General features: G+C 60.3%; 53 protein-coding genes, 1 tRNA gene and 1 pseudogene (1 of these 55 only partly in view). 23 read left to right on the top strand and 32 right to left on the bottom strand.

Features of this window, described 5'->3' with window-relative positions; genetic code table 11:
* The 9 genes from BMX59_RS27655 to ppsA all read right to left on the bottom strand — a co-directional run.
* The coding region (locus BMX59_RS27655) for a transposase domain-containing protein (protein WP_175486696.1) at positions 1–235 on the bottom strand (235 nt) is incomplete at its 3' end.
* Positions 236–358: 123 nt separating this feature from the next.
* The gene (locus tag BMX59_RS27660; protein WP_071491405.1) at positions 359–1339 is read right to left on the bottom strand and encodes an OmpA family protein; all 981 of its coding nucleotides are present in this window, start codon (positions 1337–1339) and stop codon (positions 359–361) included.
* A 107-nt stretch (positions 1340–1446) separates the two neighbouring features.
* Positions 1447–2037 carry an RNA polymerase sigma factor SigX gene (gene sigX, locus BMX59_RS27665; RefSeq protein ID WP_010208495.1) on the bottom strand — a complete coding sequence of 197 codons (591 nt, stop codon included), beginning with the start codon at positions 2035–2037 and terminating at the stop codon, positions 1447–1449.
* Positions 2038–2124: 87 nt separating this feature from the next.
* Positions 2125–2949, bottom strand: a complete 825-nt coding sequence (locus tag BMX59_RS27670; protein WP_071491406.1) for a mechanosensitive ion channel family protein — start codon at positions 2947–2949, stop codon at positions 2125–2127.
* A 2-nt stretch (positions 2950–2951) separates the two neighbouring features.
* Positions 2952–3197, bottom strand: coding sequence for a CrfX protein (locus BMX59_RS27675; RefSeq protein WP_092242715.1), 246 nt, complete (start codon positions 3195–3197; stop codon positions 2952–2954).
* Positions 3198–3283: 86 nt separating this feature from the next.
* Positions 3284–4279, bottom strand: a complete 996-nt coding sequence (locus tag BMX59_RS27680; RefSeq protein ID WP_071491407.1) for a zinc transporter ZntB — start codon at positions 4277–4279, stop codon at positions 3284–3286.
* Between the two features lie 24 nt (positions 4280–4303).
* A complete protein-coding gene (gene rraA / locus BMX59_RS27685; protein WP_058427377.1) occupies positions 4304–4795 on the bottom strand; it encodes a ribonuclease E activity regulator RraA in 492 nt (163 codons plus the stop codon).
* Between the two features lie 189 nt (positions 4796–4984).
* Entirely contained in the window at positions 4985–5974 is a 990-nt protein-coding gene (locus BMX59_RS27690; protein WP_071491408.1) for an alpha/beta fold hydrolase, read from the bottom strand.
* 106 nt (positions 5975–6080) lie between these two features.
* The gene (gene ppsA, locus BMX59_RS27695; RefSeq protein WP_025854225.1) at positions 6081–8456 is read right to left on the bottom strand and encodes a phosphoenolpyruvate synthase; all 2376 of its coding nucleotides are present in this window, start codon (positions 8454–8456) and stop codon (positions 6081–6083) included.
* A gap of 178 nt (positions 8457–8634) precedes the next feature.
* Between ppsA and BMX59_RS27700 the strand changes: the two genes are divergently transcribed.
* Positions 8635–9453: a posphoenolpyruvate synthetase regulatory kinase/phosphorylase PpsR gene (locus BMX59_RS27700; RefSeq protein WP_003193298.1), complete on the top strand. Its 819-nt coding sequence runs from the start codon at positions 8635–8637 to the stop codon at positions 9451–9453.
* Between the two features lie 53 nt (positions 9454–9506).
* Here the strand turns inward: BMX59_RS27700 and BMX59_RS27705 are convergent, their stop codons facing one another.
* A complete protein-coding gene (locus tag BMX59_RS27705; RefSeq protein WP_093128077.1) occupies positions 9507–10931 on the bottom strand; it encodes an aminotransferase-like domain-containing protein in 1425 nt (474 codons plus the stop codon).
* A gap of 160 nt (positions 10932–11091) precedes the next feature.
* Between BMX59_RS27705 and BMX59_RS27710 the strand changes: the two genes are divergently transcribed.
* The 5 genes from BMX59_RS27710 to BMX59_RS27730 are packed head-to-tail and all read left to right on the top strand — an operon-like array spanning position 11092 to position 16565.
* Positions 11092–11985 (top strand): DMT family transporter, encoded by an 894-nt coding sequence (locus BMX59_RS27710; protein WP_162276406.1) that lies wholly within the window; start codon positions 11092–11094, stop codon positions 11983–11985.
* Positions 11986–12011: 26 nt separating this feature from the next.
* Positions 12012–13874, top strand: coding sequence for a molybdopterin-synthase adenylyltransferase MoeB (gene moeB, locus BMX59_RS27715; protein WP_092242698.1), 1863 nt, complete (start codon positions 12012–12014; stop codon positions 13872–13874).
* Positions 13875–13889: 15 nt separating this feature from the next.
* A complete protein-coding gene (locus BMX59_RS27720) occupies positions 13890–14804 on the top strand; it encodes a PLP-dependent cysteine synthase family protein (protein ID WP_071491545.1) in 915 nt (304 codons plus the stop codon).
* 37 nt (positions 14805–14841) lie between these two features.
* A complete protein-coding gene (locus BMX59_RS27725; protein WP_092242695.1) occupies positions 14842–15834 on the top strand; it encodes a serine O-acetyltransferase in 993 nt (330 codons plus the stop codon).
* A 2-nt stretch (positions 15835–15836) separates the two neighbouring features.
* Positions 15837–16565 (top strand): alanyl-tRNA editing protein, encoded by a 729-nt coding sequence (locus tag BMX59_RS27730; RefSeq protein ID WP_071491414.1) that lies wholly within the window; start codon positions 15837–15839, stop codon positions 16563–16565.
* A gap of 68 nt (positions 16566–16633) precedes the next feature.
* On the opposite strand, the gene prpD is transcribed toward BMX59_RS27730, so the two are convergent.
* The 6 genes from prpD to BMX59_RS27760 form a co-directional block, all read right to left on the bottom strand.
* On the bottom strand, positions 16634–18118 hold the full coding sequence (gene prpD / locus BMX59_RS27735) for a 2-methylcitrate dehydratase (protein ID WP_093128079.1): 1485 nt from the start codon (positions 18116–18118) through the stop codon (positions 16634–16636).
* A gap of 202 nt (positions 18119–18320) precedes the next feature.
* Positions 18321–19511: a 2-methylaconitate cis-trans isomerase PrpF gene (prpF, locus tag BMX59_RS27740; RefSeq protein WP_093128081.1), complete on the bottom strand. Its 1191-nt coding sequence runs from the start codon at positions 19509–19511 to the stop codon at positions 18321–18323.
* 9 nt (positions 19512–19520) lie between these two features.
* Complete coding sequence (gene acnD / locus BMX59_RS27745) at positions 19521–22115, bottom strand: Fe/S-dependent 2-methylisocitrate dehydratase AcnD (RefSeq protein WP_071491417.1); 2595 nt, start codon at positions 22113–22115, stop codon at positions 19521–19523.
* A 199-nt stretch (positions 22116–22314) separates the two neighbouring features.
* Positions 22315–23442 carry a bifunctional 2-methylcitrate synthase/citrate synthase gene (gene prpC / locus BMX59_RS27750; RefSeq protein ID WP_092242678.1) on the bottom strand — a complete coding sequence of 376 codons (1128 nt, stop codon included), beginning with the start codon at positions 23440–23442 and terminating at the stop codon, positions 22315–22317.
* A gap of 41 nt (positions 23443–23483) precedes the next feature.
* Entirely contained in the window at positions 23484–24377 is an 894-nt protein-coding gene (gene prpB / locus BMX59_RS27755) for a methylisocitrate lyase (RefSeq protein WP_021491517.1), read from the bottom strand.
* Positions 24377–25087: a GntR family transcriptional regulator gene (locus BMX59_RS27760; protein ID WP_058427390.1), complete on the bottom strand. Its 711-nt coding sequence runs from the start codon at positions 25085–25087 to the stop codon at positions 24377–24379. The genes prpB and BMX59_RS27760 overlap by 1 nt, the downstream gene beginning before the upstream one ends.
* Before the next feature lie 270 nt (positions 25088–25357).
* On the opposite strand from BMX59_RS27760, the gene BMX59_RS27765 reads away from it, so the two are divergent.
* The 4 genes from BMX59_RS27765 to pabB all read left to right on the top strand — a co-directional run bounded on the left by BMX59_RS27765 (position 25358) and on the right by pabB (position 29861).
* The gene (locus tag BMX59_RS27765) at positions 25358–25894 is read left to right on the top strand and encodes a retropepsin-like aspartic peptidase RloA (protein WP_093128083.1); all 537 of its coding nucleotides are present in this window, start codon (positions 25358–25360) and stop codon (positions 25892–25894) included.
* A gap of 5 nt (positions 25895–25899) precedes the next feature.
* Positions 25900–27432, top strand: coding sequence for an osmotic stress tolerance membrane protein RloB (locus BMX59_RS27770; RefSeq protein WP_093128085.1), 1533 nt, complete (start codon positions 25900–25902; stop codon positions 27430–27432).
* Complete coding sequence (locus BMX59_RS27775) at positions 27432–28418, top strand: alpha-L-glutamate ligase-like protein (protein ID WP_071491420.1); 987 nt, start codon at positions 27432–27434, stop codon at positions 28416–28418. Before BMX59_RS27770 ends, BMX59_RS27775 begins: the two co-directional genes overlap by 1 nt.
* A 99-nt stretch (positions 28419–28517) precedes the next feature.
* Positions 28518–29861: an aminodeoxychorismate synthase component I gene (pabB, locus tag BMX59_RS27780; RefSeq protein WP_093128087.1), complete on the top strand. Its 1344-nt coding sequence runs from the start codon at positions 28518–28520 to the stop codon at positions 29859–29861.
* Between the two features lie 123 nt (positions 29862–29984).
* On the opposite strand, the gene thrH is transcribed toward pabB, so the two are convergent.
* The gene (gene thrH / locus BMX59_RS27785; RefSeq protein WP_093128089.1) at positions 29985–30602 is read right to left on the bottom strand and encodes a bifunctional phosphoserine phosphatase/homoserine phosphotransferase ThrH; all 618 of its coding nucleotides are present in this window, start codon (positions 30600–30602) and stop codon (positions 29985–29987) included.
* 152 nt (positions 30603–30754) lie between these two features.
* Here thrH and BMX59_RS27790 point away from each other — a divergent pair, with 152 nt between their 5' ends.
* The 3 genes from BMX59_RS27790 (at position 30755) to BMX59_RS27800 (ending at position 34212) form a co-directional block, all read left to right on the top strand.
* Positions 30755–31489, top strand: a complete 735-nt coding sequence (locus tag BMX59_RS27790) for a phosphoadenylyl-sulfate reductase (RefSeq protein WP_071491423.1) — start codon at positions 30755–30757, stop codon at positions 31487–31489.
* A gap of 466 nt (positions 31490–31955) precedes the next feature.
* Complete coding sequence (locus BMX59_RS27795) at positions 31956–33482, top strand: NCS1 family nucleobase:cation symporter-1 (protein ID WP_093128091.1); 1527 nt, start codon at positions 31956–31958, stop codon at positions 33480–33482.
* Between the two features lie 13 nt (positions 33483–33495).
* Positions 33496–34212, top strand: a complete 717-nt coding sequence (locus BMX59_RS27800) for an aspartate/glutamate racemase family protein (protein ID WP_071491425.1) — start codon at positions 33496–33498, stop codon at positions 34210–34212.
* Here BMX59_RS27800 and BMX59_RS27805 read toward each other — a convergent pair.
* Positions 34193–35122, bottom strand: a complete 930-nt coding sequence (locus BMX59_RS27805; RefSeq protein WP_092242646.1) for a LysR family transcriptional regulator — start codon at positions 35120–35122, stop codon at positions 34193–34195. The two genes, BMX59_RS27800 and BMX59_RS27805, sit on opposite strands and share 20 nt — an antisense overlap.
* A 125-nt stretch (positions 35123–35247) precedes the next feature.
* Between BMX59_RS27805 and BMX59_RS27810 the strand changes: the two genes are divergently transcribed.
* Entirely contained in the window at positions 35248–35994 is a 747-nt protein-coding gene (locus tag BMX59_RS27810) for a 3-oxoacyl-ACP reductase family protein (RefSeq protein WP_092243314.1), read from the top strand.
* Between the two features lie 85 nt (positions 35995–36079).
* Here the strand turns inward: BMX59_RS27810 and BMX59_RS27815 are convergent, their stop codons facing one another.
* Positions 36080–36769 (bottom strand): HAD-IA family hydrolase, encoded by a 690-nt coding sequence (locus tag BMX59_RS27815; RefSeq protein ID WP_093128093.1) that lies wholly within the window; start codon positions 36767–36769, stop codon positions 36080–36082.
* Between the two features lie 257 nt (positions 36770–37026).
* On the opposite strand from BMX59_RS27815, the pseudogene BMX59_RS27820 reads away from it, so the two are divergent.
* Both BMX59_RS27820 and BMX59_RS27825 read left to right on the top strand, forming a co-directional pair.
* A pseudogene (locus BMX59_RS27820) lies at positions 37027–37278 on the top strand (type II toxin-antitoxin system RelE/ParE family toxin); the annotation flags it as partial.
* Positions 37232–37588 carry a helix-turn-helix domain-containing protein gene (locus tag BMX59_RS27825; RefSeq protein ID WP_071491428.1) on the top strand — a complete coding sequence of 119 codons (357 nt, stop codon included), beginning with the start codon at positions 37232–37234 and terminating at the stop codon, positions 37586–37588. The pseudogene BMX59_RS27820 and the gene BMX59_RS27825, both read left to right, overlap by 47 nt.
* Positions 37589–37713: 125 nt before the next feature.
* Here BMX59_RS27825 and BMX59_RS27830 read toward each other — a convergent pair whose 3' ends face one another.
* Entirely contained in the window at positions 37714–38682 is a 969-nt protein-coding gene (locus tag BMX59_RS27830) for an NAD(P)H-binding protein (RefSeq protein WP_093128095.1), read from the bottom strand.
* 92 nt (positions 38683–38774) lie between these two features.
* Here BMX59_RS27830 and BMX59_RS27835 point away from each other — a divergent pair, with 92 nt between their 5' ends.
* The 3 genes from BMX59_RS27835 to BMX59_RS27845 all read left to right on the top strand — a co-directional run bounded on the left by BMX59_RS27835 (position 38775) and on the right by BMX59_RS27845 (position 41933).
* Positions 38775–39659 carry a LysR family transcriptional regulator gene (locus tag BMX59_RS27835; RefSeq protein WP_093128097.1) on the top strand — a complete coding sequence of 295 codons (885 nt, stop codon included), beginning with the start codon at positions 38775–38777 and terminating at the stop codon, positions 39657–39659.
* Between the two features lie 54 nt (positions 39660–39713).
* The gene (locus tag BMX59_RS27840) at positions 39714–40292 is read left to right on the top strand and encodes a DUF4337 domain-containing protein (protein WP_092242631.1); all 579 of its coding nucleotides are present in this window, start codon (positions 39714–39716) and stop codon (positions 40290–40292) included.
* A 186-nt stretch (positions 40293–40478) separates the two neighbouring features.
* A complete protein-coding gene (locus tag BMX59_RS27845) occupies positions 40479–41933 on the top strand; it encodes a trypsin-like serine peptidase (protein WP_256573007.1) in 1455 nt (484 codons plus the stop codon).
* A gap of 162 nt (positions 41934–42095) precedes the next feature.
* Here BMX59_RS27845 and BMX59_RS27850 read toward each other — a convergent pair.
* Positions 42096–42185 (bottom strand) — tRNA-Ser (locus BMX59_RS27850).
* A gap of 320 nt (positions 42186–42505) precedes the next feature.
* On the opposite strand from BMX59_RS27850, the gene BMX59_RS27855 reads away from it, so the two are divergent.
* The 3 genes from BMX59_RS27855 (at position 42506) to BMX59_RS27865 (ending at position 45237) form a co-directional block, all read left to right on the top strand.
* Positions 42506–43198 carry a crotonase/enoyl-CoA hydratase family protein gene (locus tag BMX59_RS27855; protein WP_071491433.1) on the top strand — a complete coding sequence of 231 codons (693 nt, stop codon included), beginning with the start codon at positions 42506–42508 and terminating at the stop codon, positions 43196–43198.
* A 212-nt stretch (positions 43199–43410) separates the two neighbouring features.
* A complete protein-coding gene (locus tag BMX59_RS27860) occupies positions 43411–44133 on the top strand; it encodes a lysophospholipid acyltransferase family protein (protein ID WP_093128101.1) in 723 nt (240 codons plus the stop codon).
* A gap of 132 nt (positions 44134–44265) precedes the next feature.
* Positions 44266–45237 (top strand): magnesium and cobalt transport protein CorA, encoded by a 972-nt coding sequence (locus BMX59_RS27865; RefSeq protein ID WP_092242626.1) that lies wholly within the window; start codon positions 44266–44268, stop codon positions 45235–45237.
* Here the strand turns inward: BMX59_RS27865 and BMX59_RS27870 are convergent.
* From BMX59_RS27870 to BMX59_RS27880, 3 genes are all read right to left on the bottom strand, one after another.
* Positions 45234–45947, bottom strand: coding sequence for an amidotransferase (locus BMX59_RS27870; RefSeq protein WP_071491436.1), 714 nt, complete (start codon positions 45945–45947; stop codon positions 45234–45236). The genes BMX59_RS27865 and BMX59_RS27870 overlap by 4 nt on opposite strands.
* 84 nt (positions 45948–46031) lie before the next feature.
* Positions 46032–48179, bottom strand: a complete 2148-nt coding sequence (locus BMX59_RS27875; RefSeq protein ID WP_093128104.1) for a 3-hydroxyacyl-CoA dehydrogenase NAD-binding domain-containing protein — start codon at positions 48177–48179, stop codon at positions 46032–46034.
* 16 nt (positions 48180–48195) lie between these two features.
* Positions 48196–49401 (bottom strand): acetyl-CoA C-acetyltransferase, encoded by a 1206-nt coding sequence (locus tag BMX59_RS27880; protein ID WP_093128106.1) that lies wholly within the window; start codon positions 49399–49401, stop codon positions 48196–48198.
* Between the two features lie 645 nt (positions 49402–50046).
* Here BMX59_RS27880 and BMX59_RS27885 point away from each other — a divergent pair.
* Positions 50047–50853: a c-type cytochrome gene (locus BMX59_RS27885; RefSeq protein WP_093128220.1), complete on the top strand. Its 807-nt coding sequence runs from the start codon at positions 50047–50049 to the stop codon at positions 50851–50853.
* A gap of 33 nt (positions 50854–50886) precedes the next feature.
* Here BMX59_RS27885 and BMX59_RS27890 read toward each other — a convergent pair whose 3' ends face one another.
* From BMX59_RS27890 to BMX59_RS27925, 8 genes are all read right to left on the bottom strand, one after another.
* The gene (locus BMX59_RS27890) at positions 50887–51690 is read right to left on the bottom strand and encodes a transglutaminase family protein (RefSeq protein WP_093128108.1); all 804 of its coding nucleotides are present in this window, start codon (positions 51688–51690) and stop codon (positions 50887–50889) included.
* Positions 51687–52637: an alpha-E domain-containing protein gene (locus BMX59_RS27895; protein WP_071491441.1), complete on the bottom strand. Its 951-nt coding sequence runs from the start codon at positions 52635–52637 to the stop codon at positions 51687–51689. Before BMX59_RS27895 ends, BMX59_RS27890 begins: the two co-directional genes overlap by 4 nt.
* 4 nt (positions 52638–52641) lie before the next feature.
* The gene (locus BMX59_RS27900) at positions 52642–54051 is read right to left on the bottom strand and encodes a circularly permuted type 2 ATP-grasp protein (protein WP_092242611.1); all 1410 of its coding nucleotides are present in this window, start codon (positions 54049–54051) and stop codon (positions 52642–52644) included.
* Between the two features lie 403 nt (positions 54052–54454).
* Complete coding sequence (locus BMX59_RS27905; RefSeq protein ID WP_058427416.1) at positions 54455–54796, bottom strand: ribonuclease E inhibitor RraB; 342 nt, start codon at positions 54794–54796, stop codon at positions 54455–54457.
* A 212-nt stretch (positions 54797–55008) separates the two neighbouring features.
* Complete coding sequence (locus BMX59_RS27910; RefSeq protein WP_092242608.1) at positions 55009–55245, bottom strand: hypothetical protein; 237 nt, start codon at positions 55243–55245, stop codon at positions 55009–55011.
* A 103-nt stretch (positions 55246–55348) separates the two neighbouring features.
* Positions 55349–55954, bottom strand: a complete 606-nt coding sequence (locus tag BMX59_RS27915) for an START domain-containing protein (protein ID WP_071491444.1) — start codon at positions 55952–55954, stop codon at positions 55349–55351.
* 41 nt (positions 55955–55995) lie between these two features.
* Positions 55996–56250: a YkgJ family cysteine cluster protein gene (locus tag BMX59_RS27920; RefSeq protein WP_071491547.1), complete on the bottom strand. Its 255-nt coding sequence runs from the start codon at positions 56248–56250 to the stop codon at positions 55996–55998.
* 162 nt (positions 56251–56412) lie between these two features.
* A protein-coding gene (locus tag BMX59_RS27925) for a translation initiation factor 2 (protein ID WP_093128110.1) crosses the window boundary here: on the bottom strand, positions 56413–56769 show its 3' portion. 129 nt of this gene lie beyond the right edge of the window; the window shows 357 of its 486 coding nt (coding positions 130–486); its start codon lies beyond the right edge, outside the window — the gene reads right to left on this strand; its stop codon occupies positions 56413–56415.

Here is a 56769-nt window from a genome sequence, read left to right on the forward strand (position 1 = left end):
CTTGCGCGCAGATATTCAAACGCCTGGCGACCTCGTGGACGGGCTCATCACGAAACAAAGCCATGCCCAGAACCAGCCAAAGAACTTGGTCACTCGGCAAGCGGCGCCGCCGTATGGTGGCTTGCACCGAAAGGTTCAGCGCACTCGCTACCCACTCGATTGGGATGTTCTGAGTGAAGGTGCTCAGGTCAGAAAAGTTGAAGAGATCGCCGAGGTCGAGCAACTGCTGCTGAATGGGCATAAAAAAATCCGATGCCAGGAGTCTGACATCGGATTCTCTATAAAGCCCGGCCGGGACTCAAATGCTTAAGTGAACAGCATTACGGCCTGAGCCGGGCTTTTTTCTACCACTCAGTAATTACTGAGCTGTAGCTTCTACCGACGCTTCTACACGACGGTTGATGGCACGACCAGCTTCAGTTGCGTTGTCAGCAACTGGGCGGGATTCACCGTAACCTACTGCGGTGATACGGCTAGGAGCAACGCCGTCTTTAACCAGGACTTGCTTAACAGCGTCAGCACGACGCTGGGACAGCTTCTGGTTGTAAGCGTCTGGACCTACGGAGTCAGTGTGACCAGCAACTTCTACGTTGGTAGCTGGGTACTGAGCCATGAAGTCGGCCAGGTTTTTCACGTCGCCGTAGCTGTTAGGCTTAACAACCGACTTGTCGAAGTCGAACTTGACGTCCAGCTCAACACGAACAACCTGAGCAACTGGAGCTTCTGGCTCTGGAGTTGGCTCTGGAGCTGGTGCTGGGGTAGGAGCTGGAGCAACTGCGCCAGCGTTACCGCCGAAGTTTACGCCCAGGCCGACCAGTGCGGAGTAGTCCCACTTGCCGTTGTCCAGACCGTAGTCAGCTTCAACACCGGCACGTGCGTACAGGTTGTTGGTGAAGTAGTACTTCACGCCAGTACCAACGGTAGCGAAAGTAGTCTGGTCGCGACCGCTGTGGCCGTCAGCCTGAACGTTGGTACGGCTCTGGTGACCGAAACCGCCTTCTACGTATGGACGCAGGCTGTCTACGCCAGCTTGACCGAAGTGATACTGGGCAACCAGGCTGCCGGTATCGCCTTTGATCTTCTGGTTACCAGTACCGTCGTTCGAACGGGTGTGGTTGGTCTTGTCGTAGGACAGGTTCAAGGACAGGTCGTCGGTCAGGAAGTAACCGATGCGAGCGCCAGGATTGAAGCCGTCTTCGATGTGCTTGACGCTATCGTTGTACTGCTTCTTGTAGAACAGCTCGCCTTCAACTGCGCCTTGGCCTTGTGCCAGAACGCCGAAAGAAGTAGCGGCAATAAGAGAACCAATGGCCAAGCCCAAGGTGTTTTTCAGTTTCATCCGTTAAATCCCCATCTGGTGATTGTAAAGCAGTCCCACAAACCGGGGGACAACTCGGCGACAAGTCTAACAGAACTTGCCTACACGTAAGAGATATTTGCCACGCACTAAGTTTCAGTCTCGCCCGCAAATTTCTCACGTAATTTATCAAGAGCACGCTTGTAACGCATTTTTGTAGCACTCAAACCCATGTGCATGATGTCAGCGATTTCCTGAAACTCCAGCTCTGCGACAAATCGTAGCACCAGAATTTCCCGGTCAATCGGGTTCACATACACCAACCAGCGATCAAGTCCGCCCTTCTCCTCGGGTGCCGGCGCCTTCTCTTCAGATGCCTCCTCAAGGGGGTCAAGACTCAAGGCGTCCATCAAGCGACGCTTTCGCCGTTCCTTCCGATACTGCGTGATGCACTCGTTGTACGTGATGCTGTACAGCCATGTCTTGAACTTCGATTTGCCTTCGAAGTTCTTCAGGCCGTACAACACCTTGAGCATCACTTCCTGACAGACATCATCCGCATCTCTATCGTTCCCCAAATACCTTGAACAAACGTTGAACAAAGTGCGTTGATATCTGCGCATCAATTCTTCGTACGCGCGAGTGACGTGAAACAGCTCCGTGTGCGAACGCGCGACCAGCTCCTCATCAGAGAGCTCACGGGGGTCATAGCGCGTGGACAGCGTTTGGGCTTTATTCAAAACAAGTCGTGCCGACAGTCAGGTCAATGTCCGCCACAGCCCGATCACCCAGGCTCGCGGCGGCGTACATTAGCAGGGTTTGCCGGGTTAGCGGCTATTGACCTGCTGCTCCAGGAGAATCCGGTTGGACAGCGACACCAGGTCGCCGTCATCGGTCAGCACCGTCGTCTTGACCGTGCCGATCTCCTCGATTTGCCCTTCAACCTCGCCCACACGCACCTGTTGGCCCACCTGGTACAACTCACGCACATAGATTCCCGCAAGAATCTGACCGGCAATTTCCCGGCTTCCCAAGCCCATGGCCAGCGCAACGGCCAGACCAACGGTAATCAAAACGATCACAATCACGTGGTTGAGCAGGTCAGTCTTGACCTCCAACTGGCTGATCGCGACCGAAATACTGATGATAATCACCAGGCCCTGGGCAATCCGCCCCAGGCCCGCAGCATAGTCCAAACCCACGCCTTCGGCGGCGCCGCGCACCAGCCCATTGGCCAGTTGCGCCAGCAAAACACCTACCAGCAGCACCAGCGCGCCGCCGAAAACCTTCGGCAAGTACAGCGCCAGCATGTCGAGCGTAGCTGAAACTCGCTCAAGTCCAAGGGATTGAGCCGCAGAAACCAGGAAAATCAGCAAAACAAACCAATAAACGATCTTGCCGATCAACGTCGAGATGGGTACCTGCAGCCCGGCACGCCCCAACAGTTTGGTCAGACCGGTGCCTGCCATCAGGCGGTCGAGGCCCAGTTTCGCGAGCAGTTTGGACAGCAGGGTGTCGAGCAGCTTGGCCACGACAAAGCCCAGCAACACCAGCACCAGGGCACCAAACAGGTTGGGAATGAAATTCGCCACCTTGGTCCACAATGCGGTCATCGCGGTGACCAGGCTCTGGGTCCAGAGATCAAGTTCCATATTCAATCAGCCTTATCAGCAGTGCGAGCAAGAGGTTTATCACGGGAAACCGGTGAGACATGGGCCGAACCGTTGTTCAGGGCCATCATCAACGCCGGCACCCAGCGCCCGAGCAGACCGAACAGATCACCCGCGCCCACCTGACGGTTGGCGGTTTTCAGCACGCGGCCCAAGCAGGCATCGTCGTCGCGGTTGGACGGCGAGGCATTGAGCATGTCACGCAAAGACTGTTCGAACGGATCGTGCATAAGGACCTCTCGCAAGTGATTTAAAAGACGAGGGTAAATTTCTTGGGGTCACATAGGACCCTTCCTACGTTCAGGTCATATTCAGGTCAAACCCAGCGCAATCGTCGAAAAAGCCACCATTGCCCAAGCGCCACCGAGACCATCAACAGGCACGCAATCATGAATCCATAGGGGCTGGCAGAGAACGGAATCCCACCCACATTGATACCCAGCAGGCCGGTGAGAAAACTCATCGGCAGGAAGATTCCGGTGATGATCCCGAAGCGGTACATGGTGCGGTTCATGCGCACGCTCAAACGCCGGTCTTCGGCCTCCAGCACAAGCCCCACGCGCTCTCGGGTCAATTCAAGCTCTTCCAGATAACGGGTGAGGCTGTTGTTCAATTCGTTCCAATAGTCGGCATCGTCGTCACAGAACCACGGCAGTTTGATCCGCGTGAGCTGGGCGAAAATATCCCGCTGCGGCGCGAGGAATCGCTTCAGCCCGGCTGCCCGTCGACGGATCTGCAGGACGCTGCCATGTTCCGGGGTATACCGTTCGTCGGTATCGAGTTTTTCTTCCTCTACGTCGACGATTTCAGACAGGTCACTGACCAGATCCTGCACTTTATTAGTCAGGTACTGAGCCATATAAAGGATGAGTTCAGAGGCCGTCTTCGGTCCCTTGCCATCCGCCAGCTGCACCAGCAACTCATCCGTGGCGCGCAACGGACGCAACCGCAGGGAAATCACACGATTGGCCGCGGCGAAAATCCGCACCGAAACCATGTCCTCCGGTTCGGCACCGGGGTTGAGGTTGACCCCACGCAAGAACAGCAGCAATTGCGAGTCCGGCAACGGCAACAGGCGCGGGCGGGTGTTCTCCTCCAGCAAGAGGTCACAGGCGAACTCGCTCAAGCCACTGGATTTGCGCAGCCAGGTCTGGGTCTGCGGATGACTGCGATCCCAATGCAGCCACAGGCTTTCCTGGGACTGCAGTTGCAAGTCGTCGAGCTCTGTCCGGGCAATCGAACGCGCACCGCCTTTACCGTCCAGCACCAGGGCATGTACAAGCCCCCATTGCGCGTTTTCTTCCTCGAACATCCTCACCCCGTCGCTTACAGCAGTTTATTCAGGCATTTTCAGTGGGCTGGGCGACACAATCACGCCGTTATTGTCGGCGTAGATGTACTCACCCGGGCGGAACGTCACGCCTGCAAAGGTGACCACCACGTTCAGATCGCCAATACCACGCTTGTCGGTCTTCATCGGGTGACTGGCCAGGGCCTGCACGCCAAGGTCGGTCTGGGCGATGACATCCACATCACGAATGCAGCCGTAGATCACCAGCCCTTCCCAGCCGTTTTTCGCAGCTTTTTCGGCGATCATGTCGCCCAGCAGCGCACGGCGCAGGGATCCTCCACCGTCGACCACCAGCACCTTGCCAGCACCAGGCTGGTCGGCTTGTTCCTTGACCAGAGAGTTATCTTCGAAGCATTTGATGGTGACAATCTCACCGCCGAAGGAGTCTCGGCCGCCGAAGTTGCTGAACATCGGCTCGAGCACCTGCACCAGCTCCGGGTAGGCGTCGCACAGGTCGGGGGTCACATAATGGTTCATTGAACAATTCCTTTCCGTCAAAGAGGTGTCTTTCGAAAGAAGCGCCAGCCCAAGCAGGTGCGAAACATCCCATCCACTTCGTCGCAACGCAATAGTCACTGCGCGACTGAATATGACCAGAAGCGTTTAACGCGTCATATCTTAGCCGCAACCACACACGAGTGAAACGCCCTTGGCAGAGCCCTGCCCTCAAACAGTGGCCAACACCTCGGGCTGCACGCCGAACAATGGGGCGAGCGGGTCCTTCAGCCATTGCGCCACCAGTGGCCACACTTCAGCCTGTGCGGCTTTGCTGACGAGCATTTCAACGTGCCCGAAATCCTCGGTAAACCCTTGCTGACGGCCGAGGCACAAGTATTGACGGTGCTCGGAACCGACCTGCTCGAACAGCTTGCGACAGGCCCAGTCGGGGTCCTGACGATCGCCGGCAGCACTGACCGACAGCAACGGCACGTCGACCTCCGCCAGGCCTTTCCACCAGTCGTTCTTGCCTTCGCCAAAGCGGCCAAACAGGCCATTCCAGCGCATGGCTTCGATCATCACGCCTGCCGGCTCGTCCTCCGGGCCACGCTTGAGGCGCGAGCCGGAGACTTCGCCGAAGCGTTTCAAGAGCAAGCGCCCCGTCCATTCCACCGGTGGCAGCTTCAACGGCCAGTGGGTGCGGCTGACCTGGCAGCCAAACAACGCCACCGAAGCCACGGCTGGCGCGCCAAGGTGCCGCCCGCCAAGCGCCGCCGCCAGACTGGTGCCACCCAGGGAATGACCGATCCAGTGAGGAACCTGCCCGCTTTGCTCGCGCACGAACGCGCCAATGGCCGGCAAGTCGTAGCGCGCATAGTCAGCGACGCGGTTGCGTGCGTAGTCATGATTGCGCTTGGACAAACCATGACCACGCATTTCCGGGATCCACACATCAAATCCCTGGCGTGCCAGGTAAGCGCCCAGGCCGATGCCTTTGGGCGAATACCAGAAGCGGCGATTGGAAAAACTGCCATGCAATAAAATAACCGCAATGCCCCGGTTTTCCGGGACATCGGCCAGGCCCAAACGGGTAACTGCCAGCTCGACGGTGCCGTCGGGGCTGTTACCGGGCTTGAGGCGGTACACGTCTTCACTCAGGTCGCCACGACGCTCAGCGCTGATCAGGGCGACGGGAAACAGGTTGCTGCTGCTTTGCATAATGCTCTTGCACAAAAAAGGGCGGCGTCCGGAAGGAGTTCCGCCCTGCACAGATAAGAATGCCGGTCACCCTCATCGGGTGACCGGCACTTTTGACATGACGATCTTAGGCGGACGCCTGGCCTTCCGCCAGGAAGAACCAGGTTTCCAACACGGAATCAGGGTTCAACGAGACGCTTTCGATGCCCTGCTCCATCAGCCATTTGGCCAGGTCAGGGTGGTCGGAAGGACCTTGGCCGCAGATGCCGATGTACTTGCCGGCCTTGTTACAGGCCTGGATGGCGTTGGCCAGCAGCTTCTTGACCGCAGGATTTCGCTCGTCGAACAGATGGGCGATGATTCCGGAGTCGCGGTCCAGGCCCAGGGTCAGCTGGGTCAGGTCGTTGGAACCGATGGAGAAACCGTCGAAGAACTCGAGGAACTCTTCGGCCAGGATGGCGTTGGACGGCAATTCGCACATCATGATCACGCGCAGGCCGTTTTCGCCACGGGACAGGCCGTTTTCTGCCAGCAGGTCGACCACTTGGCTCGCTTCGCCCAAGGTGCGCACGAACGGCACCATGATCTCGACGTTGGTCAGGCCCATTTCGTTGCGCACGCGCTTGAGGGCGCGGCATTCGAGCTCGAAGCAGTCACGGAACGCTTCGCTGATATAACGCGAGGCGCCACGGAAGCCCAGCATCGGGTTTTCTTCTTCCGGTTCGTAGAGCTTGCCGCCGATCAGGTTGGCGTATTCGTTGGACTTGAAGTCCGACAGGCGCACGATGACCTTTTTCGGGTAGAACGCCGCCGCCAGGGTGCTGATGCCTTCCACCAGCTTCTCGACGTAGAAGCCCACCGGGTCGTTGTAGCCGGCGATGCGCTTGTCGACGCTTTCCTTGATGTCCAGCGGCAGGCCGTCGTAGTTCAACAGGGCCTTGGGGTGCACGCCGATCATACGGTTGATGATGAACTCCAGGCGGGCCAGGCCCACACCGGCGTTCGGCAACTGTGCGAAGTCGAAGGCACGGTCCGGGTTGCCGACGTTCATCATGATCTTGAACGGCAGGTCCGGCATGGCGTCGATGGAGTTCTGCTTGATGTCGAAGCCCAGTTCACCTTCGAAGATGAAGCCGGTATCGCCTTCGGCGCAGGACACGGTCACGCCCTGGCCGTCTTTGAGCAGCTGGGTGGCGTTGCCGCAACCGACTACCGCAGGAATCCCCAGCTCACGGGCGATGATCGCTGCGTGGCAGGTGCGCCCGCCACGGTTGGTGACGATGGCGCTGGCGCGCTTCATTACCGGTTCCCAGTCCGGGTCGGTCATGTCGGAGACCAGTACGTCGCCCGGCTGGACCTTGTCCATTTCGGACACGTCCTTGATGATCCGCACCTTGCCGGCGCCGATGCGCTGGCCGATGGCACGGCCTTCCACCAGCACGGTGCCGGTTTCTTTGAGCAGGTAGCGTTCCATGACATTGGCCGAGGTGCGGCTTTTCACGGTTTCCGGACGGGCCTGCACGATGTACAGCTTGCCGTCGTCACCGTCCTTGGCCCACTCGATGTCCATCGGGCACTTGTAGTGCTTTTCGATGATCATCGCTTGTTTGGCCAGCTCGCTGACTTCAGCGTCGGTCAGGCAGAAACGCGCACGTTCGGCCTTGTCGACTTCAACGGTTTTCACGGAACGACCGGCCTTGGCCTCGTCGCCGTAGATCATCTTGATGGCCTTGCTGCCCAGGTTACGGCGCAGGATGGCCGGGCGACCCGCTTCGAGGGTGCCCTTGTGTACGTAGAATTCGTCGGGGTTGACCGCGCCCTGTACGACGGTTTCACCCAGGCCGTAGGCGCCGGTGATGAACACCACGTCACGGAAGCCCGATTCGGTATCGAGGGTGAACATCACGCCGGCGGTGCCGGTTTCCGAACGCACCATGCGCTGTACACCGGCAGACAGGGCCACCAGCTTGTGGTCGAAACCCTGGTGAACACGGTAGGAAATGGCGCGATCGTTGAACAGCGAGGCGAACACTTCCTTGGCGGCGCGGATGACGTTTTCCACGCCGCGGATGTTCAGGAAGGTCTCTTGCTGGCCGGCGAAGGAGGCGTCCGGCAAGTCTTCGGCGGTAGCCGAGGAACGCACGGCGACAGCCATGTCCGGGTTGCCGGCCGACAGGGTGGCGAAGGCGGTACGGATCTCTTCGTTGAGCTTCTCGGGGAACTCGGCTTCCATGATCCATTGGCGGATCTGGGCACCGGTCTTGGCCAGGGCGTTGACGTCATCGACATCCAGGGCGTCCAGCGCGGCGTGGATCTGAGCGTTGAGGCCACTCAGTTCGAGGAAATCGCGGTAAGCCTGGGCCGTGGTGGCGAAACCACCGGGCACCGACACGCCAGCGCCTGCAAGATTACTGATCATCTCGCCGAGGGATGCGTTCTTGCCCCCTACGTGCTCTACATCATGGACGCCGAGCTTATCGAGGGAAACTACGTACTCTACCAAGGTGATCTCTCCACTTTCTGTGTTGGAAAAGCTCAGGACGCCGGCTGCTCAATAGGAGCTGTCGCCCGCGCTTGTGGCCTGGACCTGGAAAATAAGTGAGAATGCGGCCCACCGCGGGACGGCAAAATCGCGCCTATCATATCCAAGATTCGCCATCAGCTTAAGGCCCAGGGCTCAAATGAAACGATCTGCTTTCTTTATCTCCGACGGCACCGGCATCACAGCCGAAACACTGGGCCAGAGCCTGCTCGCGCAGTTCGAAAACATTACCTTCGCCAAATTCACGCGGCCGTACATCGACAGCGTGGATAAAGCGCGGGCCATGGTACAACAAATCAATCTGGCGGCTGAAAAAGACGGTTTTCGGCCGATCATTTTCGACACCATCGTCAATCAAGACATCCGTGAGATTCTCGCAACGTCGAATGGTTTCATGATCGATATTTTCTCGACCTTCCTGGCGCCATTGGAGCAGGAGTTGAGCGAACACTCCTCGTATTCGGTCGGAAAGTCCCATTCCATTGGGCATAACTCCAACTACATGGAGCGTATCGAGGCGGTGAACTTCGCCCTCGACAACGACGACGGCGCCCGTACCCATTACTACGACAAGGCTGACCTGATCCTGGTGGGCGTGTCGCGCTGCGGCAAAACGCCCACCTGTCTGTACATGGCCATGCAATTCGGCATCCGTGCGGCCAACTACCCGCTGACTGAAGACGACATGGAGCACCTGACGCTCCCGGCGGCCCTGCGCGCGCATTCGCACAAGCTGTTCGGGCTGACCATCGACCCGGACCGGCTGACGGCGATCCGCAATGAGCGCAAGCCCAACAGTCGCTATTCGAGCTATGCCCAGTGTGAGTTCGAAGTGCGCGAGGTAGAAAATCTGTTCCGTCGCGAGAATATTGCGCACATCAATTCCACGCATTTCTCGGTGGAAGAGATTTCGGCGAAGATTCTGGTGGAGAAAGGCGTGGAGCGGCGCTTCAAATAACGCCTTGATACGCTGTTGCACCGTGGCGAGCGGGCTCGCCACAACAAACCCTGCTACAACTGGAAGCGTCCCCCGCCCTGCCCCAGCGCCGTGGCCAGCGCATCAAACCCCGCCCGCAATAACTGATCATCCCCCGACGTATTGCAGATACTCGCCCGGATAAACTGCGGCACCGCCGTCTGCCCCACGGCAAACGCCTCGGCGGTGGCGATCAGGTAATTGTTCTGCTTGAGCTCGGCCTCGATCTCCGACGCCCGCCACGGCTCCGGCACTTCGATCCAGAAGTGCGGGCTGTTGAGGTGAGTGCGGTATTCCAGGCCCATCAGCAGGTCGCGGACCAGGGCCTTGCGGCGGCTGATCTCGTTGATCTGCTGGCGCAGCAGGTATTCCGCCGTGCCGTTCTCGATCCACTGGGTCGCCAGCTCGAGGGTGACGGGGGTGGCCATCCAGCAGGTGGAACGCAGGGCCGCCGAAATACGGCTGACCAGCGCGGGCGGCGCATGCACATAGCCCACACGCAGCCCGGCGGACACCGCCTTGCTCAGGCTGCTGATCAGAATCGTACGCTCAGGGGCGAAATGGCTGAGGGGCGGCGGCCGATCCTCCACCAGTACGCCGTGGGCTTCGTCCTCAAGAATCAGCAGATTGTGTTCGCGACAGACTTTGACCAACGCTTCGCGACGCGCCACCGAGAGCACGGCGGTGGTGGGGTTCTGGATGGTCGGCGTGCAGTACAGCGCTGAAATCCGGTGATTACGACAGACTTCGTCCAGCGCGCTCGGCAGTACACCCTCTTCGTCCATCTCCAGCCCGATCAAGCGAATACCGAGCATGCGGGCGGCGGTGATCAGGCCGGGGTATGTGAGTTGCTCAGTCACAACGGTATCTCCGGCCCGTAACAGCGCCATCATCGAGCAGAGCAAGCCATGCTGGCCGCCGTTGACGCAGATGACCTGCTCGGGGATCGGATGAAAATCGCGCTGCACCAGCCATTGTGCCCCCGCTTCACGGTAGCGCGGCAAGCCGGCATCCGGTGTGTAGGCACTGATGTCCTGGAGGAACTTGGCGTTGGTCGACAGGGTTTGAAAGCTCTGGGCCAGGAACACTGTCTCCTGCCCCGGGATGTGCATATTCCGGCTCATGTCGAAGTATTGGCGCGGTTCTTCACTGAAGTTGCGAAAGCCTTCATCGCGCTGGCGCTCCATCCCACGCTTGCGCACGAACGTGCCGTCACCGACCCGCGCCACCACCAGTCCCAGGCGTTCCAGTTCGCCATAGGCGCGGCTGATGGTGCCGATCGTGACGCCAAGATTGTCGGAAAGCACCCGGTGGGGCGGCAGTTTTCTTCCTGGCTCAATCAAGCCTTCAAGGATGCCCCGTTCCATGACATCGGACAGGCGCTTGTACTTCACGCCCTGACCGTTGGACAACCCCTCACGCATAATTGACACCATGTCAATATTTGTTTTGACAGCCATCTTTCGCCCTAATAGTGTGCTTTTACGGGTTCAATCGCCGAATTTTACAACTCATTACAAGCTCAATATAGAGTTCAATTCCGGCTCAGGGAAGCAATAAACGATGCCAATGTCCGCCGTTCTCGAAAACACCGCCAAGACCAAAACCCAAAAACAGTGGCTGGCCGGGCTGATCACCAGTGTGATGTTCCTGATCGTATGCCTGAGCTGGGGCACCACCTGGCTGGGCATCAAGATTGCCGTGGAGAGCGTGCCGCCGCTCACCTCCGCCGGCCTGCGCTTCCTCATCGCCTTCCCGCTGTTCCTGTGCTTTGCCATGGTGCGCCGCGAGCCGGTCCTGTTTCCCCGCGAGAGCCGCTGGTTCTTCGTGTTCGTGACCCTGTCCTACTTCAGCGTGCCCTACTACCTGCTCAACTACGGCGAGATGCATGTTTCGTCCGGCCTTACCGCGCTGCTGTTCAGTTGCATGCCGGTGTTCATCCTGATTTTCTCCGCGCTGTTCCTGCGCGAACGCATCTACTTTTCCCAGGTGGTCGGCATCGGTATCGGCTTCGGCAGCCTCTACATGATCATCAAGAGCCAGGGCCTGCACCTGGACCACGCCGAGTTCTTCGGGGTGCTGGCGATTCTGACCGCCGCGATCATGCATGCCTTGTGCTACGTCATCACCAAGCAGAAAGGCAGCGCCATCAGCGTAATCACCTACAACACGCTGCCCATCGGTATTGCCGGGCTGATGCTGTTCGTCGCCGGACTGTGGTTTGAAGCGCCGACCTTCGAAGCCATCACCCTGCGGTCATGGGGTGCGCTGTTCTACCTGGGACTGGTGGCCTCGGTGGGTGGGTTCATCGTGTACTTCATGCTGCTCAAGCGCTTGAGCCCGATCATCCTGTCGTTCGTGTTCATCATCTTCCCGGTGTTCGCGGTGATCATCGGCGCCTGGTACGAAGGCGTGTCGATTTCCCGCGACCTGATGCTGTACTCGGCCATCCTGCTGGCCGGCTTTGCGATCACCAAGCTGCCGGTTGAAAAACTCCTGGCCAAGAAAAATTGACCCTCCTACCACCATGCGAGAGAAACATGGACGTCCTCCGCCCCGAAGCCCTGGAACAGATCTACGCCCACGCCAGCCGCAGCTACCCCGAGGAGTGCTGTGGTTTTGTCTTCGCCGACGGCAGCGTGTACCTGGGCAGCAATATCCAGAACGAGTTGCACAGCAAGAACCCCGAGATGTACCCGCGCAACGCCGCCAACGGCTACACATTCTCGGTGGCCGACACCCTGCTGCTGAGCAAAGCGTTTCGCAGCAACAACCCAGTGGTGGTGATCTACCACTCCCACCCGGATGTCGGCGCCTATTTCAGCGACGAAGACGAGGACAAGGCGCTGTTCATGGGCGAACCGATCTACCCCGTCAGCTACCTGGTGGTGGACGTTCGCCAGGGCCAGTCCCTGGGTTCCAAGCTGTTTGCCTGGGATGGCAAGCATTTCGCCCTTCAACCTTTCAACGACCTGCACACGGAGTTGTCCATGAACGCTGTCTCTTTCCCCGACATTCTGGTTCGCGTGGCCAAGCTGCCGGAATCGACCCTCGAGGGCGCCGGAACGACATTGCGCGAAGTCATTGAAAACCTCTGCAGCAGCCACCCGCAGTTGCGTGCGCACCTGTTCCACGAGAAGAACAACCAGCTCAAGGAGCACTTTCTGTTTACCGCCGAAGAAGAACTGGTCGGCGCCGACGATCCGCTTCCGGAAAAAGCCCGGATCGAAGTACTGCTCGCCACCTCGGGCGGTATGGATGTCGATGCCCTTAGCAATGAAGAAGTGCAACGCTACGTGCGCCATATCACCCTGCCCGGCGTCGGCCGCGAAGGCCAGTTGAACCTCAAGAAAGCCAAGGTGCTGATCATCGGCACCGGTGGCCTTGGCTCACCGATCAGCCTGTACCTGGCAGCAGCCGGCGTCGGCACCCTGGGGCTGGTGGACTTCGATGTGGTGGAAAGCAGCAACCTGCAACGCCAGATCGTGCATGGCAACAGCACCCTCGGCATGCCCAAGGTCGAGTCCGCCAAGCAACGTCTGCAAGACCTCAACCGCCATATCCAGATCAACGCCCACGACACCGCCCTGAACGCCGATAACGCCCTGGAACTGGTGGGCGCCTATGACCTGGTGATCGACGGCACCGACAACTTCGACACCCGCTACCTGGTCAACGACGCCTGCGTGCAATTGGGCAAGCCTTTGGTATACGGCGCCATCTACCGTTTCGACGGGCAGATCAGCGTACTCAACTATAAAGGTGGCCCCTGCTACCGCTGCCTGTTCCCCAGCGCGCCGCCCGCCGAACTGGCGCCCAATTGCAGCGCCGGTGGCGTGATCGGCGTGTTGCCCGGTGTGGTCGGGATGATCCAGGCCACCGAGGCCATCAAGCTGTTGATCGGCATCGGTGAACCGCTGTCCGGCCGCTTGATGCGCTTCGATGCGCTGGCAATGAAGTTCAGCGAGATCCGCTTCAAGCGGCGTGCCGACTGCCCGTGCTGCTCCGAACTGCGCCACAGCGAAAGCGTGGCGCCGGCTGTCTGTGCGGACGCTGTGCCCAGCCAGCCGTCCCTGGCCGAAGAGCGCTACATAAAGCCCCGTGTACTCAAGCAATTGCTCGAACACCCGCGCAGCGTCGATGTGTTGCTGGACGTGCGCGATGCCAGCGAACTGGAGGTGTGCAAATTGCCAGGTGTGGTGCATATCCCCCTGGCCGAACTGGACAATCAGCTCGACCGCCTCAGCCGGGACAACACCCACTACCTGATCTGCTACGCCGGCACCCGCGCCGAGCAAGCCGCCAGCACCTTGCTGGCGGCGGGTTTCGCCAATACCAAAGTCCTGCAGGGCGGCATGAAGCATTGGGTTCGCGACGTCGAACCTGACATGCCCTTGTATTGAGCCGAGGACTGAATGATGTTGCACAACTCCATTCTCGAGGTCATCGGCCAAACGCCGATCGTGCGCCTGGCGCAGTTCTCCGAAGACCTCGGCATCGAGGTCTATGCCAAGCTCGAATCCCTCAACCCGGGCGGCAGCCACAAGGCGCGCATCGCCCTGGGCATGATCCTCGACGCCGAACGCCGGGGTGTGCTGATCCGTGACTCCGGGCAAACCATCATCGAGCCCAGCGGCGGCAATACCGGTATCGGCCTGGTCATGGCCGGCAATGTGCTGGGCTACAAGGTCGTGCTGGTGATCCCCGACAACTACAGCCCCGAAAAACAGAAGCTGCTGCGCCTGTACGGGGCCAAGGTGGTGCTGTCGGACAGCCGCCTGGGCAACAACTCCCATGGCGAAAAGTGCATGGAGCTGCAGTTGGAAAACCCCAGCTACGTGATGCTCAACCAGCAACGCAACGGCGCCAACCCGCAGACCCATCGCGACACCACCGCGCCGGAAATCCTGCGTGCGTTCGGCGAGCGTCGTGCTGACTACTTTGTCAGCGGGATCGGCACGGGCGGGCATATCACAGGCATCGGTGAAACCCTCAAAGCCGCCTGGCCGGGGCTGCGCGTCATGGGGGTGGAACCGGAAGAATGCGACCTGCTGAAAAACCAGCATGCGCCGCACCATATCCAGGGCCTGTCGATCGGCCTGATCCCGAGCATCCTCAACCTGGACGTGATCGACGGCATGCTCAAGGTCTCGCGCCAGGATTGCATCGACATGATGAAACGCATCATGCGCACCGACGCCATCAGCCTGGGCTTGTCCTCGGCCGCCAACATGGTGGCTGTCGCCCAACTCGCCCCGGAACTGCCGCCCGAAACGGTGGTGCTGACCATGGTCTACGACAATGCCGACAGCTACCTGCCCAGTTTCGAATAAGCGCTCTTCCAACCAATCAGACTAAGGGGGTGCCTCAATGGGTGGCTTTATCGACATGCAACAGTTGCACGATGAGTTGCTGACTCACCTCATCAAGACCCTCACGCCGGCACAGATGAAGCAGCTGGAGCCGCATCTGGCGCCGCTGGTACAGAATGCCGCCCAGGCGGTGGCCGAGGATTTGATCGCCTACGCCTACCGCGACCCGGCATCACGCGGGCGGGGTGAGCTGATCCTGGAGTCCTACGCGTCGTTCAAGGCGGTGCTGTATTACCGGCTGGCGCACCTGGTGTGGCATTTCCCCGACCAGACCAACGGCGTCTTCTCCCGTATCGCCCTCAAGCTGAGCAACCAGGGCAAGGTGCTTTCCGGCGCCGAGATCCACCCGGCGGCGCGTATCGGTCGGCGCTTCGTACTGGACCACGGCTACGGCACCGTGATCGGCGAAACGTGTGAGATCGGCAACGACTGCTACATCCTCTGCGGCGTGACCCTGGGCGCCCGCGGCATCGCCAACAACCCCGACGGCAAGCGCCATCCACGTCTGGGTAATAACGTCGAGGTCGGTTCCGGCGCCCGCGTGCTCGGCTATGTGTTGATCGGCGACAACGTGTTTATCAGCCCGTCCTGCGTGATCACCCAGGACGTGCCCGCCGGCACCAAGGTGAAGGTGGTAAACCAGATCCAACTGCAAAAAAACGACGAGTCGGACCACAGTAAATACCTGGGCGCCTTCGCCCTGGATGAGCGTCTGCACGTGGTCGGCGAGATCAATACCAGCCACAAGGTCACGGTGCTGGACGCCGACTTCCATCCCTTGCCCGGGCTGATGCTGGAGCCTACGGTGAAGGAACGTCACCACCTGCAATTTCGCCTGCATCGCATCGAATCGGGCAACCACCTGCCACGCCTGCCGCTGAACCTGAAGGTCTGCGGCCCGGAATTTGAAATCACCCTGCTTTCCCCGCCTGGCTTGAGTGCGATGGTGCGCTCCCTGTTGCAAGCCAGCCCATTGATCGTCGGAGGTTGAACATGTCCGTGCACACCATGGAAACCCTGGCGCTGTTCGACAGCGCCCCCTACCAGAACGCCTTCAGCGCCCGAGTGATTGCCGTCAGCGAACACGGCGTCGCCCTGGAACACACGTTGTTCTACCCCACCGGGGGCGGGCAGCCAGGCGACACGGGGCACCTCACCCTGGCAGACGGTACGCGGGTCGAAGTGACCGGCACAGTGCGCGACCCGGTGCAGCGCTCGATCATCTGGCACCAGGTGGAACACTGCCCCGAACAATTGACCGCCGGGGTGCAGGTGGACGCCGGCCTCGACTGGGACCGGCGCTACCAGCACATGAAGATGCACACCTGCCTGCACCTGTTGTGCTCGATCATTGACGCGCCGGTCACCGGATGCAGCATCAGTGCAGACAAAGGCCGCCTGGACTTCGACCTGCCGGAAATGACCCTCGACAAAGACAGCATCACCCGCGACCTCAACGCGCTGATCGAGCAGGCCCACCCGGTGAAAACCCTGTCGATGCCGGCCACCGAGTACGCCACCCTGCTGCAGATCACCCGCACCCAGGCGGTGGCGCCACCGGTGGTCCAGGGAGCGGTGCGGGTGATTGAAATCGCCGGTATCGATATCCAACCATGCGGCGGCACCCATGTGCTCAACACCGAAGAAATCGGCCGGGTGTTCTGCGAGAAGATCGAGAAGAAGAGCAAACACAACCGCAGAGTCATACTGCGATTCGAGTGAACACGGTCAACTGTGGGAGGCCCCCTCCCACATTCATTGGATTTGCACAGGTGAATACGTGGTGTCTGCTAGATCACGAACAGATCCACAAACCGGTTTACCGGTGTCGCCTCGAGCCGCGCCTGATCCTTGCACAACGCAAAAATCTCGGCACTGCGCTGCGCGGTAAACCGTGTGGCCAGGTTGGCCTTGAACTTGTCTTCCAATAACGGAATGCCCTCCACCCGGCGGCGGCGATGGCCGATCGGGTACTCCACCGCCACCTGTTCGGTATGCGTACCATCCTTGAAGAACACCTGCACCGCGTTGGCAATGGAGCGCTTGTCGGCCTCCAGGTATTCGCGGCTGTAGCGCGGATCCTCGACGATGACCATTTTATCCCGCAGTTCATCGATGATCGGATGGGCGGCGTGGAATTCGTCTTCGTACTGCTCGGCCACCAGATTGCCGAACGCCAGTGGCACGGCGGTCATGTATTGCAGGCAGTGGTCACGGTCAGCGGCGTTGGCCAGTTGTCCGACCTTGGAGATGATGCGAATCGCCGATTCATGAGTGGTGATCACGATACGCTCGATTTCATGCAAGCGATCCTTGACCAACGGATGCAAGGTCACCGCCGCTTCGCAGGCCGTTTGCGCATGGAACTCGGCGGGGAAGCTGATCTTGAACAGCACGTTCTCCATCACATAGGTGCCGTAGGGCTGGGACAGACTGAACCCACGCTTGTCCTTCGGTTTGAGCGCCAGGTCCTTGTTGGTATGGCTGAACAGTACGTCATAGAACCCCCACTGCGGCGCGCTCAACACGCCAGGGATGCCCATCTCGCCGCGCATCGCGATATCCGCCAGACGCACGCCCCGGCTGGAGGCATCTCCCGCCGCCCAGGATTTGCGCGAACCGGCATTCGGTGCATGCCGATACGTGCGCAATGCCTGCCCATCGACAAACGCATGGGACAGGGCCGCCAGCAGCTGTTCACGGTTGGCCCCCATCAGTTTGGCCGTCACCGCCGTTGAAGCGACTTTCACCAACAGCACATGGTCGAGACCGACGCGGTTGAACGAGTTTTCCAGGGCAATCACGCCCTGGATTTCGTGGGCCATGATCATTGCTTCCAGCACCGCGCGCAGGGTCAGCGGTGCCTCGCCGTTGGCGATGCGCTTTTGCGACAAGTGGTCGGCCACAGCGAGGATGCCGCCGAGGTTATCCGAGGGGTGGCCCCACTCGGCGGCGAGCCAGGTGTCGTTGTAGTCGAGCCAGCGTACGATGCAGCCGATGTCCCACGCCGCCTTGACCGGATCCAGCCGGAACGAAGTGCCTGGTACACGAGCGCCAAACGGCACCACCGTGCCCTCGACCATCGGCCCCAGGTGCTTGGTGCACTCCGGGAAACGCAGGGCCAGCAGGCCGCAACCCAAGGTGTCCATCAGGCAGTTGCGGGCGGTGTCCAATGCATCCTGAGAGTCGATCCGGTAAGTGAGGACATAATCGGCGATGTCCTGCAGGACCTGGTCGTAGTCGGGACGGTTGTTCTGGTCGACGTTGGCGCTCATGGCAGTACTCCTAAAAGGTTGGGTCAGTCCTCAGGATCACGGTTGATCGCTCCATCGCAGGTCTCGCCGCCTGCTTGGGGGTATGAAGATCCAATGTGGGAGGGGGCTTACCCCGATGGCGGTGGGTCAGTTGATATATGTGTCTGCTGACACACCGCTATCGGGGGCAAGCCCCCTCCCACACTGGGGACAGTGTCGGTTTTTAGAACGCGTCGCCGGGCACGCGTACGAAACCTTCCATCAGCACCCGGGCGCTGCGGCTCATGATGGCTTTCTTCACCACCCACTCGCCGTTCACCTGGGTGGCCTCTGCGCCGACGCGCAAGGTGCCGGACGGGTGCCCGAAGCGCACGGCATTGCGCTCCACACCACCGGCCGCGAGGTTGACCAGGGTGCCGGAAATCGCCGCCGCCGTGCCGATCGCCACCGCCGCCGTGCCCATCATCGCGTGGTGCAATTTGCCCATGGACAGCGCACGCACCAGCAGGTCCACATCACCCGCCTTGATCGCCTTGCCACTGGACGCCACGTAGTCGGCCGGCTTGGCCACAAACGCCACCTTCGGCGTGTGTTGGCGTTGGGCGGCTTCGTCCAGGTGCTGGATCAGGCCCATGCGCAACGCGCCATAAGCCCGCACGGTCTCGAACATTGCCAGGGCTTTCGGGTCGCTGTTGATCGCGCCTTGCAGCTCGGTGCCGGTGTAGCCGAGGTCTTCGGCGTTGATGAAGATGGTCGGGATACCGGCGTTGATCAGCGTCGCCTTGAAGGTGCCGACGCCAGGCACTTCCAGGTCGTCCACCAGGTTGCCGGTGGGGAACATCGAACCACCGCCGCCCTCTTCTTCCGCCGCCGGGTCCATGAACTCCAACTGCACTTCGGCGGCCGGAAAGGTCACGCCATCCAGTTCGAAGTCACCAGTTTCCTGCACCGCGCCGTCAGTGATCGGCACGTGGGCAATGATGGTCTTGCCGATGTTGGCTTGCCAGATACGCACCACAGCCACGCCGTTGTGGGGCAGGCGTGCCGGATCGACCAGGCCGGCGCTGATGGCAAAGGAACCGACCGCCGCCGACAGGTTGCCGCAGTTGCCGCTCCAATCAACGAAGGGTTTGTCAATGGAGACCTGGCCGAACAGGTAATCCACGTCGTGATCGGCGCGGGTGCTTTTGGCCAGGATCACGGTCTTGCTGGTGCTCGAGGTGGCGCCGCCCATGCCGTCGATTTGCTTGTCGTAGGGGTCGGGGCTGCCGATCACCCGCAATAGCAAGGCATCGCGTGCGGCGCCCGGCACCTGCGCCGATTCGGGCAGGTCTGTGAGGCTGAAAAACACGCCCTTGCTGGTGCCGCCACGCATGTAGGTGGCGGGGATCTTGATTTGCGCTACGTGTGCCATGGTGTCCCCTCAGGCCGTCGCCGCCGATTCCAGGAAGTCCTGGGCAAAGCGTTGCAACACGCCGCCCGCCTCGTAGATCGACACTTCTTCGGCGGTGTCGAGGCGGCAGGTCACCGGCACCTCGACACGTTCGCCATTCTTGCGGTTGATCACCAGGGTCAACTGCGCCCGCGGAGTACGCGCGCCGACCACATCATAGGTCTCGCTGCCATCGATCTTCAGGGTGTGGCGGTCGGTGCCCGGCAGGAACTCCAGCGGCAACACGCCCATGCCCACCAGGTTGGTGCGGTGGATGCGCTCGAAACCTTCGGCGGCAATCGCCTCCACACCGGCCAGCCGCACGCCCTTGGCCGCCCAGTCGCGAGACGAGCCCTGGCCGTAGTCCGCGCCGGCAATGATGATCAGCGGTTGCTTGCGCTCCATGTACGTTTCGATGGCCTCCCACATCCGCGTGACCTGGCCTTCCGGCTCGATGCGCGCCAGGGAACCCTGCTTGACCTTGCCGTTTTCCACCACCATTTCGTTGAACAGTTTCGGGTTGGCGAAGGTGGCCCGCTGCGCGGTCAAGTGATCGCCCCGGTGCGTCGCGTAGGAGTTGAAGTCGACTTCCGGCAGGCCCATTTTCGCCAGGTATTCGCCGGCGGCGCTGTCGAGCATGATCGCGTTGGAGGGCGACAGGTGGTCGGTGGTGATGTTGTCCGGCAGCACCGCCAGCGGGCGCATGCCCTTGAGCGGACGGGCACCGGCCAGCGCACCTTCCCAGTAAGGTGGGCGGCGGATATAGGTGCTTTGCGGACGCCATTCGTACAGCGGCGCGACTTTCGGGCCAGTGTCTTCGTGGATGGCGAACATCGGGATGTAGACCTGGCGGAACTGCTCCGGCTTGACCGAGGCCTTGACCACTGCGTCGATCTCTTCGTCGCTCGGCCAGATGTCCTGCAGGCGGATTTCCTTGCCATTCGCGTCGAGGCCAAGCACGTCTTTCTCGATGTCGAAGCGGATGGTGCCGGCAATCGCATACGCGACCACCAGCGGCGGCGACGCGAGAAACGCTTGCTTGGCGTAGGGATGAATACGCCCGTCGAAGTTACGGTTGCCCGAGAGCACGGCGGTGGCGTACAGGTCGCGGTCGATGATCTCCTGCTGGATCACCGGGTCGAGTGCGCCGGACATGCCGTTGCAGGTGGTGCAGGCAAATGCCACCACACCGAAGCCGAGTTTTTCCAGCTCATGGCCCAGGCCGGCTTCTTCCAGGTACATCGCCACGGTTTTCGAGCCGGGTGCCAGGGACGATTTGACCCACGGCTTGCGGGTCAGCCCAAGCTTGTTGGCGTTGCGCGCCAGCAGGCCGGCGGCGATCACGTTGCGCGGGTTGCTGGTGTTGGTGCAACTGGTGATGGCGGCGATGATCACTGCGCCGTCAGGCATTTGGCCTGGCACTTCGTCCCACTGGCCGGAAATACCCTTGGACGCCAGATCGCTGGTGGCAACGCGAGCATGGGGGTTGCTCGGGCCGGCCATGTTGCGCACGACGCTGGACAGATCGAAGGTCAGCCCTCGCTCGTACTGCGCGCCCTTGAGGTCATCGGCCCACAGGCCGGTGTGGCGAGCGTACTGCTCCACCAGCGTGACTTGTTCGTCTTCGCGGCCGGTGAGTTTCAGGTAGGCGATGGTCTGTTGGTCGATGTAGAACATCGCCGCAGTCGCGCCGTATTCCGGGGCCATGTTGGAGATGGTTGCACGGTCGCCGAGCGTGAGTGCCGAAGCACCTTCGCCGAAGAACTCCAGCCAGGCGCCAACCACTTTCTGTTTACGCAGGAACTCGGTCAGCGCCAGCACCATGTCGGTGGCGGTGATGCCCGGTTGCAGCTTGCCGGTCAATTCGACGCCGACGCTTTCCGGCAGGCGCATCCACGAGGCGCGACCGAGCATCACGCTCTCGGCTTCCAGGCCGCCGACACCGATGGCGATCACGCCCAGGGCATCCACGTGCGGGGTGTGGCTGTCGGTGCCGACGCAGGTATCGGGGAAGGCCACGCCGTCGCGCACCTGGATCACCGGGGACATTTTCTCCAGGTTGATCTGGTGCATGATGCCGTTGCCGGGCGGGATTACATCGACGTTCTTGAAGGCCTTCTTGGTCCACTCGATGAAATGGAAACGGTCTTCGTTGCGACGGTCTTCGATGGCGCGGTTTTTTTCGAACGCGTCCGGGTCAAAACCACCGGCTTCGACGGCCAGGGAGTGGTCGACGATCAGTTGCGTCGGCACTACCGGGTTGACCTGGGCCGGGTCACCGCCTTGCAGGGCGATGGCGTCACGCAGGCCGGCGAGGTCGACCAGAGCGGTCTGGCCGAGGATGTCGTGGCACACCACACGCGCCGGGAACCATGGGAAGTCGAGGTCGCGCTTGCGTTCGATCAGTTGGCTCAAGGAAGCATTGAGGGTGGCTGGGTCGCAGCGGCGCACCAGGTTTTCCGCAAGGACGCGGGAGGTGTAAGGCAAGGTGGCGTAGGCGCCAGGGGTGATTGCCTCGACGGCCGCACGGGCGTCGAAGAAATCCAGGCGGCTGCCGGGAAGCGGTTTGCGGAATTCAGTGTTCATCGTCAGGACTCGGTCACGGTGATAACAAAGGGAGGACCTGCACCGATCCAGAATTGAAATGCGGTCACAATGTGGGAGGGGGCTTGCCCCCGATAGCGGTGGGTCAGTGCCCGCTGCATCAACTGACAGACAGCAATCGGGGGCAAGCCCCCTCCCACATTTGATCCGGTTAACAATTCGGGATCGTCGGCATTCCCATTCAGCGACGTTCGATTGGCACGAACTTGCGCTGCTCGACGCCGGTGTATTCGGCGCTTGGACGGATGATGCGGTTGTTGGCGCGCTGTTCGAACACATGCGCCGCCCAGCCCGTCAGGCGCGAGCACACGAAGATCGGGGTGAACAGCTTGGTCGGGATGCCCATGAAGTGGTACGCCGAGGCATGGTAGAAGTCAGCGTTGGGGAACAGCTTCTTCTGTTCCCACATGGTCTTGTCGATGGCTTCGGAGACCGGGAACAGCACCTTGTCGCCCACCTCGTCCGCAAGTTTTTTCGACCAGCCCTTGATCACTTCATTACGCGGGTCGCTGTCTTTGTAGATCGCGTGGCCAAAGCCCATGATCTTGTCCTTGCGCGCCAGCATGCCGAGGGTGCCTTCGACCGCCTCTTCAGCGGACGAGAAACGCTCGATCATTTCCATCGCCGCTTCGTTGGCGCCGCCGTGCAGCGGGCCGCGCAGCGAGCCGATGGCGGCGGTGACGCAGGAATACAGGTCGGACAGGGTCGAGGCACACACCCGAGCGGTGAACGTCGAGGCGTTGAATTCGTGTTCCGCGTAGAGGATCAGCGACACGTTCATCACCTTGACGTGCAACTCGCTGGGCTTCTTGCCGTGCAGCAGGTGCAGGAAGTGGCCGCCGATGCTCGGCTCGTCGGTCACGCAGTCGATGCGCTTGCCGTCGTGGCTGAAGCGGTACCAGTAGCACATGATCGCTGGGAAGGCAGCGAGCAGGCGGTCGGTGACGTCGCGCTGCACGCTGAAGTCTTTTTCCGGCTCGATATTGCCCAGGAACGAGCAACCGGTGCGCATTACGTCCATCGGGTGGGCGTCGGCGGGGATACGCTCCAGCACTTCCTTCAGCGCTTGCGGCAGGTCGCGCAGCTTGCCCAGCCTGGCGCTGTAGGCGGCCAGCTCGGTCTTGGTCGGCAACTCGCCGTACAGCAGCAGGTAGGCGACTTCTTCAAATTGCGCATCGGCGGCCAGTTCGCGCACGTCGTAGCCGCGATAGGTCAGGCCGGCACCCGCCTGGCCCACGGTGGACAGTGCGGTCTGCCCAGCCACCTGGCCACGCAGGCCGGCACCACTCAATACTTTTGCTTCAGCCATGTCTGTTCTCCAATCTTGAATTTATTCGGGAGTGCGCCGGGTTATTTTTTCGCGGCAAACAGCGCATCGAGCTTCTGCTCGAAGGTGTGGTAGTCGATGCGATCGTAAAGCTCCATGCGGGTCTGCATGGTGTCGATCACGTTCTGTTGGGTACCGTCGCGACGGATCGCGGTATAGACATTCTCGGCGGCCTTGTTCATGGCGCGGAAGGCCGAAAGCGGGTACAGCACGATGGAAACATCGGCAGATTTCAACTGTTCGGTGGTGTACAGCGGCGTGGCGCCGAACTCGGTGATGTTGGCCAGGATCGGCGCTTTCACGCGGGAGGCGAACAGTTTGTACATCTCCAGCTCGGTGATGGCTTCCGGGAACACCATGTCGGCGCCGGCCTCGATGCAGGCGGCGGCACGTTCCAGCGCGGATTCCAGGCCTTCGACGGCCAGCGCATCGGTACGCGCCATGATCACGAAGCTGTCATCGGTGCGCGCATCCACGGCGGCCTTGATACGGTCGACCATTTCCTGCTGGGACACGATTTCCTTGTTCGGGCGATGACCGCAACGCTTGGCGCCCACCTGATCTTCGATATGGATGGCGGCCGCGCCGAACTTGATCATCGACTTGACGGTGCGCGCCACATTGAATGCCGAGGAGCCGAAGCCGGTGTCCACGTCCACCAGCAGCGGCAGGTCGCACACGTCGGTGATGCGGCGTACGTCGGTCAGCACATCGTCCAGGCCGGTGATGCCCAGATCCGGCACACCGAGGGAGCCAGCCGCCACCCCGCCACCCGACAGGTAGATAGCCTTGAACCCGGCGCGCTTGGCCAGCAGTGCGTGGTTGGCGTTGATCGCACCTACCACCTGCAGCGGGTGTTCACTGGCGACCGCGTCACGGAAACGCTGGCCGGGAGTCGTCTTGTTATTGGAACTCATCATTCACCTCGTGATGGGGGAGTGCCGTCCGGGAAGTGACGGGCAATATTGCGTTTGGATGCGCCGATATGCCGGCGCATCAACAGTTCGGCCAGTTCACCGTCGCGATCGGCAATCGCGTCGAGAATGCGGTGGTGCTCGGCAAAGGCCTGGCGCGGACGATTGGGGGTGGCGGAAAACTGGATGCGGTACATGCGCACCAATTGGTACAGCTCGCCGCAGAGCATCTGGGTCAGGGTGCGGTTGCCGGCGCCCTGGATGATCCGGTAATGGAAGTCGAAGTCGCCCTCCTGCTGGTAATAGCCCAGGCCGGCCTGGAAGGCTTCGTCGCGCTCGTGGGTGTGCAGCACTTGGCGCAACTCTTCGATTTCCGCGTCGGTCATGCGCTCGGCAGCCAGGCGACAAGCCATGCCTTCGAGGGATTCGCGGATTTCATAGAGCTCGATCAGTTCGTCGTGGCTCAGCGACACCACCCGCGCGCCAACGTGAGGCACGCGCACCAGCAGGCGCTGGCCTTCCAGGCGGTGGATCGCCTCACGCAGCGGGCCACGGCTGATGCCGTAGGTGCGCGCCAGCTCCGGCTCGGAGATCTTGCTGCCCGGGGCGATCTCGCCCTTGACGATGGCGGCCTGGATACGCCGGAAGACGTTCTCGGACATGGTCTGGGAATCGTCTTGCGCCACCACTGGGGATTCCAGCTGATCCAGCATATTGTCGACACCTTTGAAAGCAATGCCGCAAAAACTAGCCAATCAGCCCAGGATAGTCAAAGAATAAATACACATTGTCGACAATCGTCTAATAACCAGGGTTGCACCCTATCAGGGCATGGCCGCCTGCCAGCGCTGGCGCCAAAAAAGCATCATGTTAGAATGCCCGGCACTTTTGCCTGACATCATTGGATGAAACGGCGTACGAGGGAGTTTGCGCAGCAATGCCAGTCGCCTTGAATTGAACATCGCACTGCCGCCTCGGGATCTATGAGACTCAAACCCTTCCTTCTATTGATGTGCCTGTTGACCGCACCCAGCCTCGGCGCTGCCGCCGAGAAGACCGTGTATGGCCTCAACGAATACGCCCAATTGGCCGGTATCGACCTGGAAGTCGCCGCCAAACTGGATACCGGTGCCAAGACCGCCTCGCTCAGTGCCCGTGATATCAAGCGCTTCAAGCGCAACGGCGAATCCTGGGTGCGCTTCTACCTGGCCATCGACACCGCCCATTCCCATCCCATCGAGCGTCCCCTGGCCCGCGTCAGCAAGATCAAGCGCCGCGCCGGTGACTACGACCCCGATGAGGACAAGAACTACACCGCCCGTCCGGTGATTGCCCTGGATATCTGCATGGGCACTGCTTTACGCAGCATCGAAGTGAACTTGACTGACCGCAGCGCATTCCAATACCCGCTGCTGATCGGCTCCGAAGCGCTGAAACGCTTTGATGCGCTGGTCGACCCCAGTCTTAAATACGCAGCAGGCAAACCCGCCTGCGCCACCGACGCTCATACCGCCGAGTAAACCGAATGCGCTCTCTGACCCTGCACCTGAAGATCCTGATCACCATCCTGGTGGTTTTGGGTATTTCGGTCACCGCTTATCAGATCTTCGTGCTGGGGATCCCCGTCACCGAGGACGCCACCGACGACTTGTGGAACATCGACGCCAAGGTCGAGTTCGTCGCCAACCCGAAAGACCCGGTAAAGATCCAGATGTTCGTGCCGCCCCTGAGCCGCGACTTCGTCAGCCTCAACGAAAGCTTCATCTCGAATAACTACGGGGTGAGCGTCAACCGCATCGACGGCAACCGCAAGGTCACCTGGTCGGCGCGCCGCGCCAAGGGTAACCAGACCCTGTACTACCGCCTGGTGCTGACCAAGCGCTACAGCGGCGAGAAGGTCAAGGTCAAAGGCCCCACATTCCGCGACAGCATCGCCGTGGAAGGCCCGGAAAAGATTGCCGCCGAAGCCCTGCTGGCGCCGATCCGCCAGCACTCGGCCGACGTCGAGACGTTTATCACCGAAGCGATCAAGCGCACCAATAACCTCAACGACGACAATGTGAAACTGCTGCTGGCGGGCGACCCTTCGACGCCACACAAGGCCAAGATCGTCGAGCTGCTGCTGTCCATCGCCCACGTGCCGGTGGAAAAGGTCCACACCATCCGCCTGGTCGCCGACCAGCCGCAAACCCCGGAACTGTGGTTGCGCAGCTTCAACGGCAATGACTGGTTGTACTTCAACCCGGACACCGGCGAACAGGGCCTGCCCGCCGACCGCCTGCTGTGGTGGACCGGTGATGAAAACCTGATCACCGTCGAGGGCGGCAAGAAGGCCATGGTGACCTTCAGCCTGAACAACAGCGAGATGAACGCGATTCGCCTGGCCAAGCTGACCGACGAGAACACCGACGCCAACTTCCTCGAATACTCGCTGTACGGCCTGCCGCTGCAAACCCAGCAGACCTTCATGATCATGGTGATGATCCCGATTGGCGTGCTGGTGATCCTTATCCTGCGCAACCTGATCGGCCTGCAGACACTCGGCACGTTCACCCCGGTGCTGATCGCCCTGGCGTTCCGCGAGACGCAGCTGGGCTTCGGGATTGTGCTGTTTACGATTATCACGGCGCTGGGACTGTCCCTCAGGTCGTACCTGGAACACCTGAAATTGCAGATGCTGCCAAGGTTGTCGGTGGTGCTGACCTTCGTGGTAGTGCTGATTGCGGCCATCAGCCTGTTCAGCCATAAGCTGGGGCTGGAGCGCGGGTTGTCGGTGGCGCTGTTCCCGATGGTGATCCTGACCATGACCATCGAACGCCTGTCCATCACCTGGGAGGAACGCGGCGCCAACCATGCGCTGAAAGTGGCGATTGGTACGCTGTTCGCGGCGTCCCTGGCGCACCTGATCATGAGCGTGCCGGAGCTGATCTACTTCGTGTTCACCTTCCCGGCGGTCCTGCTGATCCTGGTGGGGTTCATGCTGGCCATGGGGCGTTATCGCGGTTACCGCCTGACCGAGCTGGTGCGTTTCAAGGCGTTCTTGAAGGCTGACCGGTAATGTTCGGTTTCTGGAAGACCTGGAAAGCCCTGGAAGCGCGCGGGATCATGGGCATCAACCGGCGTAACGCCGACTACGTGCTCAAGTACAACAAGCGCAGCCTGTACCCGATCGTGGATGACAAGATCATCACCAAGGAGCGCGCGCTGGCGGCCGGCATCCATGTACCGGAAATGTACGGGGTGATCAGCACCGAGAAAGAAATCGACAAGCTCGACGAGATCATCGGCGGGCGCAGCGACTTCGTGATCAAGCCGGCCCAGGGCGCCGGCGGGGACGGCATCCTGGTGGTCGCCGACCGCTTTGAAGGGCGCTATCGCACGGTGTCGGGCAAGATCATCAGCCATGAAGAGATCGAGCATCAGATTTCCAGCATCCTCACTGGCCTGTATTCCCTGGGCGGCCACCGTGATCGTGCGTTGATCGAATACCGTGTGGTGCCCGACCAGATCTTCAAGAGCATCAGCTATGAAGGCGTGCCGGACATTCGCATCATCGTGCTGATGGGCTACCCGGTGATGGCGATGCTGCGCTTGCCGACCCGCCAGTCGGGCGGCAAGGCCAACCTGCACCAGGGTGCAATTGGCGTCGGCGTGGACCTCGCCACCGGCCTGACCCTGCGCGGCACCTGGCTGAACAACATCATTACCAAACACCCCGACACCACCAATGCGGTGGATGGCGTGCAGTTGCCCAACTGGGACGGTTTCATGAAGCTCGCCGCCGGCTGCTATGAGCTGTGCGGGCTGGGCTATATCGGCGTGGACATGGTGCTGGACCAGGAAAAAGGCCCGTTGATCCTGGAACTGAATGCGCGGCCTGGGCTGAATATCCAGATTGCCAATGACTGCGGCCTGACCCTGCGCACCCATGCGGTGGAAGCACGGTTGGAAGCGCTGAACGCCGCTGGCGTGACGGAAACCCCGGAAGAACGGGTGAAGTTCGTGCAGGAAATGTTTGGGCATATTCCCCCCGTCGAAGGCTGATCAGGTCTTCAATCTGTCTATCCCCGACATCCCCCCTAGGAGCAAATCCTACGGGGGACTACAATCCCCTCCCCCGCGCCAATGGCTGATCCACCCCGCATGTTGACCTGCTCCGTACACCCGCTGCCCTACCGGGCCAACCCCGCCGAGTATTTCGCGGCGATTCGCCATGCGCCTGGCGCAGTGCTGCTGGACAGCGGCCGACCGGCAGCCGAGCGCGGACGGTATGACCTGTTGAGCGCGTGGCCACACACGACATTGACGGTATCGCACGACGAAAGCGGCAGTGATTTCCTGCAACGCTTGCGTGCAAATCTTACGCAGTTGGGCGAGGCGGATCTGCCTGCTGGTTATGAGCTGCCGTTTGCCGGTGGGTTGATCGGTTACCTGAGCTATGACTTTGGCCGACACCTGGAGCACATGCCGCACCTTGCCGCGGATGACCTGCACCTGCCGGATGCGCGCTTCGGGCTGTATGCCTGGGCATTGATCAGTGATCATCAGGCGCAGACCAGCCAGCTCGTGTTTCATCCGACACTGGCCGATAGCGAGCAGCAACGCTTGATCACTCTGTTCGGCCAGCCGGTCGCCGACAGCGCGGCAATCTTCAAGTTGAACGGTCCCATGGCACCGGACCTCACCGCCGAGGCCTACCGCCAGGCTATCGTGCGCATCCAGGATTACATCCAGGCCGGCGACTGCTACCAGGTGAACTTTGCCCAGCGTTTCCGGGCCCCGTGCATCGGCGATCCATGGGTCGCTTACTGCGCCCTGCGCGAAGCTTGCCCGACGCCGTTCTCCGGGTTCCAGAGCCTGCCGGACGACGGCGCGGTGCTGAGCTTGTCGCCAGAGCGTTTCGTGCACATCAGCAAACGCCAGGTCGAAACCCGCCCCATCAAAGGCACCCGCCCACGCGGCCTGACGCCTGAGGAAGACGCCGCCAACGCCGCCGAACTGCTGGCCAGCCCCAAGGACCGCGCCGAAAACCTGATGATTGTCGACCTGCTGCGCAACGACCTGGGGCGCACCTGCCGCACCGGCTCGGTCAGCGTGCCGGAGCTGTTCAGCCTGGAAAGCTACCCCAACGTGCACCACCTGGTGAGCAGCGTCATCGGCGAGCTGGCCGACGGCAAGGACGCGCTCGACCTGATCGCCGGCAGCTTCCCCGGCGGCTCCATCACCGGCGCGCCGAAGATCCGCGCGATGCAGATCATCGACGAGCTGGAGCCGACTCGCCGTGGGTTGTACTGCGGCTCGCTGGTGTATCTGGATGTGCGCGGCGAGATGGACAGTTCCATCGCCATTCGCAGTTTGCTCGTCAAGGATGGCCAGGTGTGCTGCTGGGGCGGCGGCGGGATTGTGGCGGATTCGCAGTGGGAGGCGGAGTATCAGGAGTCGCTGACGAAGGTGCGGGTGTTGCTGGAGACACTGGACGGTTTGTAGTGACTGGGCTGGCCTCTTCGCGGGCAAGCCCGCTCCCACATTTGACTGCATTCTCATGATGGAACTCGGTCAAGTGTGGGAGCTGGCTTGCCTGCGAAGAGGCCATCAGCCGCGCTGAAAGCCTTACAGGCTCAACGACCGATTCGAGGCCTTGATGAATTCTTTCTTCAACTCCTCGAAGGTATGCACCGCCGGGAATTGCGGGAATTCGCGAATCACGTTTTCCGGCGCGTGGAACAGAATCCCACGGTCGGCTTCGCCCAGCATGGTGGTGTCGTTGTAGGAGTCGCCGGCGGCGATCACGCGGTAGTAGAGGGTCTTGAAGGCCAATACCGACTGGCGCTTCGGATCTTTCTGGCGCAGTTGGTAACTCACCACACGGTCAGTTTCGTCGGTAATCAGGCGGTGGCACAGCAGGGTCGGGAAACCCAGCTGACGCATCAGCGGCTGGGAGAATTCGTAGAAGGTGTCGGACAGGATCACCACCTGGAAGCGCTCGCGCAGCCAGTTGACGAACTCGACGGCGCCATCCAGCGGTTTGAGGGTGGCGATCACTGCCTGGATGTCGGCGAGCTTGAGCCCGTGCTCGTCGAGGATGCGCAGGCGCTGCTTCATCAGAACGTCGTAGTCGGGAATGTCCCGGGTGGTGGCGCGCAGGGATTCAATACCGGTTTTTTCGGCGAAGGCGATCCAGATTTCCGGAACCAGTACCCCTTCCAGGTCGAGACAGGCAATTTCCACAAGACACTCCCTTATAGATGTTGTTGGTTGAGCGAGCAAAAGGACTGCCGAACTCTAGCGATTCATGCTCGCCGCCGCAACGCAGGGCGGATTTTGATACCATCGCTCCCCTATAGAGCGCTCAGCGCCACTGACCTGTAGGAACCGTCCTGATGAACCAAGCCTTCGACGTCGCTGAACTCGCCGCGACTTATGCCAACAAATCCGCCCAGGACATTCTCAAGCTGGCCTTCAACCAGTTCGGTGATGACCTGTGGATTTCCTTCAGCGGCGCCGAGGACGTGGTGCTGGTAGACATGGCCTGGAAGCTGAACAAGAACGTCAAGGTGTTCAGCCTCGACACCGGCCGCCTGCACCCGGAGACCTATCGGTTCATCGAGCAGGTGCGCGAGTTCTACAAGATCGATATCGAGCTGATCTCGCCGGACCAGAGCAAGCTGGAACCCTTCGTCAAAGAGAAAGGCCTGTTCAGCTTCTATAAGGACGGCCACGGCGAATGCTGCGGCGTGCGCAAGATCGAACCGCTGCGCCGTAAACTCGCCGGCGTCACTGCCTGGGCCACCGGCCAGCGCCGCGACCAGAGCCCCGGCACCCGCAGCCAGGTGGCGGCGCTGGAAATCGACACGGCCTTCTCTACCCCGGAACGCACCCTGTACAAGTTCAACCCGCTGGCGCAGATGACCAGTGAGGAAGTCTGGGGTTACATCCGCATGTTGGAACTGCCTTACAACAGCCTGCATGAGCGCGGCTTCATCAGCATCGGCTGCGAGCCCTGCACCCGCCCGGTGTTGCCGAACCAGCATGAGCGTGAAGGTCGCTGGTGGTGGGAGGAAGCCACGCAGAAGGAATGCGGGTTGCATGCGGGGAATATCATCAGCAAGGCCTGAAGTTGCGCTGTAAAAATGTGGAAGGGGGCTTGCCCCCGATAGCGGTGGGTCAGCCAGGTCAATAGTGACTGACACGCCGCAATCGGGGGCAAGCCCCCTCCCACATTTGAGTTATGTTAGCCACTGAACGTGTACACACATATGTAACCATCGGTGCCATTTATGTGTGCAATCCAGCTTGTTGCGCACCATTACGTAACACCTCTCCCCTCCTGTCTTTTGTCTTTACAAATAGCCCGGCTCCCACCAAAAAATAAATAGCTGTTCAAGCGGTCAATTTATATTGCTTTTAATTCAGCCAGTTATTCAATAAACCTATAAAAACGAAATTACCCCAGGTTTTCATAGATCAAAAACTGGCACGCAAGTGGCTTAAGGTGAAACACGCTTTGTATACAATAAATACAAAACCTACATACACTTTGCCATCTGCGGCCTGGCTGCCGATGTGCTGGAGCCTGCCGGAATGCGTACAAGCCTCTCGAATAACATCGCACTGGATCTGCCCTCCTCCCTGAAGCCCGAAGCCATCGAGCACGGCCCTCTGGTGCTGAGCCCACGCCTGCACAACAAGGACCTGGCGCCCACCAAGGTTGAAGGCCGGCGCTGGGGTCGCTATAGCATCTTTGCGCTGTGGACCAATGACGTGCACAACATCGCCAACTACTCGTTCGCCATTGGTTTGTATGCGCTGGGCCTGGGCGGCTGGCAGATTCTGTTGTCTCTCGGCATCGGTGCGGCGCTGGTGTACTTCTTCATGAACCTGTCGGGTTATATGGGCCAGAAAACCGGTGTGCCGTTTCCAGTGATCAGCCGTATCAGCTTCGGCATTCATGGCGCGCAGATTCCGGCGTTGATCCGCGCGGTGATTGCGATTGCCTGGTTCGGCATCCAGACCTACCTGGCGTCGGTGGTGTTCCGCGTGTTGCTGACGGCGATTCATCCCGGCTTTGCCGAATACGACCACAATTCGATCCTGGGCCTGTCGTCCCTCGGCTGGGTGTGTTTCGTAGCAATCTGGCTGGTGCAACTGGTGATCCTCGCCTATGGCATGGAAATGGTACGCCGCTACGAAGGCTTCGCCGGACCGGTGATTTTGCTCACCGTGGCGTCGTTGGCCGGTTGGATGTATTTCCAGACCGGCGGGACTATCGCCTGGTCGATCCGCGAGCCGCTGAGCGGCGGCGAGATGTGGCGCAATATCTTTGCCGGCGGCGCGCTGTGGCTGGCGATCTACGGCACGCTGATCCTCAATTTCTGCGACTTCGCCCGCTCCTCGCCGTGCCGCAAGACCATTCAGGTGGGTAACTTCTGGGGCCTGCCAGTGAATATCCTGGTGTTTGCCGCGATCACCGTGCTGCTGTGCGGCGGGCAATTCCAGCTCAATGGCCGAGTCATCGAAAGCCCGACCGAGATCATCGCGGCCATCCCGAATACCTTTTTCCTGGTGCTGGGCTGTCTGGCGTTCCTGATCGTCACCGTGGCGGTGAACATCATGGCCAACTTTGTCGCGCCGGCCTTTGTGCTGAGCAACCTGGCGCCCAAGTACCTGAACTTCCGTCGCGCCGGGTTGATCAGCGCCACCGTGGCGGTGCTGATCCTGCCGTGGAACCTCTACAACAGCCCGCTGGTGATCGTGTACTTCCTGTCCGGCCTGGGCGCGCTGCTGGGGCCACTGTATGGGGTGATCATGGTCGATTACTGGTTGATCCGTAAAAGCCAGGTGGACGTGCCGCAGTTGTACAGCGAAGACCCGCGCGGCGTTTATTACTACAGCCGTGGAGTCAATTTGCGTGCGGTGGCAGCGTTTATTCCTGCGGCGGTGATCGCCATTCTCCTGGCCTTGTTACCGGGTTTTGCCAACGTGTCACCGTTTTCCTGGATGTTTGGCGCCGGTATTGCAGGGCTGTTGTACTTGCTGATCGCCAAGCGCCAGCCGTTCTACGCCGATGTCAGCGGCGAAAGCATTGCCGTCGATAACGTCAGTCATTAATCAAGGACCTTCCATGCGTATCCTCGTGGTCAACGTCAACACCACCGAATCCATCACTGAAACCATCGCCCAGCAGGCGCGCGCCGTGGCTGCGCCGGGCACCGAGATTGTCGGGCTCACGCCGTACTTCGGCGCCGAATCGGTGGAGGGCAACTTTGAAAGCTATCTGGCGGCCATCGCGGTGATGGACCGGGTGATGGCCTATGACCAGCCGTTTGATGCAGTGATCCAGGCCGGGTACGGCGAGCATGGTCGTGAAGGCTTGCAGGAATTGCTCAACGTGCCGGTGGTGGACATCACCGAAGCCGCCGCCAGCACGGCGATGTTCCTGGGTCACGCCTACTCGGTAGTGACCACCCTGGACCGCACGGTGCCGCTGATCGAAGACCGCCTGAAACTGGCCGGCCTGTACCAGCGCTGCGCCTCGGTGCGCGCCAGTGGCATGGCGGTGCTGGAGCTGGAAGAAAACCCGCTGGCAGCGATGGAGGCCATCGTGCGCCAGGCGGAACTGGCCATCAGCGAAGACAAGGCCGAGGTGATCTGCCTGGGCTGTGGCGGCATGGCCGGGCTGGATGAGCAGATTCGCCAGCGCACCGGTGTGCCGGTGGTGGATGGGGTGACAGCGGCGGTGACCATTGCCGAGTCGCTGGTGCGGCTGGGGTTGTCGACGTCGAAGATCAGGACTTACGCAACGCCAAGGGCGAAAAAAGTCATCGGTTGGCCGCGCTGAAGCGTTGGTTCAACTGCTGCTCGGCGAATTGCTCGATGATGAAATCCACAAACGCGCGGGTCTTGCCGGGCAGCAGTTTGTGTTCGGCGTAGTAGATGGAAATGTTGCCGTCGTCGACGTACCAGTCGGGCAGCACTCGCACCACCGCACGGCTGTCCAGGAATGGCACGGCCATAGGCATGCTCACCAAGGCGACGCCCAGGCCTTGGGCGCTGGCGCAGCAGGCGGCTTCGGAATCGCTCATGGTCATGCTCGGTCTAAGCACCAGCGGGCGGTGTTCACGCTCGGTACTGGTCAATTGCCAGGAGCGCACGCGCCCGGTCTGCGGTGAACGGATGAGAATCCCGTGGCAACGCGCCAGGTCTTCGGGCACCCGCACCGGGGGACGCTGTGCCAGATAGTCCGGTGACGCCACCAGCACGCGATGGGCCGGGGTCAACTTGCGCGCCACCACCCCCTGGGGCAGCTCGAAGCCCCCTCCGATGGCGGCATCGAAGCCCTGGCCGATCAGGTCGACCTGGCGGTTATCGAAATGCCAGTCCGGGCTGATGTCCGGGAAGCGGCGCATGAACGCGCCCAATAGCGGCACCACGTAGCGATTGCCAAACACCGTACCCATGCTCACTTTCAACGTGCCCACCGGCCGCCCTTCAGCGCTGGCCAGGTTGGCCACGGCGTTCTGGATGGTGGTAAGGCTGCCGCTGACCTCTTCGAGAAACAGCTTGCCGGCTTCGGTGAGGGTAAGGCGCCGGGTGCTGCGCTGGAACAGGCGTACGCCCAAACGCGCTTCGAGCTTGGCGACACTTTTGCCCACCGCCGCCGGTGTCAGGCTCAGGTGCCGCGCCGCTTCGGCAAAGCTGCCACCTTCGGCGCTGCGCACGAAACATTCGATACTGCCAAAGCTTTCCATATCGACCACTCTAAACTTTTGGTTTACACAGACTATAGCAATCCTGGTCTACCGGGAGGGGCTGGCGAGGTCGATACTCGGTTCCAACAACAAGGCATCCCGCCTTGAACAGCTTGGAGATCGACATGACCACCCAAAACCTCAGCGGCAAAGTCGCCTTGATTCAAGGCGGTTCTCGCGGCATCGGCGCCGCCATCGTCAAACGTCTTGCCGCGCAGGGCGCAGCCGTTGCCTTTACCTACGTCAGCTCGGCCGCCAAGGCCGAAGAACTGCAGAACAGCGTGATCAGCGAAGGCGGCAAAGCCCTGGCGATCCATGCCGACAGCGCCGATGCCGATGCGATACGCAATGCGGTCAACGCCACCGTCGAAGCCTTTGGGCGTCTGGATATACTGGTGAACAACGCCGGCGTGCTGGCCATCGCGCCGCTGGAGGATTTCAAGCTGGAAGACTTTGACCAGACCCTGGCAATCAACGTACGCAGCGTGTTTATCGCAACCCAGGAAGCGGCCAGGCATATGGGTGAAGGCGGCCGCGTGATCAATATCGGCAGCACCAATGCCGAACGCATGCCGTTTGGTGGCGGTGGCCCATATGCGATGAGCAAGGCAGCGCTGGTGGGCTTGACCAAGGGCCTGGCGCGGGATCTGGGGCCACGGGGGATCACCATCAACAACGTGCAACCTGGGCCGGTGGACACCGATATGAACCCGGCCAACAGTGATTTTGCCGAGAGTCTGATTGGGTTGATGGCGGTGGGGCGGTATGGGCATGTGGAGGAGATTGCCAGTTTTGTGGCTTACCTCGCAGGACCGGAAGCGGGCTATATCACCGGTGCAAGCTTGACCATCGATGGTGGCTTCAGCGCCTAGGGCTTCCTGAACACTGCAAATCAAATGTGGGAGGGGGCAAGTCGAATCGTCGCACCGCCCCTCCCACATTTTCAACCGCGATCAATCAGGTTCGAGGTGGCAGGCCGTAGGCCGCCAGGTCAAAGTCCGCGAGCTTGCGGATGATCTGGTCGGCGTGGTGGTACTTGCTGTCGGCCATGGCTTCATCCGGCACAGCGATGGCGGTCATATGGGCAGCTTTGGCAGCAGTGACGCCGAAGGGTGAGTCTTCGAACACCAGGCAATCCTCGGGCGCAACGCCCAGGCGGCGGGCGGCGGTGAGGAAGATGTCTGGCGCGGGTTTGGCGGCGCCCACTTCCGGGTCGTCAGCGGTGACGATGGTGTCGAACAGGCCAAACCATTCGCGGTGCAAGGTGGTCTTGTGGCCAAACGAATTGCGCGACGAACTGGTGCCCACGGCAATCGGGATATTGTGCGCCTTCAAGTGCCGCACCAAGGCTTCGGCGCCGGGCATGCCCAAGGCCTTGGGGAAACGCTCGCTCATCAGCGGTTCGCGGATCTCCAGGAATTGAGCCGGTGTGATCGGCAGGTCCAGCGCCTTCACCACGTAGTCCGCCAGGTCCTGGGCACCACGCCCGATGATGTGCTGCTTGATGCCCCAGTCGTAGGTGCGGCCGTAGCGCTCGGCGATGATTTGCGTGACTTCGGTATAGATGCCTTCAGTGTCCAGCAACAACCCGTCCATATCGAAAATCACGGCCTTGATCGGACCGACTGCGGTACGCGGTGCATTCATCACGACAACCCAAGGGAAAGACTAAAAGGATTCAGCACAATAGCGGTGCGGGTCCCATGCAGGCAACCGCCATGACTTTGTATCGATTCGATTCCCGAGTTGATGGCCCTTCATATCAGTGCCTCATAACTGGCAACAGTTATACCGGTCGGTGTGTGCGGCGACCGTCTACGGTTTGTGAGGGCAGCGCGAACCGCCACTGGCCGGCGTCTGAAAATATCGCTTGATAACCTTATAAAAGACTTATTAATCTTCCAATGAACTCCATCCACTGGACTAGAAAATCCGTAAAGCAACTGCTTCGGTTGCATACGTATCATCAGCAACAGGTACGCGATGCGGTGTCAGCGCTTGAGCGCATGCCCGAGGCAGCCAACGTCAAGGCATTGGTCAATTACCCCCATGGTTATCGCTTGCGCGTGGGTAATTACCGAGTCCTTTTCGATTGGGATCGCGATATCCATGTGGTCAGCATTGAAGAGGTCAAGAAGCGTGACGAGCGAACCTACTGCCGTACAGATCATCCACAATACGGAGGGCAAGCCAGCCTTTGTGGTGATTCCCTATGAACATTATCTGGCCCGGCAGAACGATCCAAATCTGATTCCCCATGCGGTGGTAAGCCGCCTGGTGGATGGGGCAACCCCTATCCGTGCATGGCGCGAACACCTGAACCTGACCCAGGAAGAGGTTGCCAAACGCCTGGGCATTTCCCAATCCGCATTTGCCCAACAAGAGTCGGTGAACAAACCTCGCCGTGCAACGCGGGAAAAAATTGCCAAGGCCTTCGGCATCAACGCCAGTCAACTGGAGCTATAAAGCGTAACTCTGGAAAATCCGCGCCCTCAGCCCACCCATTGCAGCCCTTGCTCAAGGCTTCCACCTGGATCCGCGCATGGGCCAGTGCCGTAGAGGGCGTGCCACAGGCCACTTTGAGCCAAACTTCACACTGTCCGAGGCAGGCAACCCATGCCGGCCAGGGTCGTCTCCACCGCTTCATCCAGCGGCGTGCAAGGTTCAGCGCCCAGTACCGCAACCAGCCGCGTGTTATCGAGCAGTACAGGGGTTTGCCACAGGTAACGCATCTCCAGCATTTCACGGAAGGTGGCGACAAAGGGCGAAGCTATTTTGAGCAGCCACCAGGGGAACATCCTGACGACAGGCTGTTGCCCCGTCCTACGCAGCACCACGCGCTGGATCGCCCGGCTCAGTTGTGTGCCATCCGTGTCCACCTGCCCCGCCATATGAAAACGCACGAACGCCTGCAGGGTTTCACGGCGCTCCAGCAGTTCAACCATCGTACGCGCCACATCGGGCAGGTACGCCCATTGATGGGCAACACCTGGCGCCCCCGGATAATTGATGCTGCGCACAAGGTTGCCAGGTTTGACCAAGCCCTGGGAAAACCAGCTGTTGGCCGCCTGCGCGCCGAAAAAGTCACCGGCGCGCACGATCAGCACCCTCGCCCCGTTGCCTGAAGCTTCGTATAAACGCTGCTCCAGTTGCACACGGATCGCGCCCTTGCGGGTTTGCGGATGTTGGGGAGAGTCTTCGTGCAGCACAGGAAACGCGTCCGGCCCGAAGTTGTAGACGGTACCGGGCAATACAATGGTGGCGCCTTCAGCAACGGCCGCCGCGATGCTGTTGTCGATCATCGGCAGCACCCGCTCGGCCCAGTGCCGATAGCCCGGCGGGTTGACCGCGTGCACGATCACTTCACAGCCTCGGGCTGCAGCAAGTACGTCATCGCGGTTGAGTGCATCACCCTCAAGCCAGTCAAATGCGGCGTTCTGGCCACGGGCCTTGTCGACATCACGGGTCAACGCACGTACCTGCCAACCCGCCGCGAGCAGCTGCCGTGCGACTTCGCCACCAATGCCACCGGTTGCACCCAACACCAATACTTTGTTCATCACACTCTCCCACAGGGGTTGATGGGGACATTTTCTGCGTGCCGCGCTATAGAGGAATTGTCGAAGATCGCCCAGGCGCTATACATTTATGCATGGCAACGAATATTGGTTGGGAGCTTTACCGGTCGTTCCTCGGCGTTTTCCGAGAAGGATCGTTGTCGGGAGCCGCGCGGCAACTCGGCATTACACAGCCCACGGTCGGCCGGCACATTGCCGCGCTGGAAACGGCGCTGGGCGTGGTGCTGTTTACCCGTTCACCGAGCGGCTTGTTGCCCACGGCGGTAGCCCGGACCCTGCGCGCCCACGCCGAAACCATGGAACGCACAGCGGCGGCACTTGAGCGTGCAGCGTCTGCCCAGGGTGATGAAGTGCGCGGCGTGGTGCGCGTGTCCGCCAGTGAAGTGATCGGCGTGGAAGTGCTGCCGCCGATCCTCACGCAAGTGCGCCAGGCACACCCGCACCTCAAGGTCGAACTGGTGCTGACCAACCGCCTGAGCGACCTGTTGCAACTGGAAGCCGACATCGCCGTGCGCATGGTCCGCCCCAGCCAGGAGCAACTGCTGGCGCGACGCATCGGCTTGATCGAAGTGGGCCTGCATGCCCGCGACGATTACCTGCAGCAACACGGCACGCCCCTGTTGATGCAGGACCTGGCCGGCCACTCAGTGATCGGTTTCGACCAGGAAAACGCATTTATCCGCAGCCTGGCCATCACGGGCTTCGAGCGCAGCGCCTTCGCCCTCAGCAGCGACAGCGACCTGGCACAATTGGCGCTGATCCGCGCCGGTGCCGGTATCGGCGGCTGCCAGGTCCAACTGGCCAAGCGCGATCCCTGCCTGCGCCGGGTCCTGCCAGAAGGCTTTGCACTCAAGCTGGACACCTGGGTGACCATGCACGAAGACCTGCGCAACAGCCCGCGCTGCCGCGTGATGTTCGATGCCCTGGTGGAAGGTTTGCAGCGTTACGTACAGGATTGAGACAACTTCACTGGTGAAGAATCAGACTCCCTCAGTCCCTTCACAGACGCCCCCATGCCCGAAGCCTTCGAAGTCCCCAGCCCCCACGAAAAACACATCGAACACACCACCGAACATGCCCACGGCCGTGGTGACACCTTCGCCAGCCGCATCGCCGTGATGACCGCCCTCATGGCCACCCTCGGCGCCATGCTCAGCTACCAGGCCGGCTCCACCGAAAGCGAAGCGGCAATGGACAAGAACAACGCCGCCATCTTCAAGACCGAAGCCGCCAACCAGTGGAACTACTACCAGGCCAAATCCAGCCGGCAAAACCTGGCAGAACTGGCCACCCACATTCCCGGCGTGGACGCGGTGCATTACAAGGAAGAGATAGAGCGCTACAGAAGCCAGAAGGAAGACGTGCGCAAACAGGCCGAAAAGCTTGAGGCCACGTCAAAGCAATGGGATGAAAAGTCGGAACAGGCGCTGCACGAGCACCATCGCTGGGCCCAGGCGATGACCGCGATTCAGATCGCGATTTCATTGGCGGCGATTACCTTGCTGACCAGGCGGGAATGGTTGAAGCGCCTGTCGTATACGGCGGCGGGTGTCGCGGTGGTGCTGGGCAGCCTGGCGTGGCTGCATATCTGAGACGATGCAGTCAAAAGGTGGTGACGCCATGATCACTGGGATCAGCACCTTCTCTCAAGGGCTCACGCAATAGTCCTGTATGGCACTTGCCATGGCCTGATTGGGTAGTTTCAGCCAATCAATGACTTCCTTGTCGGGGCCCTTATGTCACGTACTCACAGCGCTTGCGTTTTCCTGTATCTCCTGTTGCTCAGCATCGTCTGGCCCTGCCACGCCAGAGACCTGGCCGAAGGACTTACCGAACAGTCACCGTCCATGGCACTTGAGAATAAACACCACCGTTACCCGCAATGGACCGGCATCGGTTCACTGAAAAACGCCTTAGGCCAGACCTGCAATGCCGTTCTGCTTGACACTCATGATCGCCGGGGCAAGGCCACCGGCCCGGCTTATGTGCTGACCAGCGGGCACTGCGTGTTCTTCAGCTACGGTACGGCGCTCCTGCGCCGGGCGTTCACCGCCGATGTCACCTTCAATTACTTTCATGACACACCTGAGCGGCATGTCACCTACGCCGTCAAAACAGCACATTGGAGCAGCATGGCGGGCACCGATTTAGCCGTGCTCGAACTGGATACGTCACTGGCCGCGCTGGTGGCCAGCGGGATCATGCCACTCAGGCTGGCATCTCAACGTCACACGTCGGATCGAGAAGTGATCAATGTGGGAGCGCCGACCGGGTTTCTGAAAAAGGGACTACGCATGAGCGCCTGCGTGGAGTCGACTATCAACAGTTTTGCCGAACAACCCGGTGTGTTCCCCAACGCCTTGCGCAACCGCTGCAACGGTCTGCGCCCAGGCAGCTCCGGCAGTCCGATGCTGGACCGGAATACCAATGAAATCACCAGTATCATCAGCAAGGTCGCGTCCGCCATTCAGAAGGACATTCTCAATAGCTGTCAGAACAACTCGGTGTGTGAAGCCGCCAAATTCAACTACAGCTATCCTGCCAACCACTTGTACTACTGCTTTGTAGACGGTGTGTTCCGTAATGACACCCCGACCTGCCAGCTCAAGGCCGTTGAAATCACGCTGGACGAACCATGGAACCTGAAGCCGTATGTGCATTTACAACGTGATGCCGCCGGCCAAATAACCCGTCCAACCTGGAACCTGAGATTCTCGATCCAGGAGCCGTTCTACCGATTCAAGGCCGTAAATGACATCAACGATTGCGCACGCACCCACGGCTACCAAGTCGCCGCCGCCTCTGACGAGGCGTACATCAACCAGTCCATCGGCCCCGTGCTGGGGCCGCATGTGCTGTGCATACTCGGCGTGCAAAAGGCCGAGCAACCGCTGACCGAAGCACTCCTGCGTAATGTATTCACCCATTCGGTCTTCCTGACCAACCCCGCACCGGCACCGCAGATCAAGCACCGCTATCACATCGCCTGGGAAAACCAGCACAGCGGTTTTAGCCAGCATTACTACTACAGCGTGCATTCGGCGAGCAGGACCACCTGTGGAGATATTGACGATGAACGCTACACCCTGGCCATGGATGGCATTTTCCTGGAAATAGCAGAGCTGCCGGTCACGTTATGCAGCTATGCACGCAACGGTGTTGGGCAACCGTCAGCCATTCGCACAGACATGATCGAAAGCGCAACGGTTCGTTCGCAGCATCATGCCAGGTGAGGCAGCAAGCCCTTTTCAGCAACCTTTGATGAAATTCGGGTATGAGAATAGGCAATGCCCAAAAGGCACCACTCGACCGGGGCACAGACGTGGGTAGGCTGCGAAATCGCGGGCAAAAAAAATCCCGCTGAGCGTCTAACTCGCGGGATTTCTTCAAGAATGTGGCGGTGAAGGAGAGATTCGAACTCTCGATACAATTTCTTGTATACACACTTTCCAGGCGTGCTCCTTAAGCCACTCGGACACTTCACCGTATCTCGTCAAACCAGTTCAGTCTGTCGAGGCGCGCTAATGTAGTCGAAAGCCTTTCTGATGGCAAAGGTTTTTTTCAGAATATTCATGCGCTTAGCCGGTTATGCCGCTCACCGCCCGGCAAGGGGCGTTTATTGTGCCATTCTCAGGCATTGGCGGTAGGTGTCTGGGGTGGCGATTGTGCCCTGCCCCAGGCATTCCAATGCGCTGTGCAGGGGAAAACCCTGACTGGCCAGTCAGTCACAGCGCTTTACCGGGGCGGGCGTGGTGGGTAACGTCTGCTGCATTCTTCTATAACAAGTCCTACAAGGAACCGCGTCATGAGTGAGTTGATTGCCTACCACCTCGAAGACGGTATCGCGACCCTGACCTTGAGCAACGGCAAGGTGAATGCCATTTCTCCGGCGGTGGTCAGTGCGTTTAATGAAGCGCTGGACCAGGCGGAGAAGGACCGGGCGGTGGTGGTGATCACCGGCACGCCGGGGATTTTGTCGGGTGGTTATGATTTGAAGGTGATGACCGCCGGCCCTAAAGAGGCGATCAGCCTGGTGACGTCCGGTTCGACGTTGGCGCGTCGCCTGTTGTCGCACCCGTTCCCGGTGATTGTGGCGTGCCCTGGCCATGCGGTGGCCAAGGGTGCCTTCCTGCTGTTGTCGGCGGATTATCGGATTGGCGTGGAAGGCCCGTTCAGCATTGGCCTGAACGAGGTGGCGATTGGCATGACCATGCACCACGCCGGTATCGAGTTGGCGCGGGATCGCCTGCGCAAGTCGGCGTTCCATCGTTCGGTGATCAATGCCGAGATGTTTGACCCGCAGGGCGCGTTGCAAGCGGGCTTCCTCGACAAGGTGGTGGCACCGGAAGAGCTGCACGCGGCGGCGCTGGAAGCGGCGCGTCAGTTGAAGAAGCTCAACATGAACGCCCACAAGCACACCAAGTTGAAAGTCCGTAAAGAACTGTTGGAAGCCTTGGACGACGCCATCATCCAGGACCAGGGGCATATACTGAGTTAAGCCCTACGCCTGATACACCGAAGCCCGACCTTGCGTCGGGCTTTTTCTTACAACCAATTCCGAATTATCTTCAGCCGCTCTAGCTTGCCTGTATCGACAGATGTTGAAACATGCGCTTAAACATCGGCTATCTCCTACCTCTACCGGGGTAATTGCCGAATACAGTGCACAACCGTACACTGCGCCACCTTTTGTCCCGGTAGGCCGTGTCGATGCTTTTCCTGTTGCGTATGTTGTTGATGAGCCTGCACTTTATGCTTGCCGGCGTGCTCGGCGTGCTGGTTGGTGTGTGCCGGCCGTTCAACCCGGACAACAGTCGCCTGTGCGCACGCCTGTACGCGGTGCCGGCCATGTGGATCCTGCGGCTCAAGGTGAAGGCCGATGTGGACTCGCTGCGCAACAAGCCCGGCACCTGCGTGATCATCGCCAACCACCAGTCCAACTATGACCTATTTGTGTTCGGCACCGTGGTGCCCCACCGTACGGTGTGCATCGCCAAGAAAAGCCTGAAGTGGGTGCCGCTGTTCGGCCAGTTGTTCTGGCTGGCGGGCAATGTGTTGATTGACCGGGGCAATGCGCACAAGGCACGCCGTGCGATGCTCACCACCACCCACACGTTGCAGCATGAAGACACCTCGATCTGGGTGTTCCCGGAAGGCACGCGCAACCTGGGCAAAGGATTGCTGCCGTTCAAGAAAGGTGCGTTCCATATGGCGATTGCGGCGGGTGTGCCGATTGTGCAGGTGTGTGTCAGCAATTACGTCACGCATATGCAGCTCAATCGCTGGAACAGTGGGGATGTGCTCATACGGTCGCTGCCGCCAATTCCTACCGTTGGCATGACTTCGGATGACATCCCGGCGTTGATGCAGGCGTGTCATGCACAGATGGAAGCCTGTATTGACGAGATGGACCGCGAGTTGCGGGCAGCCTGAACACCGCTTGAAGGCGCTTCGCACCCCAGCGCGAGCAAGCTCGCACACTACAAAAAGCTCGACGCAACGACGGAACGCCATTCAGGCTAAGCTGCCCAACACTTGTCCTCCCAATAAGAAGCGATCAGCACCATGGGTAGAGTTGTTGCGGCCGCCGTCTACAGCGCCGGTAAGAAAGTCACGGATATCACTCTCGATGAAGGCGCGGCCTGGGCCGCCAAACCCGATCACTTTGTATGGATAGGCCTGGAAGAACCCGACGCCCGGGAGCTGGCCAACCTGCAACGTCAGTTCAACCTGCATGAACTGGCCATCGAAGACGCCCTGGAAAAACACAGCCGCCCCAAGCTGGAAACCTTTGGCGATGCGCTGTTTATCGTCACCTACTCGCCGGTGCGCGAGAACGGCAAGCTGGAGTTTATCGAGACGCATATCTTTGCCGGCAACGGCTACATCATCACCGCGCGCAATGGGCACTCGGCGTCCTACGGCTTTGTGCGCCAGCGTTGTGAGGCGCGGCCGCTGTTGCTGGAGCATGGGGAAGATTTCGTACTGTATGCGCTGCTGGATTTCGTCACCGAAAACTACCAGCCGGTGAGCGAAGCGATCCATGCCGAGATCGATGAGCTGGAGCGCAACGTGTTGTGCAGTTCGCTAAGCGAGCGGGATATCCAGAAGATCCACGGCCTGCGCCGCGACGTGTTGCGACTCAAGCGTTATGTGGCGCCGATGGTGGAGATCAGTCAGGAGTTGCAGAAGCTCAGCTTCCCGTTCATCGACAAGAACATGCGCCCGTATTTCCGTGACGTGCAGATTCACGTGACGCGGCAGATGGAAGACCTGACCACCCTGCGCGATATCGCCAGCCAGACCATCGAAATCGGTGTGTTATTGGAGGCTTCGCGCCAGAGCGTGGTGCAGCGCAAGTTTGCCGCATGGGCGGCGATCCTGGCGTTCCCCACCGCAGTGGCGGGGATTTACGGGATGAACTTCCAGAACATGCCCGAGCTGCAATGGCACTACGGCTACTTTGCGGTACTCGGGTTTATTGCGACGGGTTGCACGGCATTGTGGGCCAGTTTCAAACGGTCGGGTTGGCTTTAGGATTTGTGCGCCACAAACCGCATCATCCATTCCGCCACGGTTGCACCGTGGTGGTCGCGCTCGAGGCTGGCCACGCCGTTCGTATAGACTTTTTCGCCCAGGGTTGTCTGGAGAATCTCCAGCAACTCGCGGGAATAATCATGGACAAATTCCGGGTGGCCCTGGAAACACAGCACCTGGTCACCGATGTGGTACGCCGCGAACGGGCAAAAAGCGCTGGAGGCGATGACCGTGGCATTCTCCGGCAACGTGGTGACCTGGTCCTGATGGCTGATCAATAGGGTCAATTCCGGTACTTCAGGGCTCATCCAAGGGGCCTTGGCATCCAGTTGGTAGTCGTGAATGCCCATGCCCCAGCCCTGGCCGGCGCGCTCGGTCTTGCCGCCCAGCAACAGTGCCAGCAACTGATGACCGAAGCAGATGCCGAGCAGCTTGTCGCCACGCTCGTAACGGTCGAGCAGGTAGGTCTTGAGGGTCTGGATCCATGGGTCAGTGCCGAAGGAGTCGGCTTTGCTGCCGGTGACCAGGTACGCGTCGAAGACTTCGTCGTCCGAGGGGTATTCACCGTTCACCACGTTGTACACCACGAACTCGGCGGGAATCGGCTGCTTGGCGAACAGGCGCTTGAACATCTGCCCGTACCCTTGGTATTGATCGATCAAGCCTGGACGCAGGATATCGGTTTCCAGGATACAGACGCGTAGCGACATAAAAAATACCTGACACGGTGATGGGAATATTGCACACCCCCAGAGCCTGCCTTGAAATACCCCTTCAAGGCAAGCCCCCCAGCTTCACCGGAACACTTCACCCTGCGCCGCTTTCTCCAGCAACAGCGCCGGCGGCGTGAAACGTTCGCCATACTGCTGCGCCAGGTAGCGGGCGCGGGCAACAAAGTCGTTCAAGCCGTATTGGTTGATGAACTGCAGCGCGCCACCGCTCCAGGCCGCGAAACCAATGCCGAAAACAGACCCCACGTTCGCGTCCGCCGTGGACATCAACACCCCCTCCTCCACACAGCGCACCGTCTCGATGGCCTGGATAAACAGCAGGCGGTCGCGTACATCCTGTGCAGAGATGCGTTGGTCGGGTCGCTCAAAGCGGCTTTTCAACTCTGGCCACAGGTACTTTTGCCCGCCGCTGGGGTACTCATAGAAACCGCCTCCCGCCGCCTTGCCCAGCCGCTTGTATTCATTGACCAACAGATCGATCACCGCGGTCGCCGGGTGCGCAGGCAGCGCCTTGCCCTCCGCCTGCAGGTCCTTGGCCGTCTGCTGCCGGATATGGCTCATCAGGCTGAGGGACACTTCGTCAGACACCGCCAACGGCCCCACCGGCATGCCGGCCTTGCGCGCTTCGGTCTCGATCATCGGCGCGGCCACGCCCTCACCGAGCATGGCAATGCCTTCGTTAGTAAAGGTGCCGAACACCCGTGAAGTGAAGAAGCCACGGCTGTCATTGACCACGATCGGGGTTTTCTTGATTTGCAGGACAAAATCCAAACCACGGGCCAGGGTTTCGTCACTGGTGCGTGCGCCCTTGATGATTTCCACCAGCGGCATCTTGTCCACCGGGCTGAAGAAGTGCAGGCCAATGAACCTGGCCTGATCCGGCACCGCCGTGGCCAGGCCGCTGATGGGCAAGGTGGAGGTGTTGGAGGCGATCACGGCGTCGGCGCCGACCACGCTTTGCGCAGCGGCCGAGACCTTGGCCTTGAGTTCACGATCTTCGAATACCGCTTCGATGATCAAGTCGCAGCCCGCCAGATCGGCATCGGAGTCCGTAGGACGAATCCGTGCCAGGATGGTTTCCCGCTGCTCGGCGGTCAATTGCCCACGGCTGACCTTCTTGTCCAGCAGCGCCGCCGAATGCGCCTTGCCCTTCTCGGCGGCCGCCAGGTTGATGTCCTTGAGCACCACCTCGATGCCTGCGCTGGCGCTGACATAGGCAATGCCCGCCCCCATCATCCCCGCACCGAGCACGCCGACTTTACGCGTGATATACGGCGCAAACCCTTGCGGCCTCGAGCTGCCGGCGTTGATCTCGTTAAGCTGGAACCAGAAGGTGCCGATCATGTTTTTTGCGACCTGCCCCGTCACCAGCTCGGTGAAGTAACGGGTTTCGATCAGGTGCGCGGTGTCGAAGTCTACCTGGGCGCCTTCGACGGCCGCACAGAGAATTTTCTCCGGGGCGGGGAAACAGCCGTTGGTTTTACTGCGCAAAATCGACGGCGCAATTGCCAGCATCTGCGCAATTTTCGGGTTCGAAGGGGTGCCGCCCGGAATCTGGTAGGCCTTGTTGTCCCACGGTTGCCTGGCGTCCGGATTGGCCAGAATCCAGGCGCGGGACTTGGCCAGCAACTCATCGCGATCCGCCGCCAGTTCGTTGATCAAGCCGGCTTGCAGCGCCTGTTGCGGCCGCACTTTCTTGCCTTCGAGCAAATACGGCAAGGCCTTTTCCAGCCCCAGCATACGCACCATGCGCACCACCCCGCCGCCCCCCGGCAGCAGGCCCAGGGTGACTTCCGGCAAGCCCAACTGCACCGACTTGTCGTCCAGCGCGACGCGGTAATGGCATGCCAGGCAAATCTCCCAGCCGCCGCCGAGTGCCGCACCATTGATGGCGGCCACCACCGGTTTACCGAGGGTTTCCAGGCGCCGCAGTTGCGCTTTCAACACCCGCACACCGTCATAGAAATCCTTGGCGTGGGCCTTGTCGACCTTGATCAGTTCATTGAGGTCGCCACCGGCAAAAAACGTTTTCTTCGCCGAGGTGATGACGACGCCGGCGATGCTGTCCCTTTCCGTCTCCAGGCGCTCGACCGTGGCCGCCATGGCCGCGCGGTATACGCCGTTCATGGTGTTGGCGCTTTGGCCGGGCATGTCGAGGGTCAGCACCACGATGCCGTCCTGGCCTTTTTCGTAACGAATGGCTTGGGTCATGACAAATTCCTTGGGCTCAGAGGCGTTCGATAATGGTGGCGATGCCCATGCCACCGCCAACACACAGGGTGGCCAGGCCATAGCGCTGCTGGCGTACTTCGAGTTCGTCGAGCAGGGTGCCGAGGATCGCGCAGCCGGTCGCCCCCAACGGGTGCCCCATGGCAATCGAGCCGCCGTTGACGTTCACACGTGCGGCGTCGATGCCCATGTCCTTGATGAACTTGAGCACCACCGAGGCAAACGCTTCGTTGACCTCGAACAGGTCGATGTCTTCGACGCGCAGGCCGGCCTTGGCCAGGGCCTTGCGCGTGGCGGGTGCGGGACCGGTGAGCATGATGGTCGGATCGGTACTGGTGACCGCCGTGGCAACGATACGTGCCCGGGGTTGCAGGCCCAGTTCACGCCCCTTGGCTTCGGAGCCGATCAACATCAGCGCCGCCCCGTCGACGATGCCGGAACTGTTGCCGGGGGTGTGTACGTGATGGATGCGCTCTACATGGCTGTAGACCCGCAACGCGGTGGCATCGAAGCCCATCTGCCCGATCATTTCGAAACTCGGCTTGAGCTTGCCGAGGCCTTCAAGGGTGGAATCGCCGCGAATGAATTCGTCATGGTCCAGCAGCACGATGCCGTTCTGGTCCTGCACCGCGATCAGCGACTTGTCGAAGGCACCGTCTGCACGCGCCCTCGCCGCTTTCTGCTGCGAATGCAGGGCGAAGGCGTCGACGTCCTCGCGGGTGAAACCTTCCAGGGTGGCGATCAGGTCCGCGCCAATGCCCTGTGGGGTGAAGTGACTGTGCATATTGGTCTGCGGGTCGAGCACCCAGGCGCCGCCGTCACTGCCCATGGGCACGCGGGACATGGACTCGACACCGCCGACCACCACCAGGTCCTCGAAGCCGGAGCGGACTTTCATCGCCCCCAGGTTCACCGCCTCCAGGCCGGACGCGCAGAAGCGGTTGACCTGCATGCCAGCGACGCTGATGTCCCAGTCCGCCACCAGCGCCGCGGTCTTGGCGATGTCGGCGCCCTGGTCGCCTACCGGGGTCACGCAGCCGAGCACGATGTCGTCCACTTGATGAGTGTCGAGGTCACTGCGTCGGGCCAGCGCGGTGAGCAGGCCGGCCACCAGGTTCACCGGCTTGACGCTGTGCAAGGCACCGTCCGGCTTGCCTTTGCCACGGGGGGTGCGTATTGCATCAAAGATCAACGCTTGGGTCATGACGTCCTCGAACCAGTGTGCATGTGTGCCCTACCTTAGGCCCGATTGACACGGTTTCAATGACGGATGCGCTCATTGCTTTTGACCCCCTCGCTCGGACGAACGGTAGGTACCTAAGGTAATCCCCTGATTAATCGTTTTAGCTGTCTAGCCAAGGCATTGGCGCCAAGATGGCGATATGCCTCATGCCTTTTTAAGCAGAAATACTGATTAACTGATACGAAATGAGTCTAAGCCGCGAAGAACAAGGCCTCTAAGGTTGAATCAGTAGGAAGTTGCTGCCGGGTTTTGCCGGAGCAACTGTAAGAAAAGCGACACGTCATCTCGCCATACTGAAATAAAACCGGCACGCATTTGACGCTCAGGAATAACAACAAAAGGCAGTCAGCCATGTTCAAACATTCGAAAGTACGTCAGGCGGGACTCATTCTGTTCGCCACCACACTGATTCTGATCTTGCCCAATTTAACCAAGGTTATTGGGTGACACCTCCACGCCCACATGCCGTGCATTCACAGCACCGGTTCTGCAGTTTTTGGCAGCGCCTGCAAGGACATTGCGCATAGCGGTCCTGCAGGGGCTGTCTTTTTGCGTGCAGATTTGCGCTATCGTGAGCAGCATCGCCACTCGACACCGGGCCCTTTCTTGAAAGCCATCCTTGCCCTCCTCGCCTTGCTCATCAGCCTCCCCACTGCGGCGGCCCAATTGACCATCGAACTCGACCACTCCCGCAAGACCTGGGAGACCGCCGACTTGCTCAAGCACCCGCAAGCGCAGACGGTGCAGATCGCCGATGACGTCTCCTACAAGCGCAGCATGAGTTATCGCGCAGTGCCGCTGGCCGTACTCCTACCTGGCTTGAAACCCGAGAGCCACGTGCAAGCGGTGGCCCTGGATGGATTCGCCGCCGAACTCACCGCCGCGCCGTTGCTGGAACACCAGGGTGCACGCGCCTGGCTGGCGGTGGAGGATCCTGCTCAACCATGGCCGGCGCTGGCAGATGGCAAACCCAGTGCAGGGCCGTTCTACCTGGTGTGGACCAACCCGCAAGCCGGGGCTATCAGCCCTGAGCAGTGGCCATTCCAGATTTCCGCGATCAAGCAGTTGAAGACCGTGGCGGAGCGTTTTCCGGCGTTGTTGCCGGATCCGAAGCTGGCGGCCAACGACCCGATCAACCAGGGTTTTGCCCTGTTCCAGAAAAACTGCCTGGCATGCCACCGCCTCAATGGCGCCGGAGACGGCCAGGTGGGACCGGACCTGAATATCCCCTACAACCCCACCGAGTATTTTGGCGGTGATTTCCTCAAGCGCTATATCCGCGACCCACAGAGTTTGCGGCATTGGCCGCAGGCGAAGATGCCGGCGTTCGCGACCAGCGTGTTGCCCGACGGTGAGCTGGATCTGTTGGTGGGGTATTTGAAGCACATGGCCGGGCGTAAACCGCAACCTTAAACATCCCACGACACCCCGCTCGCCGCGACCCTATCATTGCTGCTGGACGGAAATCACCGGCGTCGGCGCCACGAACACCTTGGCATGCATTTGCTCATGCCCACCGCCCCGGCGCATGCCGCGCACCGGGCAAGCATCGAGGTAATCCAGCCCCACCGCCAGCTTCAAATGCCGCTCCGGGCGCGCCAGTTGGTTGGTCACGTCAAAACTGTACCAGGCGTCATCCAGCCAGGCTTCGGCCCAGGCGTGGCTGGCCAGGTGCGTGCTGTCCTCGGTGTATAAATACCCCGACACATACCGCGCAGGAATGCCCAGGCTACGCGCACAGGCCAGGAACGCGTGGGTGTGGTCCTGGCACACGCCCGCCCGGCCGGCGAAGGCCTGGGCGGCGCAGGTGTCGACTTCGGTCGCGCCAGGTGTGTAGGCCATCGCCTGGTTCAGCGCGTGCATCAAGTCGATCAACGCCGTGCGGTCGCGCCGTTGATGGCAGTGCTGTTCGGCAAAACCACGCAAGGCGTCATCAGGTTCGGTCAGGCGGGTGCACCGCAGGAACGGGAACGCCGATTGGCTCTCGTGCTCGGCCTCACGCAGCTCGTCGATATCCACCTGGCCACGCGCGCCAATGATGATGGCGTCGTGGGGCTCATCCAGGGTCAACACATGCAAGATGTTGCCGAACGGGTCCACCTGGGCACGCACCGGGCGCGGCAGGTCGAGTTGCCAACTGAGCACATGCTGGCGCTCGCTGTCATGGGGCGTGAGGCGCAGGTACTGGATGCTGGCGCGCACCTGGTCTTCATAGTGGTAGGTGGTTTCGTGGCTGATGGAGAGTCTCATGCCGCCTCCAGGTAGGAACTGTAGATGGCGTCGCCCAACTGGCGGACCAAAGGGATAAAGTCGGTCAGCCAGGCGTGCAGGCCTTCCTCAAGAATTTCATCGATGGCGGTAAAGCGCAGGCGCGCATCCATCTCGGCAGCCAGGCGCTGGGCCGGGCGGCCGTTGATGCCGGGCAGGCTGGCGAGGATCTGGTCGATCTCTTCACTGCAGGCACGCAACGAGCGTGGCACATCGGCGCGCAACAGCAGCAACTCGGCGACTTGCCGCGCGCCAGGCGCATCGCGATAAATCTCGGTGTAGGCCTCGAACGACGACAAGGCGCGCAGCAAGGCACTCCATTGATAGTAGGCGTGGGCCGTGCCATCGGTGACAGGCTCGGCGCGGTCACCGGCCATTTCATAGCGGGCGTCCAACAGGCGCAGCGTGTTGTCGGCGCGCTCGATAAAAGTGCCCAGGCGGATAAACCGGAAGGCGTCGTTGCGCATGATGGTGCCGTAGGTGGCGCCACGGAACAGATGGGAGCGTTCCTTGACCCACTCACAGAACCGGCTCATGCCATAACGGCTGAGGCCCTGCTGGGCGATATCGCGAATATCCAGCCAGGTGGCGTTGATGTTTTCCCACATATCCGCGGTAATTCGCCCACGCACGGCATGGGCGCTGGCCCGCGCCGCACCGAGACAACTGTAGATGCTGGCCGGGTTGGCCGCGTCCAGCGCAAAAAAGTGCAACAGGCGTTCGGCGTGCAATTGGCCGTGACGCTCGTGGTAATCCTCCAGGGTGCCGGTAATCAACAACGGCATGGCCAGTTCATGCAGGCCATCGCCGCGCCCATCCTGGGGCATGAGTGACAGCGAGTAGCTGACGTCGAGCATGCGTGCGAGGTTTTCGGCACGCTCCAGGTAGCGCGACATCCAGTACAGATCCGAGGCAGTTCTACTCAACATGGCATCAGTCCTCGACCACCCAAGTGTCTTTGGTGCCGCCGCCCTGGGACGAGTTGACCACCAGCGAGCCTTCGCGCAAGGCCACGCGGGTCAGGCCGCCGGGGACTACACGGGTCTCCTTGCCGGACAACACAAATGGGCGCAGGTCGATATGGCGCGGCGCAATGCCGTTTTCGACAAAGGTCGGGCAGGTGGATAAACACAGGGTCGGCTGGGCGATATAGGCGTGGGGCTTGGCCTTGATACGCGCACGGAAGGCTTCGATTTCCGCTGCCGTGGACGCCGGGCCTACCAACATGCCGTAGCCGCCGGAGCCCTGGGTTTCCTTCACCACCAGGTCGGGCAGGTTGGCGAGCACGTGGGACAGTTCGTCGGGCTTACGGCACTGGAAGGTCGGAACATTCTTCAGGATCGGTTCTTCATCCAGGTAAAAACGGATCATCTCGGTGACGAAGGGGTACACCGACTTGTCATCCGCCACCCCGGTGCCGATGGCATTGGCCAGCACCACATTCCCGCAGCGATAAGCCGCGAGCAGGCCGGGCACGCCGAGCATGGAGTCCGGGTTGAAGGCCAGGGGGTCGAGAAACGCATCGTCGAGGCGACGGTAGATCACGTCCACGGCCTTTGGCCCATCGGTCGTGCGCATGAAGACGCGATCGTCACGCACGAACAGGTCGGCGCCTTCCACCAGTTCCACCCCCATCTCACGGGCGAGAAAGGCATGCTCAAAGAACGCGCTGTTAAAGCGGCCCGGCGTCAATACCACCACGCTGGGGTTATCCAGGGGGCTTGAGCTTTTCAGGGTGTCGAGCAACAGGTTGGGGTAGTGATCGATAGGCGCGATGCGCTGGGCAGCGAACAGTTCGGGGAACAGGCGCATCATCATCTTGCGGTCTTCAAGCATATAGCTGACGCCGCTGGGCGTACGCAGGTTGTCTTCGAGCACGTAGTACGTACCGTCTCCATCGCGTACGAGGTCGACGCCGGAGATGTGGGAATACAGATCGCGGTGCAGGTCCAGGCCCTGCATTGCCAGCTGGTATTGCTCGTTGGCCAGCACCTGTTCGGCAGGAATGATCCCGGCCTTGATGATGCGTTGCTCGTGATACAGGTCGGCGAGAAACATGTTCAGCGCCTTGACCCGCTGGATGCAGCCGCGCTCGACAATCCGCCATTCGCTGGCGGGAATGCTGCGCGGGATGGTGTCGAAGGGAATCAGGCGCTCGGTGCCCTGCTCGTCCCCGTAGAGGGTGAAGGTGATCCCGGCGCGGTGAAACAGCAAATCGGCTTCGCGCCGGCGCTGGGCCAGCAGTTCAGGCGGGGTTTCGGCCAGCCAGCGGGCGAACTCGCGGTAATGCGGTCGGACCTGGCCTGCCCCATCGTACATTTCATCGTAATAAGTGCGGATCATGCCGAACTCCTTGTCACCCGGGCGAAAGAACCGTCGCAAGGCCCGTGCCAGCGGCATAAACACTTAGAAATCAGTGAGTTGAATTAACCACGCAATCTGCTCGCACCGTCCTGGTGCGCAGAATGCCCGGTGCACTGCCCGACGCTTCATCGCAATGCGGGCTTTGACTATCAACAGCATAGTCAGAGTTGATTTCACTGCCCGGCGCAGGCTGCGGATAATCGGCCCCATCTGCTGAACTGCCTTCAGCGCTCCGCTCTTCCCTTTAAGCCACCCTCATGGGTGGCCTTTTTTTTGGTGCGTAAAAATAGCGCGCAAGTTCCGAGTAATTTTCCCACCTCACAAACAAAATCGGCCGACCCAAAGGTCAGCCGATACGCTGCGTTTCTCATACTTTAAGCCGCTACATGGGTAACCCACGCACCTCCTGCTTCACGCCCCATCCTTCGATGATCCCACCCAGCGGCTCGACCACCGCCCCGAAGTCTTGCTCGAAGTCTCCTATGCCGTCGTAGGTCGCAAACATGACTTTGCTCAGTTCCAGGTACCAGGCGCCATCGTCGCGCGCACTCACCTGGGCATTCAGGGATTCCCCGCGAAACTCACCCGCAGCCCTGCGCGCCCGTTCCTCATCCGGGAAAATGGCGTAGAACTCGATGGGGTGAAAACGCGAAAAGTCGAAGCCGCCTTCTTTCATGCGGCGCAGAACGTTGGTGCTGATGTCTTCTTGATAGGCTGTGCTCATGAAAAGTGCTCCTCGAATTGATGGATAGACTTTCCGTGCTTCCCGAAGCCCACGCCGCAATGGCGTGGGGACTACGGCAACAACATCACCGCTGGAAAACAAGCATGTAGCTGACAAGACCAGAACTAGCGATTCATTCGCTGATCTCGTTTGCAGAGTAGCGCGAAGCTATCACCTCCACCAGAGGCGCTTGGATGGCTTACAGGGAATGTTCAGGCGGCGGGAGAGATGTCGAGGATCTGGATACTGTTCTGGTCTTTGAGAATCTTGACCGTCGGCTCGGGCTTGCGGCCCTCCAGGTCATTGAGGTTCAGTTTGGCGGCGACGGGCACCAGCTTGTTGCGAATCATGTGCGCAGCGTCTTCGAGGCTGGGCTTGTGTTCGCAGGTGAACTGCTCCACGGACTGCACGCCGTGATCATCAACGAAGGTAATTTGCCACGTTTGCATCGGTGCCTCCTCGATAAAACCCATGTGTGGGCTTACACGTATCTGGACCTTGAGCGCTGGACAAACGTTCCACTCAAGGCCGGAGGCACCGGATCAACTGCAGTTATTTTTCTGCGTGTTGTTTCAAGGCTTTCAAGGTGTTGAACGGGGCGTCCACCACAAACTTGTTGGCCAACCACGAGGGCACGCTGCCGCCTGGCTCGGTGTGCACCTGGTAGGTGACTTCGGTCAGGTTGTCGCCTTTGGGCACCAGTTTCCAGAAGCCGTCGACCTGGGCGACGCGCACGTAGCCTTTTTCTTCAGGCTTGTAGGTGGGGACACCTTCAAGTTTACGAGTCAACGTGCCATCGGCGGCCTTGGTCGTGGTGATATGCAGGTAGGAGTCACGATCCGTCACAGGGAACGGCGCTTTGAATTGGGTGTAGGTCCAGCTCTCGTCGCCCTTCTTGTCGACCAGTTTCTGGGACTTGCATTCGTGGATCCAGGCGCACGCACCGGCAACGTCTTCCTGCAGCGCGACAATCTTGGCCACCGGCGCCTTGATCGTGGTGACCCCGCGATACGCCTTGTACTTGGAGCCGGCAATTTCGCTCAGGGACACCTTGATACCGTCTTCGTCCTTGGCGACTTGCCAATCCTCAGCCTGGGCGGTGGCAGCAAACAACACTGTAAAACCGCACAACACAGCCATTCGTTTCAGCGAACCCATTGTTGTATTCCTTATTGTTGAAGTTCCGATAGTAAAGCCCATCAAGCCGCCGTCATCTGCTCCCACCAGCCGATCAAGCGGATCGCATCGGCCTGGTCGGTGCCGCAGACCTCGAGATCTGCCTTGAAATCACTGCACACCGCCGGTCGCTCCGGCTGGCCGAACAGCAGGCATAGTTGTTCGACCGACAGGTGCAAGCAGCGTTCGCCGGCGGGCTTGCCTTGTGGCATGCCCGGTAATGGCGAACTGATGGAGGGGGCGATGCAGCAAGCGCCACAGCCTTCACGGCAATTCATGACCAGCAAGTCCTCGACGACTCAATGTGGATGGCGGGGCTAGAGTACGCCCTAAAACAGCCGTTTTAAAATGGGTTAACAGGGGTTTTTCGCAGAAAACAAAAGTGACTGACCAGTCTGCGACAGATGGTCGAGGGCACGCGTCACGTTTGCGGGAAAAGTTTACTGCTTGAACTCGAACTCCAGCGCGGCGCCTTCCACTTCGCGTCGTTCTTCGTTGCGCAGTTGCAGCTGCATTTCGTTGCTGAGCAGGCGGCCGTTGATCTGGAAGGCGCTGTTGTCGGCGGGCTTCTCACCGAACATTGGCGGCAGCAAGGGCACACTTTTGGGTTTGGGCATGGTGCCGATAGGTTGCAAGTGCCTGACCATATCCGACGGCAAGGACAGGTCCAACTGTGCCGGTGGCAATTGTGTCTGCGTCACTTCGCGAGATGCCTTGGACTTGCTGGCTGCACGTTTTTTGGCGGCGGCGGTGGGTTTCTTCACCGCTGGCGCTTTTTTTTCGGGAGCCGGTTTTTT

Source organism: Pseudomonas sp. NFR09 (genome assembly GCF_900111535.1).
GTDB lineage: Bacteria > Pseudomonadota > Gammaproteobacteria > Pseudomonadales > Pseudomonadaceae > Aquipseudomonas > Aquipseudomonas extremorientalis.

What these genes read in the sequence shown, in the direction of transcription:
- BMX59_RS27660 (WP_071491405.1), bottom strand. Translation starts at nt 1,339, where the DNA reads ATGAAACTGAAAAACACCTTGGGCTTGGCCATTGGTTCTCTTATTGCC.
- BMX59_RS27670 (WP_071491406.1), bottom strand. Translation starts at nt 2,949, where the DNA reads ATGGAACTTGATCTCTGGACCCAGAGCCTGGTCACCGCGATGACCGCA.
- BMX59_RS27675 (WP_092242715.1), bottom strand. Translation starts at nt 3,197, where the DNA reads ATGCACGATCCGTTCGAACAGTCTTTGCGTGACATGCTCAATGCCTCG.
- BMX59_RS27680 (WP_071491407.1), bottom strand. Translation starts at nt 4,279, where the DNA reads ATGTTCGAGGAAGAAAACGCGCAATGGGGGCTTGTACATGCCCTGGTG.
- rraA (WP_058427377.1), bottom strand. Translation starts at nt 4,795, where the DNA reads ATGAACCATTATGTGACCCCCGACCTGTGCGACGCCTACCCGGAGCTG.
- BMX59_RS27690 (WP_071491408.1), bottom strand. Translation starts at nt 5,974, where the DNA reads ATGCAAAGCAGCAGCAACCTGTTTCCCGTCGCCCTGATCAGCGCTGAG.
- BMX59_RS27700 (WP_003193298.1), top strand. Translation starts at nt 8,635, where the DNA reads ATGAAACGATCTGCTTTCTTTATCTCCGACGGCACCGGCATCACAGCC.
- BMX59_RS27705 (WP_093128077.1), bottom strand. Translation starts at nt 10,931, where the DNA reads ATGGCTGTCAAAACAAATATTGACATGGTGTCAATTATGCGTGAGGGG.
- moeB (WP_092242698.1), top strand. Translation starts at nt 12,012, where the DNA reads ATGGACGTCCTCCGCCCCGAAGCCCTGGAACAGATCTACGCCCACGCC.
- BMX59_RS27720 (WP_071491545.1), top strand. Translation starts at nt 13,890, where the DNA reads ATGTTGCACAACTCCATTCTCGAGGTCATCGGCCAAACGCCGATCGTG.
- BMX59_RS27725 (WP_092242695.1), top strand. Translation starts at nt 14,842, where the DNA reads ATGGGTGGCTTTATCGACATGCAACAGTTGCACGATGAGTTGCTGACT.
- BMX59_RS27730 (WP_071491414.1), top strand. Translation starts at nt 15,837, where the DNA reads ATGTCCGTGCACACCATGGAAACCCTGGCGCTGTTCGACAGCGCCCCC.
- prpD (WP_093128079.1), bottom strand. Translation starts at nt 18,118, where the DNA reads ATGAGCGCCAACGTCGACCAGAACAACCGTCCCGACTACGACCAGGTC.
- prpF (WP_093128081.1), bottom strand. Translation starts at nt 19,511, where the DNA reads ATGGCACACGTAGCGCAAATCAAGATCCCCGCCACCTACATGCGTGGC.
- acnD (WP_071491417.1), bottom strand. Translation starts at nt 22,115, where the DNA reads ATGAACACTGAATTCCGCAAACCGCTTCCCGGCAGCCGCCTGGATTTC.
- prpC (WP_092242678.1), bottom strand. Translation starts at nt 23,442, where the DNA reads ATGGCTGAAGCAAAAGTATTGAGTGGTGCCGGCCTGCGTGGCCAGGTG.
- prpB (WP_021491517.1), bottom strand. Translation starts at nt 24,377, where the DNA reads ATGAGTTCCAATAACAAGACGACTCCCGGCCAGCGTTTCCGTGACGCG.
- BMX59_RS27760 (WP_058427390.1), bottom strand. Translation starts at nt 25,087, where the DNA reads ATGCTGGATCAGCTGGAATCCCCAGTGGTGGCGCAAGACGATTCCCAG.
- BMX59_RS27765 (WP_093128083.1), top strand. Translation starts at nt 25,358, where the DNA reads ATGAGACTCAAACCCTTCCTTCTATTGATGTGCCTGTTGACCGCACCC.
- BMX59_RS27770 (WP_093128085.1), top strand. Translation starts at nt 25,900, where the DNA reads ATGCGCTCTCTGACCCTGCACCTGAAGATCCTGATCACCATCCTGGTG.
- BMX59_RS27775 (WP_071491420.1), top strand. Translation starts at nt 27,432, where the DNA reads ATGTTCGGTTTCTGGAAGACCTGGAAAGCCCTGGAAGCGCGCGGGATC.
- pabB (WP_093128087.1), top strand. Translation starts at nt 28,518, where the DNA reads ATGTTGACCTGCTCCGTACACCCGCTGCCCTACCGGGCCAACCCCGCC.
- BMX59_RS27790 (WP_071491423.1), top strand. Translation starts at nt 30,755, where the DNA reads ATGAACCAAGCCTTCGACGTCGCTGAACTCGCCGCGACTTATGCCAAC.
- BMX59_RS27795 (WP_093128091.1), top strand. Translation starts at nt 31,956, where the DNA reads ATGCGTACAAGCCTCTCGAATAACATCGCACTGGATCTGCCCTCCTCC.
- BMX59_RS27800 (WP_071491425.1), top strand. Translation starts at nt 33,496, where the DNA reads ATGCGTATCCTCGTGGTCAACGTCAACACCACCGAATCCATCACTGAA.
- BMX59_RS27805 (WP_092242646.1), bottom strand. Translation starts at nt 35,122, where the DNA reads ATGGAAAGCTTTGGCAGTATCGAATGTTTCGTGCGCAGCGCCGAAGGT.
- BMX59_RS27810 (WP_092243314.1), top strand. Translation starts at nt 35,248, where the DNA reads ATGACCACCCAAAACCTCAGCGGCAAAGTCGCCTTGATTCAAGGCGGT.
- BMX59_RS27815 (WP_093128093.1), bottom strand. Translation starts at nt 36,769, where the DNA reads ATGAATGCACCGCGTACCGCAGTCGGTCCGATCAAGGCCGTGATTTTC.
- BMX59_RS27825 (WP_071491428.1), top strand. Translation starts at nt 37,232, where the DNA reads ATGTGGTCAGCATTGAAGAGGTCAAGAAGCGTGACGAGCGAACCTACT.
- BMX59_RS27830 (WP_093128095.1), bottom strand. Translation starts at nt 38,682, where the DNA reads ATGAACAAAGTATTGGTGTTGGGTGCAACCGGTGGCATTGGTGGCGAA.
- BMX59_RS27835 (WP_093128097.1), top strand. Translation starts at nt 38,775, where the DNA reads ATGGCAACGAATATTGGTTGGGAGCTTTACCGGTCGTTCCTCGGCGTT.
- BMX59_RS27840 (WP_092242631.1), top strand. Translation starts at nt 39,714, where the DNA reads ATGCCCGAAGCCTTCGAAGTCCCCAGCCCCCACGAAAAACACATCGAA.
- BMX59_RS27855 (WP_071491433.1), top strand. Translation starts at nt 42,506, where the DNA reads ATGAGTGAGTTGATTGCCTACCACCTCGAAGACGGTATCGCGACCCTG.
- BMX59_RS27860 (WP_093128101.1), top strand. Translation starts at nt 43,411, where the DNA reads ATGCTTTTCCTGTTGCGTATGTTGTTGATGAGCCTGCACTTTATGCTT.
- BMX59_RS27865 (WP_092242626.1), top strand. Translation starts at nt 44,266, where the DNA reads ATGGGTAGAGTTGTTGCGGCCGCCGTCTACAGCGCCGGTAAGAAAGTC.
- BMX59_RS27870 (WP_071491436.1), bottom strand. Translation starts at nt 45,947, where the DNA reads ATGTCGCTACGCGTCTGTATCCTGGAAACCGATATCCTGCGTCCAGGC.
- BMX59_RS27875 (WP_093128104.1), bottom strand. Translation starts at nt 48,179, where the DNA reads ATGACCCAAGCCATTCGTTACGAAAAAGGCCAGGACGGCATCGTGGTG.
- BMX59_RS27880 (WP_093128106.1), bottom strand. Translation starts at nt 49,401, where the DNA reads ATGACCCAAGCGTTGATCTTTGATGCAATACGCACCCCCCGTGGCAAA.
- BMX59_RS27890 (WP_093128108.1), bottom strand. Translation starts at nt 51,690, where the DNA reads ATGAGACTCTCCATCAGCCACGAAACCACCTACCACTATGAAGACCAG.
- BMX59_RS27895 (WP_071491441.1), bottom strand. Translation starts at nt 52,637, where the DNA reads ATGTTGAGTAGAACTGCCTCGGATCTGTACTGGATGTCGCGCTACCTG.
- BMX59_RS27900 (WP_092242611.1), bottom strand. Translation starts at nt 54,051, where the DNA reads ATGATCCGCACTTATTACGATGAAATGTACGATGGGGCAGGCCAGGTC.
- BMX59_RS27905 (WP_058427416.1), bottom strand. Translation starts at nt 54,796, where the DNA reads ATGAGCACAGCCTATCAAGAAGACATCAGCACCAACGTTCTGCGCCGC.
- BMX59_RS27910 (WP_092242608.1), bottom strand. Translation starts at nt 55,245, where the DNA reads ATGCAAACGTGGCAAATTACCTTCGTTGATGATCACGGCGTGCAGTCC.
- BMX59_RS27915 (WP_071491444.1), bottom strand. Translation starts at nt 55,954, where the DNA reads ATGGGTTCGCTGAAACGAATGGCTGTGTTGTGCGGTTTTACAGTGTTG.
- BMX59_RS27920 (WP_071491547.1), bottom strand. Translation starts at nt 56,250, where the DNA reads ATGAATTGCCGTGAAGGCTGTGGCGCTTGCTGCATCGCCCCCTCCATC.